This window comes from Rhizobium sp. Root1204 (assembly GCF_001424965.1).
Taxonomy (GTDB): Bacteria; Pseudomonadota; Alphaproteobacteria; order Rhizobiales; family Rhizobiaceae; genus Pararhizobium.
This window is the reverse complement of sequence record NZ_LMCZ01000044.1, coordinates 115,344-173,014: the sequence shown is the minus strand read 5'-3', so window position 1 is coordinate 173,014 and position 57,671 is coordinate 115,344. Positions and strand designations below refer to the sequence as shown.

Here is a 57,671-nt window from a genome sequence, read left to right as displayed (position 1 = left end):
TTTCCCGTCGATGAAGCGCTGCCGCAGCGCAAGCCAGGTGTCTATGTCCTGACCGCCGTCTCGGCGACGGGCGCTTCCAACGAGTGGGACAGCCAGGCGACACAATGGTTCGTCATCTCGGATATCGGCCTGTCCACTTACTCCGGCACCGACGGACTTTCGGTGTTTGCCCGGTCGCTGGCATCGGCCAAGCAGGTCACCGGCATCGAATTGACGCTGCTTGCCAAGAACAATGAAATCCTCGGCACCGCCACGACCGACGCCGATGGCCGCGCGACCTTTGACGCCGGCCTGCTGCGCGGCACGGCCGCCATGACCCCGGCCGTTATCACCGCAAAGAGCGGCGAGGACGATTTCGTTTTCCTCGACCTTACCCGGGCCGGCTTTGACCTGTCGGATCGCGGCGTCACTGGACGCGCCGCTCCGGGCGCCATCGACGTGCTGACCTGGACCGAACGCGGCATCTACCGCGCCGGCGAGACCGTGCATGTCTCGGCACTCGCCCGTGACAGCGCCTCGGTAGCGATCGAGAAACTGCCGCTGACCTTCATCTTCATGCGCCCGGATGGCGTCGAGGATCGCCGTGTCGTCAGCGATGGTGGGCTGGCAGGTGGCTATGCGCTGGATCTCCCACTACAACCGAATGCGATGCGCGGCACCTGGACGGTCCAGATTTTCACCGACCCGAAGGGGACGGCGATCAGCGAGAAGCAATTCCAGGTCGATGACTTCGTCCCTGACCGGGTCGAGTTCGACATGGCAAGCACAGTCAAGCAGATCGAGATCGATACGCCAGCGCCGATCACCATCGACGGCCGCTTCCTCTATGGCGCACCGGCCGCGGGACTGGAACTCGAGGGTGAAGTCGGCCTGAAGCCGACCCGCGAAAGCGCCGATTTCAAGGGCTACTTCTTTGGCCTTGCCGATGAGGAAGCCACCGAAGACAGCCGCACGACGCTCGAAGGGCTGGAGCCGCTCGACGAAGATGGCAAGGCGACTTTCGACGTCACGTTGACCGACGTTCCCTCGACCACCCAGCTGCTGAACGCCAATATTACCGTTCGCGTTCAGGAAGCCGGCGGCCGGGCGGTCGAGCGCTCCCTGACGCTGCCGGTCAAACCGGCGGGCGCGATGATCGGCATCAAGCCGGAATTCTCAGGTGATCTCGCAGAAAACGCCGTCGGTAAATTCCACGTCATTGCGATCGATGAAAGCGGCACCAAACAGGCAAAGACCGGTCTTTCCTGGAAACTGCTGCGCGTCGAGCAGGACTATCAATGGTACCGCGATGGTACCGCCTGGAAATACGAGCCTGTGACCTCGACCAAGCAGGTTTCGACCGGCAAGTTGGATGTCACCACGGATGGCGGCGAGATCGCCATCTCAGCTGGATGGGGCCGCTACCGACTGGAAGTGGAGACGGCCGACATCGATGGTCCCACCTCAAGCGTCGAATTTGATTCAGGCTGGTACGTCACGGCAACCTCGACCGAAACGCCGGACGGGCTGGAAATCGCGCTCGACAAACAGAACTACGCAATCGGCGACACCGCCAAGCTGCGCATCTCGCCGCGCTTTGCTGGCGAAGTTTTGGTTACGATCGGTTCGGAAAAGCTGATCGCCACGCAAACCGCGACTATTGCCGCTGAGGGTGGCGAAGTCGATATTCCGATTACCGCGGATTTCGGCGCTGGCGCATATGTGACCGCAACGCTCTATCGCCCAGGCGATGCGCAGGAAAGCCGCATGCCGATGCGGTCCATCGGCATCAAGTGGCTGGCCGTCGATCCAGCCGAGCGCAAGCTATCCGTCAAGCTCGGTCTTCCGGAAAAGACGCTGCCACGCCAGACATTGAATATCCCGGTCGAGGTCACCGGGGCAGGGGTAGGTGACGAAGCCTATGTCACGGTTGCCGCCGTCGATGTCGGCATTCTCAACCTGACGCGTTACGAGGCGCCCGATCCGGCTGGCTGGTATTTTGGCCAACGGCAGCTCGGCCTTGAAATCCGCGACCTCTATGGACGGCTGATCGATGGCTCGCTCGGAGCGACCGGGCGCCTGCGCACCGGCGGCGATGGCGGCCAGATGGCGCTGCAGGGCAAACCGCCGACCGAGAAGCTGGTGGCGTTCTTCTCCGGCCCCGTCCAGCTCGATGCAAACGGCAAGGCGATCATCAGCTTCGACATTCCGCAGTTCAACGGCACGGCCCGTGTCATGGCTGTCGCCTGGTCGAAGGCCGGCGTCGGCCACGCTTCGACCGATGTCGTCATCCGTGATCCCGTCGTGGTCACGGCGAGCATGCCGCAATTCCTGGCCCCCGGCGACAAGGCGGAGCTTCGGCTCGATATCGCCAATACCGACGGCCCGGCCGGCGACCTGAAACTCAATGTGACAAGCAGTTCCTCCGTTGTGATCGATGCGGCGCAAGCGCAGCAGACGTTCAGCGTCAAGCCGGGCAGTAAATTCGACCTGACATTGCCGCTCTCCGGCGTCCACCCGGGAGATGGGGCGATCAACATCGAACTGACCAGCGCCGACGGCCTGTCGCTGCAACAATCGGTTTCCGTTCCGGTGCGGCCTGCCGCCCTGCCGTTGACGACCCGGCATCCGCTGACCATCGAGCCGAATGCTAGCTTGAAAATTGATGGCGATCTGTTGGCTGAAAGCATGCTGCAGGGATCGGCCGTCAGCATCAGCGTCACCCGCTCCGCTGCCTTTGATATTCCAGCCCTGCTGACATCGCTCGACCGCTACCCCTATGGCTGCGCCGAGCAGACGACGAGCCGGGCTCTGCCTCTGCTTTATCTCAGCGAACTGGCCAAACAGTCCGGCCTGCCGGAGGATGGCGATGTCCAGAAGCGCGTCCAAGAAGCAATCTATCGGGTTCTGTCCTATCAGTCCTCCACCGGCAGCTTCGGCCTCTGGAGCCCCGGTTCCGGCGATCTCTGGCTCGACGCCTATGTCACGGACTTCCTGACGCGGGCACGCGAACAGAAATACCAGGTGCCGGACCAGGCGATGATACAAGCGCTTGACAATCTGCAGAACGCGATGAGCTACGATGTCGACATGAAGAGCCAGGGCAATGAAATTGCCTATTCTCTCTACGTGCTCGCCCGTAACCGCAAGGCGGCGATCAGCGATCTGCGGTACTACGCCGACACTAAGCTCGCCGAATTCCCGACGCCGCTGTCGAAGGGGCATCTGGCCGCGGCTCTCGCCCTTTATGGCGACGCGCAGCGCTCGCAGAGCATTTTCGAAGATGCGCTGCAGATGTCGACTGCAACGGCAAGCAATGCCAGCCTTGATCGCTCCGATTATGGCTCGGCTCTGCGTGATGATGCTGCTGTTCTGACATTGGCCGCGGAAGCGCGGCCCGTGCCGACGATTATCCCGCAACTCGCCAAGATCGTTGCCCGCGAATGGGAGCAGAAATCCTATACGAGCACGCAGGAGCAGATGTGGACGCTGATGGCGGCCCGCGCTATCCAGGGTGGCGACAGTGACCTCAATCTCGACATCAATGGCACGCCGCATACCGGCGGTTATGCGGCACGTTTGACCGGTGACGAAGTCCTCGATCAGCCGGTGACGATCACCAACCGGTCGAGCGAGCCAGTCGCTGCCGTCGTGACAACGGTCGCCGCGCCCGCGTTCCCCCTGCCTGCCGGCGGCAACGGTTTCAGCATCGAGCGCACCTACTACACACTTGACGGCGATGCGGCCAATGTCACGCAGGCTAGGCAGAACGAGCGTTATGTCGTTGTTATCAACGCCACGGAAAGCAACGCCTGGCCGTCACGCGTGCTGATCACCGACCTCTTGCCGGCCGGTTTCGAGATCGACAATCCGACGCTGGTCGATAGTGCCAAGCTGTCGAACTTCGAATGGATCGGCGAAGTCGAGGCCGCCCATACGGAGTTCCGCAGCGACCGTTTCGTTGCCGCCTTCGATCGCACGGCCGGCGACAACCGCACGATCACCGTTGCCTATGTCGTCCGTGCCGTCACACCCGGCACCTACGATCATCCGGCGGCCAGCATCGAAGACATGTACCGGCCGCAATTCTCCGCGCGTTCCGCGATGGGACGCATGGAGGTTCAGGCGGTCCAATAATGTCTTTCTGGGCGAAAACCTGCGCTGCATTGGTGGGCTCCGCACTTGTGTGCGTCGCCATCATGTTCGGCCTGGACGTGGCGGATCGCGCTTATCCGCCGCCGCTGGAACAGGCCCGCACGGTATCGGCCGAAGTGCTGGATGCCGATGGACAGCTATTGCGCGCATTTGCGGCACCGGAAGGCCGCTGGCGGTTGCAGACGACGGCAAAGGATGTCGACCCGCAATTCGTCCGCATGCTGATTGCCTATGAGGACCAACGTTTCTGGGAGCACAACGGCGTCGATCCCTTCGCTTTGATGCGCGCCGCCTGGCAGTTTGCGACCCATGGGCGGATCGTCTCCGGCGCCTCGACGCTCTCGATGCAGGTGGCGCGACTGATCGAACCACGCGAAGGACGGTCCTTCACTGCAAAATTCCGCCAGCTTGCCCGCGCCGTACAGATCGAACGCCGCCTGAGCAAGGCCGAAATCCTTGATCTCTACCTCACCCACGCGCCCTATGGCGGCAATCTCGAAGGGATCCGCGCCGCCAGTCTTGCCTATTTCGGCAAGGAACCGCGCCGCCTCACGGTATCGGAAGCGGCGCTGTTGGTGGCACTTCCACAGTTGCCGGAGAAACGTCGTCCCGACCGCCATTTAAAGGCGGCAGAGACGGCCCGGCAACGGGTTCTGGAGCGCATGGCAGTTTCTGCCGTCATCGGAGAAGGGGAGGCGGAGCGCGCCACCTTGGTCGGCGTGCCAGCCCGACGCCTGCAATTGCCGGCCTTCGCCGCCCATGTGGCCGAGGCCGCGCGGCGCAAAGAGCCGAAGGTCATCCAGCATCAGACGACGCTGCGCCGCACGATCCAGAAGGGTCTGGAAACAGTTGCCAAAGAAGCCGCCGTACGCCTCGGCCCGAAAGTCTCGATCGCCATGGTCATGGCGGATGCGCGCACCGGCGAGATCGTCGGCGAACTTGGTTCGGCCGATTACTTCGACGCCAGCCGCTCCGGCTGGATCGACATGACGCGCATCTCGCGCTCGCCGGGCTCGACCCTTAAACCGTTTATCTACGGCCTCGCCTTCGAGGAGGGCCTCGTTTCCCAGGAAACCATCATCGAGGACAGGCCAGCCGATTTCTTCGGCTACCGGCCACGCAATTTCGACATGACCTATCAGGGCGATGTCAGCATCCGCCAGGCACTGCAGCTGTCTCTCAACGTTCCCGCCGTGCGGCTGCTCGATTCCGTCGGTCCGACACGGTTGATGGTACGGTTCCGTCGTGCAGAAGTGCGGCCTGTCCTGCCGCCGAATGAGGCGCCCGGTCTGGCCATCGGCCTTGGCGGCTTGGGCATCAATCTGAAGGATCTCGTGCAGCTCTATGCCGCCCTGGCCAATCGCGGCAAGCCGGTCCGGCTCGGCGATGGCATCCGCGAACAACCGGGTGCGCTCGAGAACGAACCGCTTCTCGATCCCGTTGCCACATGGCAGGTTGCCGATATCCTCTCCGGCGTGCTGCCCCCGGCTGGAGCCGTCCAGCGCGGCATCGCCTACAAAACCGGAACAAGCTACGGTTACCGCGATGCCTGGTCGGTCGGATTTGACGGCCGTTACGTTCTCGGCGTCTGGGTCGGTCGCCCGGACAATGGAGCGGTTCCGGGCCTCACCGGCTACGGCACCGCAGCCCCGATCCTGTTCGAAGGTTTTGCCAAATCCGGCGTCGCCATGACGCCGCTGCCGCGCGCTCCGGCCGGTGCGGTGCGCATTGCCCAGGCCGAATTACCGATCAGTCAGCGGCGATTTTCCCTGACCGCCAACGGTCTCGTGTCGGCAACGGTCCGCGAGGCAGCACCGCAGATCGTCTACCCTCCAGAGGGCGCCCGCGTCGAATTGGGCGTCGACACCGATGGGATGTCCATGCCGCTTGTCCTCAAGCTTCAGGGCGGGAGGGCGCCCTTCCGCTGGCTTGCCAATGGCAAGCCGCTGCCCGAAACATCAAGGCGCCGCGTCAATCAATGGATACCGGATGGCGCCGGTTATTCCACGTTGACCGTAATCGACGCAGCCGGGCGCGCGGCAAGCGTGCGGGTTTTTCTCAACTAGAATCATCCCCGATTTCAGACCTGTAGCCGTCATCAGCCAAGGAGTTGGCAACTCCGAATAGTCCCTGTCATCAATGGGGATTCCCGAATCTGGCCTCATGATCTATCAGTAAGAGAAGATTCGATCCGATCTGATTCGAAATCGCGCTTGGCAGTGATCCATCCGCGAAGAAATTGACGGAGGCATATTGTCCTTTCCACGAACCCCAGCCATTCGATATACGCTTGCCGGCATCGTCGTGACGCTCGGTCTTGCAGGCTGTGGTGCCCGTGAAGGCGTGAGGCTGTCCGATACCGTAACCACAGTGCCCAATGAGACCGCATTTGCCCTGCCAGGCCCTGGCGGACCGGCCATCGTCAACATCGTCGAGCGCACGTTCAGAAATGCGACCCAGCAGGACATCCTCCTGTTCACATCGGCATCCACGCCCGGCCAGAATGTCATGCGCGTGCAACTGTTCGGACCCGTCGGATCGAAGTTCGAAGGAACGCGGTCTCTTGGCTACTCATCCGTGCGGGCGAGCGAAATCGCCAGGGAAATGCGCAGCGCCCTTCCCGGAATCGCGCTCAAGCAGTCGCCGATCTACCTGCAGAACAATTACGGCCCCTTCAGCTATGCCTATGGCCGTGGCCGCGGCAACGATGCCTGCCTTTATGGCTGGCAGCAGATCCGTTCGCCGGAGGATGCGCGAACGGCTTTCCAGAATCGCGGCACGATCCAGGTTCGCCTGCGGCTCTGCGAAGAGAATGCCAGCGAAGAGAAGCTGGTGAGCAACATGTACGGCTATACGATCCGCGGCGCCTTCAATGCAGCGGGCTGGAACCCTTACGGGGAGCCGCCCAGCGTTGACCCGACATTGGGCCGGAGCGGACATCCGATCTATCCCAAGACGCAAGACGTGCATGACAATGTGATGCCGGTCGTCGAGGTCGAGCGCCCACGCCCCGCCGTGCGGTCCCGGCAAGTCGTTGTTGCCAGCGAAAAGATCGAGCCAGTCAAACAACCGGCAGCGGAAGAAACCATTCCTTTACCAACAACGGGGGATATCAGGGGGATCGTTGTGCCTTCGCCCGATTGTGTGAACCAGTCAGCGGATGCCGGACGATGCAAGTAACTTCGGCATGATCCGAATTGCCGGATGCAGTTTGGGTTGACCATGGCGTTTTGAGGGCTTCCGCCGGCATTTGAGTGCCACCGGCAGGCCTCCTGAAGGGTACCAACCATGCGCAAAGCGAGCATCGTTCTTTTCTGGGGAATCGCTTCCCTTTGCGTGATTGCGCTGGTTACCCTGCCGATCAACCTGCAGACCCAGCTGATTGCCAGCATCGCCGTCGTCACGTTCATGGCTGCTCTGAAGATCCTGAGAGCAGAGGGAACCTGGCGTCTCACAGCACTTGCGTTCGGCACGGCAATCGTCATGCGTTACGTCTACTGGCGCACGACCAGCACGCTGCCGCCGGTCAATCAGCTTGAAAACTTCATTCCGGCCTTCCTGCTCTACCTGGCTGAAATGTACAGCGTGATGATGCTGGCGCTGAGCCTGTTCGTCGTTGCCATGCCGCTGCCATCGCGCCCGTCACGCGCTGCAACGAAAGGGCAGTATCCAAGTGTCGATGTCTATGTGCCAACCTACAACGAAGACTCGCATCTGCTTGCCAACACGCTGGCTGCCGCAAAAGCCATGGACTATCCCGCCGACAAGCTGACAGTGTGGCTGCTTGACGATGGCGGCACGCTCCAGAAGCGGAACTCGGCAAACCTGCTCGAAAGCCAGATGGCCAAGTCCCGGCATGAGGAACTGCAGGTCCTCTGCGCCGATCTTGATGTCCGCTACCTGACGCGCGAACGCAACGAGCATGCCAAGGCCGGCAATCTCAATAACGGCATGCAGCATTCGCAAGGCGAGCTGGTTGCCGTCTTCGACGCGGACCATGCGCCTGCGCGGGACTTCCTTTTGGAAACGGTCGGTTATTTCGAAGACGATCCGAGACTGTTTCTCGTTCAGACACCGCATTTCTTTCTCAACCCCGATCCCGTCGAACGCAACCTGCGAACATTTGAAAAGATGCCGAGCGAGAACGAGATGTTCTACGGCATCATCCAGCGCGGCCTCGACAAGTGGAATGCCTCTTTCTTCTGCGGTTCGGCGGCGGTGTTGCGCCGGCAGGCGCTCGACCAGACCGGCGGCTTCAGCGGCGTCAGCATCACGGAAGACTGCGAAACCGCGATTGATCTTCATGCTAGCGGCTGGAACAGCGTTTATGTCGACCGACCGCTGATCGCCGGCCTGCAGCCCGCAACTTTTGCCAGCTTCATCGGTCAGCGCAGCCGCTGGGCGCAGGGCATGATGCAAATCCTGCGCTTCAAGTTCCCGCCGCTGAAGCGCGGCCTGTCGATCCCGCAGCGCCTCTGCTACATGTCGTCGACATTGTTCTGGCTCTTTCCTTTTCCCCGGACGATCTTCCTGTTCGCGCCGCTCTGCTACCTGTTCTTCGATCTGGAAATCTTCACGGCATCCGGCGGCGAGTTCCTGGGCTATACCCTTGCCTACATGCTCGTGAACCTGATGATGCAGAACTATCTGTACGGCTCTTTCCGCTGGCCATGGATTTCCGAACTCTATGAATACGTCCAGACGGTTCATCTCCTGCCTGCGGTTGTCTCGGCAATCGTCAACCCGAGAAAGCCCAGCTTCAAGGTGACGGCAAAGGACGAATCCGTTCTGGTCAGCCGTCTTTCGGAAATCAGCAGACCGTTCTTCATCATTTTCGGCATTCTGCTGCTTGCCCTTTTGGTGACGATCTATCGTGTCTACACCGAACCCTACAAGGCAGACGTCACGCTGGTGGTCGGCGGCTGGAACCTGCTCAACCTCCTTCTTGCGGGATGCGCACTTGGCGTCGTTTCCGAGCGCGGTGAATTGTCGGCAACACGCCGGGTTAAAGTGACGCGCCAGTGTGAATTTGGCCTCGGGGAACATTGGTATCCGGCAACGATCGATGACGTTTCGGTCTATGGTGCCCGCATCAATGTCTATGCCAAGACGATCGGCTCGCCCGCTGTTGATACACGCGGCCTGATCCGTTTCACGCCCCATGGCCGCGAGACCGCAGAAATTCTTCCGGTCGCCGTCCGCAATACGCAGGTGGATGGCGATATCGTCACGATGGGTTGCCAATACCTGCCGGAAGCGGCGCGCGATCACAGTCTCGTCGCCGATCTGATTTTCGCGAATTCGCAGCAATGGACAGAGTTCCAGCTGTCGCGCCGCGGCAATCCCGGCCTTTTCCGTGGCACGCTCTGGTTTTTTGGGTTGGCCTTCTATCAGACTAGCCGGGGGCTCGCCTATTTCTTCAGCAATCGGGGAGCAAGCGGCAAGCCCCGGGTTTCGGCGGGAGTACGAAAATGACAAAGGCCGTCATCCTCGCCCTGACGTTGCTTGCTTTGCCGGCCGTCCCGCTGCGCGCCCAGACGCTTCCTTTCGACATGACGCCGGAGCGCCCCGCCTCGGATAGTCCTGCCGTCACAGTGCCGCCGGAAGATCAGGGCAAGAATCCACCCGGTTCCCAGCCGGTGACCGTCGCACCGGTTGCCGAGACGGTCATAACCGAACCCCTCCGGCGGTATGTTCTTCCGGAAGGCAGCCTCGGGTTGACGGGGGAATTCGAAGACCGGCTCTGGTCGGTCTATCTCACCCCCCAGCAGGCCGCCACAGGGGCGAAGCTCAATCTTGGCTATCAGAATTCGATTTTCGTTGCCCCGGAAACATCGCGCCTGACCGTCGAGGTGAACAATACGAAGATCGCCGATGAAGCGATCCGTTCACCGGAATCCATATCCGATCTTGGCCTCAACCTTCCGAAGGACCTGTTGAAGCCGGGATCGAACCTGATCCGTCTGCGCTCCAGTCAGCGTCATCGCACCGATTGCTCCGTTCAATCGACCTACGAACTCTGGTCGAACATCGACGCAGAGAAAACCTATCTCAGTTTTGCCGGCAACGAGCCCCTGACCATGCAGAGCCTCGATGACATCAAAGCCATCGGCGTCGATGAAAGCGGTCTCACCCGGTTTAATTTTGTGGTTCCGGCGCTGGAACAGCCCGGCTCGACCGCCCCTTTGATGCGCCTTTCGCAGGGCCTTGCGGTTCTGGCCGATATGCCAAACCAGTCGTTCTCGTTTGAAACCAACAAAGTGACGCCATCAGGTCCTGGCGAAATGACCGTCCTCGTCGGCACGCCCACGGAACTGTCGCCGCTGTTTGCGTCCTTGCCTGTTGGCGCCGCCTCCGGGCCGGTTGCCGGTTTTGTTCAGGACGCAAAAACCGGAATGCCGGTCCTCGTGATCACCGGGCCGACATGGCAGGCGATCCGCAGTGCGATCGAAAGCATTGTCGCCCCGACCGATATTACAGCACCGGTCCGCCGCGACGTGATTACCACCCAACGCTGGCGCGCTCCGGACGCGCCATTCCTGTTTTCCAACACCCGGCTTCCCTTTTCGCAACTGGGGCTGAAGACCGAAGAATTTTCCGGCAGGCGCTTCCGCACGGACTTTACCATCGGTATTCCATCGGACTTCTACGCCTCCTCCTATGGCGAAGCGGTGATCCTGCTCGACGCGGCCTATTCGTCGGCGGTCATGCCCGGAAGCCACATCGATATTTACGTCAATGACAGTATTGCCTCCACGGTTCCCATCACCTCATCGGGCGGCGGGCTCCTTCGTCATCTGCCGATCAATGTAACCATGCGGCATCTTCGTCCGGGCGTGAATACGATTGCAATCGAAGCCATTCTGGAAACCGAAAGCGATAAGGTTTGCGCGCCTGGAGCGACCGGTGCGGATGCCCCGCGTTTTGCACTGTTCGATACCTCAGAATTTCACATGCCGGACTTCGCCCGCGTGGGCCAACTGCCCAACCTCGCGGCGACATCAGGAACGGGAGCGCCTTACAACAGAAGCGTTGATCCTGTTCCACTGTTCATGGATCGCATCGATGCGAACACGCTTTCGGCGGCGGCGACATTCCTGGGACGGCTGGCTACGGGGGCTGGACATCCTGTCGCTGTCGAAACAGTGGCCTCCCCGGCATTGATCGGCAACAGAAGCGCAATCTTCATCGGCTCCCTGTCGCAGATGCCGCAGATGGTCTTCACTCAGATGAACATTTCGGAGGCGAGCCGCAACACGTGGGGACCTGATACAGGCGCTCAGGCGCAAGGTGTCAATACGCAGGCCGCCTATGATGAGTGGCGTGATAAGTTGAAGGGTGGCTTGTTCAGCCGCCAGATCAGCGCGCTTGAGGGGTGGCTGAAGCAGAATTTTGACATCACGCTGACATCCCTGCGGTTTGCGCCCAGATCGGAAAGCAGCTTCATGCCATCAAACGCCGCATCGTTGCTCCTGGCGCAGGCATCCAGCCCCGATGGGACGGGAACATGGACGGTTGTCGCCGCACCGACCGGCAAGGAACTGCGCGACAGCATGCAGGCCCTGAGCGGACACACGCCGTGGGCGCAGCTTGCCGGGCGTATCTCGACATATGAGGCCGGCACCAAGACAGTGCAGACTGTACCGGTGAACAGCTTCAAGTTCCTACCGACACAGCCCGGTTCGTTTTCCAATTACCGGCTCATCGCGGCCAACTGGTTGTCGACGAACATCCTGTCCTATGCGGTGTTGCTTGCGGTGCTTGCCGTCATACTCGGATTGGCGACTGCAACGATGCTCAGCAATCTCGGGCGGCGGCAATGAGAGGAAAACTGCTGGCGGCCTTCCTTGCGGGACTTTTCAGCTTCTGTCTGGCGAGTACTCCGGCGGCTGCACAGCAACCCTTGATCGCCGCCGATGCATGGCAGGCTTACAAAGCGAAATTTCTCGACCCCGGTGGCCGCATCATTGACGATGCTAACGGCAATATCAGCCATAGTGAAGGCCAGGGCTATGGATTGCTGCTGTCCGTGCTTGCAGGCAATCCTGCGGATTTCGAACTCATCTGGTCTTTTACCCGCACTGAACTTCTGTTGCGGAGCGATGGCCTAGCGGCCTGGAAATGGAACCCTGCCAGCAAGCCGCATGTCACCGACATCAACAATGCGACGGATGGAGACATCCTGATTGCCTACGCGCTGGGGCTGGCGGGGAAACAATGGAACCGGCCGGACTACATCAAGAATGGCGCGAGCATCGCCCGCGCCATTCTTGATAAGACCGTTATTCAAAATTCGGGGCGGACGCTGCTCTTGCCGGCCGCCACAGGCTTTTCCGCCAAAGACCGCGATGATGGCCCCGTCATCAACCCTTCCTACTGGATTTTCGAGGCCTTTCCGGTGCTCGATCAATTGGCACCTTCTCCGGTCTGGGAAAAGCTGGGTACCGATGGCATTGCTATTCTCGGTGAGCTTCGCTTTGGTCCAAAACAATTACCCACGGATTGGGTATCGCTGACATCGCCGTTAGCCCCCGCAACCGGGTTCCCTGCGGAATTTGGCTACAATGCCTTGCGCATCCCACTTTACCTCGTGCGTGGCGGGATAACCGATCGAGACTTGCTGACGAGATTGATGCGGGGGACATCCGGTGCAAATGGAGAATACGCAACCATAGATATTTCTTCTGGTCTGCCGAAGGACAACCTCTCTGATCCGGGTTATCAAATAATTAACCATATTCTGGCCTGTGTGGTGAACAAGACAGCCGTGCCGGAAGATTTGAAGCAATTCGCGCCGACCCGCTATTATCCTTCTACGCTCCATTTGCTGGGGCTATCATTTATAGCTGCTCAGCAGCGGGAGTGCTCATGAAGTCAACCTTCATCGCATTGTCAGCAGCGATCGTCGCCATCAGTGTCTTCGGGATGAATAAGCCTGATTACATCAAGCATGCGATGCAATCCCTTTCGCTGGCCGATGCGGAAGAGCCTGTTGCGCTGTCGCCGCGTCTGGTTCAGCAGTCAGACTCGGGCGTCACTGGCGTAAACGCGCCCGTATTCCGCGAGATCAAACGTTCAGCGCGGCCGGTACTCGACACGGTGGTGACTGCTGCAACGGCGGCAACCGTCGATGAAAGCGCGTTGCGTTATTTTGCCAGCCGTGGCGATACGGCGCGGCTTCAGGCAGAAATCTCCCGATTGAAGGCTCTCTATCCGGATTGGGTGCCGCCGAAGGATCCGTTGGCTGTTCCTCAAAATGAGGACAAGCAGCTGGAGACGATGTGGGATCTCTATGCACAAGGCCGTTACGCCGAAGTCCGCAAGGCCATTGCGGAACGTCAGATCGCGGAACCCGCGTGGAAACCGCCGGCGGACCTGATCGACCGTTTGACCGTTGCCGAAGCCCGTACGCGGCTGATCAACGCCTCGGACCTGAAGCAATACGACACCGTCGTACGGATCGGCTCGGAAACGCCGAGCCTGCTCACCTGCAGTGAAGTCGATGTGCTTTGGCGCGTGGCCGAGGCCTTCTTCCGCACAGACAAGGCACAGCGGGCGACGGACGCCTATTCCTATATCCTGAACAATTGCCAGAATGCCGCCGAGCGGCTGGCGACGGTCCAGAAAGCAGCCGCCATTCTTCCCGCCAAGAGTGTCGAGGATTTGCTCGCTAAGGAGAAAACGGCTCCTGACGGCACGATGGAATTCGACAGTATCCGCGACGATCTCGCGCGCCGGTTTGTTGCTGAAGCCAATGCCGACGGAAAGCTTGTCGTTCCGCCGCAATATCTGGCGCGTGTGGAACATCTGGCCGAGACGGGCGGTCTTGCCTCCGATGCCCTCTTGCTTGGCTGGTATCATCTGCCGCGGGGCGACATGGAAGCGGCGGAAAAATGGTTCCGCAAAGCGCGTGACAAGGAGGATACGGCGTCCGCTTCGCAAGGGCTGGCGCTCACCTTGATCGACCGCAACGATCAGCTTGCTGCCGAAGACACGATGTATCGCTGGCGCGACGATTCCAAGGACGCAAAAGCAGTTTATCTTGCGGCCACCGCCAATCTGCTGGCGCTCGAGCCGCCCGTCGCGATTTCCGGTGAGGTGCTGAAGCGCATTGCCGCCGAAGTGATAAAGTCGCGTGATGCATCAACCGCCCAGCAGTTCGGCTGGTACGCCCGCGCACTGAACCAGCCGCAAACGGCCCTGCAATGGTTCCGGGCCGCACTCGGTTGGAAGCTTGACGACGAACCGTCGGCTTACGGACTGGCGGTGACCTATCAGCAGCTGGACGATTTGAAGGGGCTCTCAGAAATCCAGCGCCTGTGGGCGGGACGCTCGGAGCGTATTGCCAAGGTCGGCGAAGTCGAAAAGCCGGAAACGGCAAACAGGCAGCTACCGGTAGCGAATGAAACGGTTGCCGTCAGACGGCAGCCGCGCAAGGTCGTGACGTCGCAGGATGTGGAATACGACCAGCAGGAGCAAGTGGCTGTCACACGTCCACGCAGAACCGTTTCGGCCGATCGGGGCTGCAAGTCCACGATCAATCCGCAAACGCTGGCGCCTGAAGCCGCTCTGACGCGCGGTTGGTGCCTGATGGAGCGCAACAGGCCAATGGAAGCCGCGGCGGCTTTCGAGGTTGGCATGCTTGGTTCATCGGCAAAAACCCGCGAGGATGCAGCCTATGGCCAAAGCCTCGCCTACTTGCGCGCCGGTCTCTCAGCCAAGGCTGCGGTCTCCGCGATCAAGGCGCCACAAAACCGCCAACGCGCTTTCGAACTGCAACAGGCGATCCTCGCCGACAAGGCGGTGGCAGCGTTTGATGCCGGCCGCTCGCGGGAAGCGATCCTTATCCTCGATCAACTGAGGCAGATCGGGCCAGAAAGAACCGACCTCCTGTCGCTTCGGGGCTATGCCTACCTGAGGCTGAAGCGTTACGCCGACGCACGGCGGGTGTTCGAAGCGCTGGCTGCCATCGGCAATCGCGATGGTCAGCGTGGACTTGGCATTCTCTACCAGATATTCAACGACAAGGATTGACCGGGACGCAAGGCTCCCCCCGGCTTTCCGGTTTGGCCATCGGGAGCGGAGTGGACAACGTGACAACTTCCCCTTTGGATATCCCGGTCAAGACAGCCGACGGGCGCCAGACGACGCTTGCCGAATTTCGCGGCCGCGTCATGCTGGTCGTCAACGTCGCGTCGAAATGCGGCCTGACGGTCCAGTATGAAGGTCTCGAAAAGCTGTATGAAGCCAAGCGCGACGCAGGGTTTGTCATCCTTGCCTTCCCGGCCAATGATTTCATGGGGCAGGAGCCGGGAACCGAGGCCGAGATCGTCGAATTCTGCACCAGCACTTACGATGTACAGTTTCCCATTTTCTCAAAGATTTCCGTCAAAGGGCAAGCGGCTCATCCGCTCTATCGCAGCCTGACGGCAATTGCGCCCGACGCTACCGGTGAAGGCCCGATGCGGGAACGGTTGAAGGGATACGGCGTCGAGCCGGAAAACAAGGCCGACGTGCTCTGGAACTTCGAAAAGTTCCTGATCGGCCGCGACGGCAAGGTCGCCACGCGCTTTTCACCCGATGTCACCGCAGAGGACGGCCGCCTCGTTTCCGCGATCGATAGGGAACTGGCGCAGAGGGCCTGAAATGCCGGAGCTTTAAAAAGCAACGACCGGCCATGCATCTAATCATAGCCGGTCGAAGTGGATACAGTGCGGCTTACTTGCCGCCAGACTTGGAAATATAATCTGCCGCCACCCGCGCGACGAGCGCCAGTGACACTGCACCGGCATCGGGATGACCGATACTCTTTTCGGCGAGCGGCCGGGCGCGGCCGAGTTTCGGGGTGAGCGCCGAGGTCGCGTCGGCGGCAGACTTCGCAGCATCTGCCGCCAGAGACCACGCTTCTGGTAGCGATTTTCCGGAAGCGGACTCGCTCTCCAGCGTCTCGACAAACGGGATGAGTGCATCGACCAAGGTCTTGTCGCCAAGCCGCGCGCGGCCAAGCCGGGTAACGCCATCCAGCGCAAGCCGGGCGCCCTTGACGGCCGCATCCTTCTCGATTGCGTCATTGTCGCTCAGTGCATTGCTCCACGAGCGCAGCAAAAGGCCCCAGATCGCACCCGAGGTTCCGCCAGCCCGGTCAGCCCAGGCATCACCGGCAATGGCCAGCACGCTTGCGGCTCCCGCACCCGCTGCGACAGCCGCGTTGGCAGCATCGAGTGCCGCAGCCGAACCACGGCGCATGCCCTGGCCATGATCACCATCGCCCGCATGGGCATCGATCCGGCCGAGTTCTTCTTCCGCATCTTTCAATGCTGCGGCGATGCCGGTGAGCAGACCGGCGACGCATTTGCCCGCTTCCTTCGACGCTTCGGAGGAAGGCGCGAACGTCAATTTTCCTTCGACGTCCTCAAGCGCGTCATTTGCTTGCTCCGTCGAAAACGTCGCGCCGCGGCGCAGCACAGGCGTATCGCAGGCGGCCGACCACAGTGTTTCCAGTTCGTCGTCGAGCCAGAGCAACGTCAGCGAGCAGCCCTGCATGTCGAGGCTGGTTACGAATTCGCCGGCTTCCGGAGCTACGACATCCAGTCCGGCATCCTTCAGAAGCGTCGAAACGGACGTCCAGAGTACGAACAGCTCTTCATATTTCGTCGCCCCCAATCCGTTGAGGATAACGCCAACCTTGGCTGTTCCGGATGGACGTTCCGCCAGCAGCTTTTCGGTCAGGAGCTTTGCCAAGTCCTTCGCAGGAAGGATCGCTTCGTCCTTGATGCCCGGCTCGCCATGGATACCGAGACCGAGCGCCATCTGGCCATGCGGTACAGTGAACAGCGGTCCAGCAGCCCCTGGCAAGGTGCAGCCCTTGAAGGCAACGCCGAAAGAGACGGTGCGGTCATTGGCAAGGCGGGTGACGCGCTCGACTTCGTCGAGGTTCATGCCGGCTTCGGCGGCAGCCCCGGCGATCTTGAAGACGACGAGATCGCCCGCAATACCACGGCGTTTTGCGGCCGCATCTGCTGGCGCACTGGCCACATCATCAGTCACCGGCACGATGCGAACATCGATGCCCTCGGCGCGCAGGCGTTCCGCCGCAACCCCGAAGTTCAGAACGTCACCGGCATAGTTGCCGAAACCGAGCAGGATGCCGCCGCCCTGGTCCGCATGGCGGCAAACGCGTGCCACGGCAGCCGTGGAAGGGGAGGCGAACACGTCACCGGCGACGGCCGCATCGGCAAGGCCGGGGCCGACATAACCGGCGAAGGCCGGATAGTGTCCGGATCCGCCGCCGATCACCACCGAGACCTTGCCCTTCGGCACTTTGGTCGAGCGCACAACGCCGCCCTTCACATGGCGGACATACCGGCTGTAGATCGCGGCAAAGCCGGCGAGCGCGGTCGTTGCGAATTCCTCGGGCTCATCGAAAATGGTGGTCATGACGTCTGTCCTTGGTCGCGAGGCAGGATACGCCTCAGATAATCGCGATTGGCTGCGCTGACGGAAAGCCCGTCACCGCCATAATGTTCACAAAGGAAGGGGCTCGAAAAGCCATGTGCCAGCGCCATGCGAATGGCGGCGCGATAATTGATTATGCCAGACTCCAGCGGCGCCGGATGCGTGACGATGACGCCGGATGCAGGATCTTCGGTGCGGGTGTAGTTCTTCACGTGCCAATATTTCGCATAAGGCGCAACCTTGGCCATCATCTCCTGCCAGTGCTCGACCGGCCGGTGCAGGCGGATCAAGTTGCCGAGATCCGCGTTGATGCCGACATTGGCAAGGCCAATGTCCTCGACCAGCCGGACGGAGCTTTCCGCCGTGCCGAGATAGGTGTCCTCGTACATTTCCAGCGCCAGTTCGATGCCGAGCTCTTCGGCATGGCGTCCGAGTTCGCGAATGCGTGTAACAGCCTTGTTCCACACTGCCGCATCGTCCGGGTTCTTCGCGCCATCGACGGTCCAGAACCATAGCGCTTTCTTCTGGGCATCGGTCAGTGCCTCGAACAGGCCGAAAGATACGGAGCCTGCGCCGATGGCCTTGGCGGTATCGATAACCCGATGTCCATAGGCAAGATACTCGTCGCCGTGCTGCGCGTCGATAACGCTACGCCGTGCCGTCGAAATCGCTGGCATCGTCAATCCCAGTGACTGGGTCAGCGCCACGAAAGCGTCAAGCCGTGCGAGTGAAAGATCGGCGAGCCGGATCCAGCTGTCAGTCGGGTCAAGCTCGGTGAAACCGGCATCGACCACATCGGCAAGCGTCTCCGCCCATTCCTCAACCGACTGATCCTGAACGGAGCGCCCATCGGGCAGGGTGTTCGGATACTGGATCATCGCGGCTGCGATCGGCCAGGTCTCTCTATTCCATTGGCGCGGTTTGGCGGTCATGGCTTTATCCTTCAAATTTCAGGGACATGTGGCGGCCGGTCAGGCCGCCGTCTTTCCATCATTGGCGGATGCCGGGGTTTCCTTCTTGCCGCCACGGACAAGACCGATCAGCCAGAACACCAGCGGCGAGAGGAGCAGCGCCAAGCCCAATGCCATCAGGCCGGAGACGAGGCTATTCGACCAGAAGATCGAGAGATCGCCATTCGACATCAGCATCGACTGGCGGAAGGCGTCTTCAGCCTTGTCGCCAAGAACCATGGCCAGAACCAGCGGCGCCAGCGGATAGTCGAGCTTCTTGAAGATATAGCCGAGCAGGCCAAACGCGATAACCAGCCAGATATCCATCACCGAATTGGCGACCTGATAGGCGCCGGAGAAGATGACGGCAACGATGATCGGGCCGATAATGGCAAACGGCACCCGCAGGATCGACGCATAGAGCGGTACGGTGGCAAGCACCAGGATCACGGCAACGATATTGCCGAGATACATCGAGGCGATCAGCCCCCAGACGAAATCTGGACGGTCGGTAAACAGTGTCGGGCCAGGTGTCAGGCCCCAGATCATCAATCCGCCCATCATGACGGCAGCCGTAGCAGAACCCGGAACACCGAGCGCCAGCATGGGCAGCAAGGCGGAGGTTCCGGCCGAATGGTCGGCCGTTTCCGGCGCAACGATACCGCGCGGATCACCCTTGCCGAACATCGACTTGTCGCGCGCCGAGCGGCGGGCAACACCGTAGCTCATGAAGGAAGCAGCGGTTGGGCCGGCGGGTGTGATACCCATCCAGATGCCGATGATGGTGGAGCGCAGAATGGTGAACCAGTAACGCGGCATCTCGATCAGCGTGCGGCCGATTTCCGCCATTTTCACGCGTGCCTTGATGCCTTCGAAACGCAGGCCTTCTTCCGTGGTCAGGAGCAGTTCGCCGATACCGAACAGGCCCATGACGGCGATGAGGAAGGAAACGCCCTTGATCAGTTCAGGAATATCGAAAGTGAGGCGCAGGTTGCCGGAGATCGTGTCCATGCCGACCGAGGCCAGCGCGAAGCCAAGCATCATCGAAACCAGGGTCTTGAACGGCGATTGCGCGCCCATCGAGATAAAGCTGGCGAAGGCGAGGAAATAGACGGCGAAATATTCAGGCGACGAGAATTTCAGTGCGAAATTGGCGACCCAGCCGGACAGGAGCGTGATCATCACGACACCCGACAATGCGCCGATACCGGCGGACACAAATGCCAGTGTCAGCGCACGGCTCGCCTGGCCGGTCTTTGCCATCGGATAGCCGTCGAAGGTCGTCGCGACAGAGGAGGGTTCGCCGGGGATGTTGAACAGGATGGACGTCGTCGATCCGCCGAAAAGCGCTCCCCAATACATGCAGGACAAGAGGATGATCGCCGAAATCGGGTCCATCGAGAATGTCAGCGGCAAAAGCAGCGACACGCCGTTGGGAGCCCCCAACCCGGGGAGCACGCCGACGAGGATGCCAAGCGTCACGCCGAGCATCATCAGCAGAATATGATTGAAGCTCAGGATATGGCCGAAGCCGTCGATCAGGAGACCGATATTTTCCATGTCTTTCCTCCTAAAGACAACAAGGCGGCAGGATCAATAGATCCCGAACCACGCCTCGACCGGGCCTTTCAGGAGCGGAACCTTGAAGCCGATTTCGAAGATGACGAAGAAGAGAAGCGAGACTGCGATGCCCGATGGCAGGCCGATCCACCACTTGTAGCGGCCCTGGAAAGTCATGGCGCCGGCGATATAGAGCGCCGTTCCGACATAGAGACCGAGAAAGGTGGAGACTGCTGCGAAGGCAACAAGCGGCAACAGAAACGACAAGACGACCTTGAATCGCGAAGCTTCAAAGAAGATTTCGCCGCTGCTGCGGTGCTTGAACAGAGCGGCGACCAGATTGGCGGCGCTACCGAACATGATCAGAAGGCCGATATAGAAGGGGAAATAGCCTGCATCCGGCCCCATGTCGGTCCAGCCCGTGCCGGCTTCGACCGACCCGTAGCAGACTGCGGCACCGAAGGCGCCAGTCAAGAGGGCGACGCCGATTTCCATCGCGAAACGGGACAATCCCTTGGCGCTGTTCTCGCTCATCGTTCAAACCTTTCCGGTGGGTGCGGACGCCCTGAAGCGTCCGCAGGGAACCTTAATGGGTTCAGTTGGCGAGCCAACCTTCGCGCTTCAGCACTTCCGTCACCGAAGCCTCGTTGCCCTTGATGAAATCGGCAAGCTGCGTGCCGCTCATATAGTCGGCCGACTGCGAGGTATCAGCAAGATACTTGGCCCATTCCGGTGTCTCAGACACCTTCTTCAGGACACCGGCGTAAAAATCAACAACGTCCTGTTCGACGCCAGCCGGCAACCAGACGGTACGCGGCATGGAGTAGTTGTCGATCGCGATGCCGCTTTCCTTGCAGGTCGGGATATCCCCCCAGCCCTGTTCGCCGGCAACCTTGCCGTCGCTCTTCAGCTTTTCCGACTTGAACACGCAGACCGGCTTGACCATGCCTGCCTGCCACTGGCCGAGGTTTTCGCTCGGGTTGTTGACGTTGGCGGCAATGTGTTCGCCAGCCAGTTGGACGGCCGCTTCGCCGCCGCTCTTGAATGGGATATAGCCGAGCTTGGCACCGCTTGCATCGTTGATCATCGAGGTGAGGATCTGGTCGACGTCCTTCGACTGGCTTCCACCAACTTTGTAATCGCCGGCTTCCTTGGCCTTGGCGACGAAATCGGCGGCCGTCTTGATGTCAGACTTGCCGTTGACCCAGAGCACGAATTCATCGGAGGCGAGTGCGGCCACCGGCGTCAGGTCTTCCGACTTGTAGGGAACCTTGGCACGAACCGGCAGCAGGTAGGCATTGTTGGTGCCGAAAGCGAGCTTGTAGGCGTCGCCCTTGTAGCCCGCCGCATAGACGAAGCCTTCAGCACCACCGGCGCTGCCCTTGTTGGTGACGACGACTGGCGCCTTCATCAACTCGTACTTGGAGATGATCGACTGGATCGTGCGCGCGAAGATATCCGTGCCGCCGCCGGGGCCGGCGGTAACGACGAACTCGACCGGGCGGTTCGGCTCGAAAGCCATTGCCGGTGCGGCAACGCCGAATGCGGCAACCATGATGCATGCGATTGAGACTGATGTTTTCATCTAAAACTCCTCCGTTGAATGAACGGCGTGGACCTCCTCCACGCCGGTAGAAACCAAAACAGGTCGAATTCAGGCAGCAGCGGCCTGGGCCGCACTTCTTTTCGCCATGCGCGCCGCCAGAAGAATGGCCTCACGGCTTGCGCCAACATCGGCAATACCCTTGCCGGCGATGTCGTATGCAGTGCCGTGAGCGGGCGTGCACAGAGCGAATGGCAGTCCGCCCATCATCGTCACGCCCTTGTCGAAGCCCATCATCTTCATCGCGATCTGACCCTGGTCGTGATACATGGTCAAAACCGCCTGGAAACCTTCCTTCAGCGCCCGCAGGAAGACGGTGTCGGCCGGGAAGGGGCCTTCGACATCCCATCCGCGTTGGCGGGCAAACTGCACAGCCGGCTCGATGATGTCGATTTCTTCCATGCCGAAGCTGCCGCCGTCGCCGGCGTGCGGGTTGAGGCCTGCGACCGCAATGCGCGGATTGTCATAACCAGCTGCCTTCAGGCACCCCCGCGTCAGCTCGATTTCAGCAAGGATGCCGTCGACCGACAGGTTGGCCGAAACTTCGGACAACGGAATGTGCGAGGTGACGCGCGCATTCCAGACCTTCTCCAGAACATTGAATTCGCGCACCTTGCCGGTGAAGCCGATGACATCGGCGACGAAACGGATTTCATCGTCATAGCCCGGATAAGCAAAGCGCATCGCCTTCTTGTTGAAGGGGGTGAAGCAGACGGCCTGTGCACGGCCCTTGTCAGCCAGCTGCAGCGCAGTGCGGAAGTTGGTGGTGGCGAATGTGCCGCCGGCAAGCGTTGCCTCGCCGCGATCGACATCGGCCGGATCGAGATGGGCAAGATCGATGAATACGTGCTTGTCAGTGCCGGCGCCCTCGAAATTCTCCAGCGATGCGGAAGCGAGATCGAGCGCGAGCCCGGCGCATTCGGCACCTTCATCGAGAATACGGCGATCGCCGATCACAACCAGATGTGCCGCTTCGCGAATATCGTCCATCGACAGGAGCTTGGCGGTCAGTTCTGGGCTGATGCCTGCCGGATCGCCCATGGCGAGCGCAATAACAGGACGCGCATCGTTGGCGCTCAGGGTCATGATGAAAGTCCTCCGCTTCATGCTGTTGCAGCCGTCATACGGCATTCATAATTCTGCATCAAGTCTTTTGTATTCTGTATGCAGCATTTTTTGTTGACGTTGGATCAGGCAATCTTCATGTTCGCAATGCGCTAAAAAACGATTCAGAAACACAACGCGCCAGAGCGGAACGGGCACGAAAGACATGGACGAGATCTCCTCACTGCAACGCCGTGCTGATGGCAGCGCCGGTCCGATCCGGCGCACGGCCCTGCACGACACGCTGGTCAACCACCTGCGCGACATGATCATTGAGGGGGACCTTGAGCCGGGCACGCGTCTGCATGAAGGCCAGCTGGGAGAACAGCTCGGGGTGTCCCGCACGCCGTTGCGCGAGGCAATCAAATATCTGGCCAGCGAGGGTCTGGTCGAACTGGTGCCGAGCCGGGGCGCGGTGGTCAAACGCTTCAGCCCGAAAGACGTCCATGACATGCTGACGGTGCTGCGAACGCTCGAAGAACTCGCAGGCCGTCTCGCCTGTGAAGCCGCAACCGATGCGGAAATCGCCGAGGTGCGGGCGCTGCACGACGAGATGATCGACCGCTACAAGGCCGCTGACCGTCTGCAATATTACAAGCTCAACCAGGACATCCACACCGCGATCGTCCGGCTGGCGCAGAACAGCTCGCTGATCGATATTCATGCCATCCTGCAGACCCGGCTGAAGCGCATCCGCTTCATCGGCCATGAAGGTCCTGAAAAATGGGCTGCCGCCGTTTCCGAACACGAGGAAATGATCTCGGCGCTGGAAGCCCGCGACAAGACCCGCCTGTCCGAAGTCCTCGGCCGGCACTTGTTCAATGCGTGGGACAGGGTGCGGGCATCACTCTGATCCGCCCGGATTCTCCTCATCAAATCCCGACAGCACGTGCGAATCTATTTGACTGCTGATGCAGCTGCCTGCCGCCGGAAGGCCGCGGGGCTCTTCGTGGTCCATTTGCGGAAAGCGCGGTGGAACGCGCTTGGTTCGGAGTAACCGAGCTGCGCGGCGATGTCTCCAACGCTTGCGTCACTGCTTTGCAGCATCTCGACGGCGCGGTCGCGGCGGATTTCGTCCTTGATACCGGCATAACTTTGGCCTTCGGCCTGCAGCCGATGGCGCAATGTCGAAGGCGACATGTGCATCTGCGCGGCGAGGTCGTCAAACCCGGACCACGCCGCTGGCGCCTGTTGGCGAAGCCGCTTGCGAACGGCGGCCGCCAGCCCCGCATCATACCGGTAACGCACGAGAATGTTGGCAGGCGCTCCCCGAAGAAACTGTTTCAGGGCCTGTTCGGTCCGCACGATCGGCAGCTTCAAGACTGCACGATCGAAGGCCAGGCGGCTGACGGGCTGTGAAAACTGTACGGGCGCGCCGAAGAAAAGGCGGTAATCGGCGCCCTCCAGCGGTTCGGCGCAGCGAAAGTCCACCCGGCGAATCGGGATGCGGCGGCCGACCAGCCAGCAGGTGATGCCGTGTAGCAGTATCCAGTAGGTCCGATAGGCAAAGGCCGACCTGGCCTCTCCCTTGTCCGTCAGTACGATCTCGGCGAGCCCATCGCGGATCACCAGTTCGCCGCTTGGATCTTCCAGTACCACGCCGAGAAAACGAAGCGCCCGGCGAAGGGCCTGATCAAGCGTCTTGGCATGCAGCACGCAATGACAGAGAAGCGTAAAGCTGCCGCGCCGCATCGGCCGCTCGCCCATCCCGAAGAATTCATCATCCACTTCCGCTGCAACCGCCAGCCACAGAGCACCGTAACTTTCGGCAGAAATCGGTTTTTCGACCACGAGCGGTAAACCCAGTGAAGCCAAAAGCGGCGCCGTCGGCTTTCCGGCCCGGCGCAGGCAGTCAAGCGCCTCCTCGACAAACGAGGGCGAAATCATCCGCCGGTCCGCGTCCATCATCGATTTTCCTCCCATATGGCAAAACCGGCCGAAAAATGAGGCGCAGTTCTGTCATCACTTGCAATATCGCGCGAGCGTAGAGTCCGGCAAGATGCTATGATCAAAATCAGGCATGATGGACGGAACGCGGCGGGGAGGCTGCATGACGGATCAGGGGCTGACTGTTGCGCGCCTTCACATGAGAAAGGCAGCGCTATGAATATTTCCGGCAAGGTTTTTGTGGTCACCGGCGGTGGTTCCGGTCTTGGCGCGGCTGTCGCGCGCATGCTGGCTGAGGCTGGCGCCCGCATCGTTATCGCCGACATCAACCAGGACGCAGGTGCGCAGACCGCTGCAAGTCTCGGGGCAAGCGCCCGGTTTGTCCGCACCGATGTCACCAGCGAGCCGGACGCTCAGGCCGCCATCAACACTGCGCTTGAAACATTCGGCCATCTCCATGGCCTGGTGAATTGTGCCGGCGTTGCTCCGGGTGAAAAAGTTCTCGGCCGCGACGGCCCGCATCGTCTTGAGAGTTTTGCGCAGGCGATCGGTATCAATCTGGTCGGCACATTCAACATGATCCGGCTTGCCGCTGCCGCCATCCAGACACAGGAACCGGACAGCGAAGGCGAGCGCGGCGTCATCGTCAATACAGCCTCCGTTGCCGCGTTCGACGGCCAGATCGGTCAGGCTGCCTATTCCGCCTCCAAGGGCGGCGTCGTCGGCATGACCCTGCCGATTGCGCGCGAACTCGCCCGCTACGGCATCCGCGTCGTCACCATCGCGCCTGGCATTTTCGAGACGCCGATGATGGCCGGCATGCCGCCCGAGACGCAGGAAGCGCTTGGAAAGAGCGTACCGTTTCCGCCACGTCTTGGCCGTCCGGCTGAATTTGCTGCTTTGGTGCGCCACATCTGTGAGAACACCATGCTGAATGGCGAGGTCATCCGTCTGGATGGCGCGCTGCGCATGGGCCCGCGCTGAGCGGCTTGGGAGGTTTGAAATGACAGCACATGATCCCATCGTCATTGTCGGCGCCGCCCGTACCGCCATGGGCGGATTTCAGGGTGATCTGCAGGGCGCCACCGCGCCGGACCTCGGGGCTGCGGCCATTCGCGCCGCATTGGAGCGTAGCGGCCTGGCATCGGAGCTGGTGGATGAAGTCGTGTTCGGCTGTGTGCTTCCGGCCGGGCAGGGGCAAGCACCAGCCCGTCAGGCGGCCATCGGCGCGGGTCTTCCATTTGCAACCGGCGCCAGCACCGTCAACAAGATGTGCGGCTCTGGCATGAAAGCGGCGATGCTGGCGCATGATCTTATCCTGGCCGGCAGCGCCAACATTGCTATCGCCGGCGGCATGGAAAGCATGAGCAATGCGCCCTATCTGCTGGATCGGGCCCGCGGCGGTTACCGGCTCGGTCATGGCCGCGTCATCGACCACATGTTCCTCGACGGGCTGGAGGATGCCTATGACAAGGGACGGCTGATGGGCACGTTTGCCGAAGATTGTGCCGAGGCCTATCAATTCACGCGGCCAGCCCAGGACGACTTTGCCGTGACCTCGCTCACACGGGCCAAAAAGGCCATCGAGGATGGATCGTTCGATAGCGAGATCACGCCGGTCACCCTGAAGACTGGAAAGACGGAACAGGTCGTCAGCCGCGATGAGCAACCGGGCAAGGCGAAACTTGAAAAAATTCCGACGCTGAAGCCTGCCTTCCGCGAAAATGGCACGGTGACGGCGGCCAATGCCAGCTCGATTTCCGATGGCGCTGCAGCACTGGTGCTGATGCGCCGCTCCGAAGCGGAGCGTAGGGGCTTGACGCCTCTTGCCACCATCACCGGCCATTCCACCCATGCGCAGGCACCCAATCTGTTTGCCACCGCACCGATCGGCGCGCTGAAGAAGCTCAGCGAGCGCACCGGATGGGCCTTGAAGGATGTCGATCTGTTCGAGATCAATGAGGCCTTCGCCGTGGTCGCGATGGCTGCGATGCGCGATCTCGATCTGCCGCATGACAAGGTCAATGTGCATGGCGGCGCTTGCGCGCTCGGCCATCCCATCGGCGCATCCGGCGCCCGCGTCATCGTCACATTGCTGGCGGCTCTTGAGCGCTACGATCTGAAGTGCGGCATGGCCTCGCTCTGCATCGGCGGCGGCGAGGCGACGGCGATCGCGGTCGAGCGGCATTGAGCGGGACGGGGAGGAGAGAACACATGATCCTGTCTGAACAACAGATCCAGATTCGCGACGTGGCCCGCGATTTTGCCTGCGAGCGGCTGGCACCGGGTGCCGCAGAGCGCGACGTGTCGCATGCTTTTCCAAAGGCTGAGCTGAAGGAGATGGGCGAACTCGGCTTCCTCGGCATGCTGGTGCCGGAAGCCTATGGCGGCTCGGAAACCGGAACCGTGGCCTATGCGGTCGCGCTCGAGGAAATTGCGGCCGGTGATGGTCCTTGCTCGACGATCATGAGCGTGCACAGTTCGGTGGGTTGTGTGCCGATCCTGAAATTCGGCACAGAAGAGCAGAAGCAGCGTTTCCTGCCGAAACTTGCTTCCGGTGAATGGATCGGCGGCTTTGCTCTGACGGAACCACAGGCAGGGTCCGACGCCTCCAACCTGCGCACCCGCGCCCGCCGCGATGGCGACGACTATGTGCTCGACGGCGCCAAGCAGTTCATCACATCCGGCAAGAACGGCAATGTCATCATCGTCTTCGCCGTTACCGATCCGGATGCCGGCAAGAAAGGCATCACGGCCTTCATCGTGCCGACAGACACGCCCGGTTATGAGGTCGTTCGCGTCGAACACAAGCTCGGCCTGCATTCTTCGGACACCTGCCAGATTGCCTTCAGCAACATGCGTATCCCCGCCGAATTGCGGCTGGGCGCGGAAGGTGAGGGGTACAAGATCGCGCTCGCCAATCTCGAAGGTGGCCGCATCGGCATCGCCTCGCAATCGGTCGGCATGGCGCGTGCGGCCTTCGAGGCCGCCCGCGACTATGCCCGCGAGCGCATCGCCTTCGGCAAGCCGATCATCGAGCATCAGGCCGTGGCTTTCCGCCTTTCCGACATGGCGACGCAGATTGCCGCAGCCCGGCAGATGGTGCTGCATGCGGCCGAGTTGAAGGAAGCCGGGGAGCCCTGCCTGACGGAGGCGTCGATGGCAAAACTGTTTGCCTCGGAAATGGCCGAAAAAGTCTGCTCGGATGCGATCCAGATCCATGGCGGCTACGGTTACATGTCGGATTACCCGGTCGAGCGTATCTACCGCGATGTCCGCATCTGCCAGATCTATGAAGGAACAAGCGACGTGCAACGCATCGTCATTGCACGTAGTCTATAAAACAATGCGCCCGCTTCCGGGAGGAGACTGGAAGGTAAGGGCAAAAATGGGAGGAAGAGCACGGCATGACCGAGTTCCCACAGTTGAGTCTGCATGTTCCTGAACCGGCCGTCCGGCCCGGTGGCATGCCGGATTTTTCCAATGTTGATATTGCCAAGGCCGGCTCAGTGCCGCGCCCTGCAGTCGATGCCGCATCCGAAGATATCCGCGATCTCGCCTATTCGATCATTCGCGTGCTGAACCGCGAGGGCGAAGCGGTCGGCCCCTGGGCTGGGTTACTGTCGGATGAGGAATTGCTGACCGGCCTCAGGCACATGATGAAGCTGAGGGCCTTCGATGCGCGGATGCTGATGGCACAACGCCAAGGCAAGACCTCCTTCTACATGCAGCATCTGGGTGAGGAAGCCGTCAGCTGTGCTTTCCGCAAGGCTCTGCGCAAAGGCGACATGAACTTCCCGACCTATCGTCAGGCGGGTCTGCTGATTGCCGACGATTATCCGATGGTCGAGATGATGAACCAGATCTTCTCCAACGAGAAGGATCCGTTGCGCGGGCGCCAACTGCCGATCATGTATTCCTCCAAGGAGCACGGTTTCTTCACCATTTCCGGCAATCTCGCCACACAATATGTCCAGGCGGTCGGATGGGCGATGGCGTCTGCCATCAAGAACGACACCAAGATCGCGGCTGCCTGGATCGGCGATGGCTCGACGGCGGAATCGGATTTCCATTCGGCGCTGGTCTTCGCCTCGACCTACAAGGCGCCTGTTATCCTCAATATCGTCAACAACCAGTGGGCCATTTCCACTTTTCAGGGCATCGCCCGCGGCGGCTCCGGCACGTTTGCAGCGCGTGGCCTCGGCTTCGGTATTCCGGCGCTGCGTGTCGATGGAAACGATTATCTTGCCGTCTATGCCGTGTCCCTTTGGGCCGCGGAGCGCGCCCGGCGTAATCTCGGCCCCACTCTGATCGAATATGTCACCTACCGAGTCGGCGCGCATTCCACCTCCGACGATCCGAGCGCATACCGCCCGAAAACAGAATCCGAGGCGTGGCCGCTCGGCGATCCCGTCCTCAGGCTGAAGAAACACCTGATCATGCGCGGTGTCTGGTCCGACGAGCGGCATGTGCAGGCAGAGGCCGAAATCCTCGACGAGGTCATTCAGGCGCAGAAGGAAGCCGAAACCCACGGTACCCTGCATGCGGGTGGAAAACCGTCTGTGCGCGATATCTTCGAAGGCGTCTATGCCGAGATGCCGCCCCATATTCGCCGCCAGCGGCAGAAGGCAGGATACTGACATGGCCAGAATGACGATGATCGAGGCCGTGCGCAGCGCCATGGACGTCTCGATGGAAAGTGATGACGATGTGGTGGTGTTTGGCGAGGATGTCGGCTATTTCGGTGGCGTCTTCCGGTGCACCCAGGGGCTTCAGGCGAAATACGGCAAGACCCGCTGCTTCGACGCGCCTATCAGCGAAAGCGGCATCGTCGGCACCGCGATCGGCATGGCCGCCTATGGCCTCAAACCCTGCGTCGAAATCCAGTTCGCCGATTACATGTACCCGGCCTACGACCAGATCACCCAGGAAGCCGCCCGTATCCGTTACCGCTCGAACGGCGACTTCACCTGCCCGATCGTTTTGCGCATGCCGACGGGCGGTGGTATCTTTGGCGGACAGACGCACAGCCAGAGCCCGGAGGCGCTGTTTACCCACGTCTGCGGCTTGAAAGTCGTTGTGCCTTCCAACCCATACGACGCCAAGGGCCTGCTGATCGCCTCGATCGAAGACCCCGACCCGGTGATGTTCCTTGAACCGAAGCGCCTCTACAACGGTCCTTTCGACGGTCATCACGACAGGCCGGTCACACCATGGTCCAAACACGAACTCGGCGAGGTGCCGGAGGGACATTACAGCATCCCGATCGGCAAGGCCGAAATACGCAGGCAGGGTTCTGCGGTCACCGTGATCGCCTATGGCACAATGGTGCATGTGGCGCTGGCGGCCGTCGAGGAAATGGGCATCGATGCCGAAGTGATCGACCTTCGCAGCCTGTTGCCGCTTGATCTCGATACGATCGTGCAATCGGTCACCAAGACCGGCCGCTGCGTCGTCGTCCATGAGGCGACGCTGACATCGGGCTACGGCGCCGAACTCACAGCCCTCGTGCAGGAACATTGCTTCTACCATCTGGAAGCCCCGGTCGTGCGCGTCACGGGCTGGGACACGCCCTATCCGCATGCGCAGGAATGGGATTATTTCCCCGGACCCGGCCGCGTCGGGCGCGCGCTTGCCGAAGTGATGGAGGCATAATCATGGGTGAATTCATCATCAAGATGCCGGATGTCGGCGAAGGCGTGGCGGAGGCTGAGCTTGTCGAATGGCATTGCGAGGTTGGCGATCCCATCCGCGAGGACATGATCCTGGCCGCCGTCATGACCGACAAGGCGACGGTCGAAATCCCGTCGCCGGTTACCGGTACTGTTCTCTGGCTGGGTGCCGAGATCGGCGATACCGTTGCCGTCAAGGCGCCGCTGGTCCGCATTCAGGTCGCGGGCGAGGGCGGCGAGTTGGAAGCCGTTCCGATGGCGGAAACGGTGCCGATCGCCCCGTCTTCTCCCCAGCGGGGAGACGGTGCCCGAAGGGCGGATGAGGGGGCCTCTTCGCCCTCAATTCGCCAGCCAGCCCCCTCATCCGGCCCTGCGCGCCACCTTCTCCCCGCTGGTGAGAAGGCAAGCCGCACTGTCCCCGATACGCTAGCCAAACCGCTGGCTTCGCCCGCCGTGCGTCTGCGGGCACAGGACTGCGGCATCGACCTCAGGCAGGTGATCGGCACTGGTCCGGCCGGACGCATCACCCACGACGACCTCGACCAATTCCTTGCCCGTGGTGCGCAACCGCAACCAGCACCGACCGGTCTTGCCAAAAAGACCGCCGTCGAGGAGATCAAGGTCACCGGCCTGCGCCGCCGTATTTCCGAAAAGATGGTGCTGGCGACGTCGCGCATTCCCCATATCACTTATGTTGAGGAAATCGACGTCACCGATCTGGAAGATTTGCGGGCGACGATGAACGCCACCCGCAAGCCCGACCAGACGAAGTTGACGATCCTGCCCTTCCTGATGCGCGCGATGGTGAAGACCATTGACGAGCAGCCCGTTGTCAACGCCACCTTCGACGACGACGCGGGCATCATCAGCCGTCACGCCGCTGTCCATATCGGTATCGCCACGCAGACACCGGCGGGCCTGACCGTTCCCGTGGTGCGCCATACGGAAGCGCGCGGTATCTGGGACTGCGCAGCCGAAGTAGTGCGGTTGGCCGAAGCCGCCCGTACAGGCTCGGCGCTGCGTGAAGAACTCTCCGGCTCGACCATCACCATTACTTCGCTCGGCGCCATGGGAGGCATCGCCACCACGCCGATCATCAACCACCCGGAGGTGGCGATCGTCGGTGTCAACAAGATCATGACCCGGCCGGTCTGGGACGGCAGCCAGTTCATCCCGCGCAAGATGATGAACCTGTCGTCCAGCTTCGACCACCGTGTGGTGGACGGCTGGGATGCGGCGACCTTCGTCCAGCGGATCAAGGCGTTGCTCGAAACTCCCGCGCTGATTTTCATTGAAAGCTGAGCCCATGAAAGAGATCGTCTGCAAACTTCTCGTCATCGGCGCCGGTCCGGGGGGCTATATTTGCGCCATCCGGGCCGGGCAGCTCGGAGTCGATACCGTCATCGTCGAAGCCGTCAAGGCCGGTGGCACCTGTCTCAATATTGGCTGCATCCCCTCCAAGGCGCTGATCCATGCGGCCGAGGAATTCGAAAAAGTCAGCCACATGGCGAGCGCCAAAAGCCCGCTCGGAATTTCCGTCGAGGCGCCCAAACTCGATCTTGCCAAGACCATCGCCTGGAAGGACGGCATCGTTGGACGCCTGAACAGTGGCGTGCTGGGGCTCCTGCGCAAGGCCCGGGTCAAGATCGTCCACGGCCGGGCAAAATTCCGTGACGGCAAGACCGTCGAGGTCGAGACGGAAACGGGCGTGCAGGTCATCCGCGCCGAAACGATCGTCATCGCCACTGGTTCGGAGCCGGTGGAACTGCCATTCCTGCCCTTCGGCGGGCCGGTCATTTCTTCGACGGAAGCGCTGTCCCTGAAAACCGTGCCGCAAAAGCTGGTAGTGGTCGGTGGCGGCTATATCGGCCTTGAGCTGGGCACCGCCTTCGCCAAAATAGGGTCCAAAGTCACCGTCGTTGAAGCGACATCACAAATCCTGCCGCAATATGATGCCGAACTGGTGAAGCCCGTGGCCAAGCGGTTGGCCGATCTCGGCATCCGTGTTCTGACAGGCGCCAAGGCTAAGGGGCTTTCCGGCAGTGCGCTGCTGATCGAGACCGCCGAAGGCGCGGAAGAGCAGCTTGCCGCCGACAAGATCCTCGTCACCGTCGGCCGCAAGCCCAGGACGGAAGGCTGGGGGCTGGATGAACTCGACCTTGATCGCACCGGAAAATTCCTGCGCATCGACGACCGCTGCCGCACCTCGATGCGTGGTGTCCATGCGATCGGCGATATCACCGGCGAGCCGATGCTGGCCCACCGCGCCATGGCGCAGGGCGAGATGGTTGCCGAAATCGTCGCCGGGAAAAAGCGCATATGGGACAAACGCTGCATTCCAGCCGTTTGCTTCACCGACCCGGAAATCGTCACTGCCGGTCTCTCACCGGATGAGGCGCGGGCGCAGGGCTACGAAATCCGCGTCGGCCAATTCCCGTTTAATGCTAATGGCCGCGCCATGACCATGCTCTCGGAAGAAGGCTTCGTTCGCATCGTCGCTCGCGCCGACAGCAACCTCGTCCTCGGTATTCAGGCTGTCGGCTCTGGCGTTTCCGAACTGTCGAGCGCGTTTGCGCTGGCGATTGAAATGGGTGCCCGCCTGGAAGATATCGCCGCGACGATCCACGCCCACCCGACCCGCAGCGAAGGCTTCCAGGAAGCCGCCTTGAAAGCGCTTGGCCATGCCCTCCATATCTGAAACTCGTGCGACAGAAGCCGAAACGCTGATCGAGCGTCATGGTGCGCTCGGGCGCATCCGGCTCAATCGTCCAAAGGCGCTCAACAGCCTGACGCTGCAGATGGTGCGTGACATGGAGGCAGCGCTCGACGGTTTCGAACGTGCTTCTGACGTCGCTGCGGTGCTTGTCACGGGCGAGGGGGAGCGGGGCCTGTGCGCCGGCGGTGATATCCGCGCGATCTATGACGGCGGCAAAGCCGGATCGAACGCGCCAACGACATTCTGGCGGGAGGAGTACAAGCTCAACGCGCGTATCGGTCATTATCCCAAGCCTTATATCGTCGTCATGGACGGCATTGTCATGGGCGGCGGTGTCGGCATCTCCGTTTATGGCAGCCATCGGATCGTCACCGAACGGACCCGGTTTGCCATGCCGGAAACCGGCATCGGGTTTTTTCCGGATGTGGGTGGATCATGGTTCCTGACGCGTCAGGCCGGCGAACTCGGCACCTATGTCGGCTTGACCGGCGAACCGCTGGGGGCTGCCGACGCGATCCTCGCAGGCCTTGCTGATATTTTTATCCGCTCCGAGCGGCTTCCAGAGTTGATCGAGGCTTTGGCATCATTGCCTGCTGACAGCCCGCACGAAGCCGTTTCAGCCACCATCGCAGGCTTTTCGGAGACACTGCCAGCCGGCGTTCTGGAACCGCAACAACAGACCATCGATAGCCTCTTTGCGTTTGACACCATCGAAGGCATTCTGGAGGCGCTGCGCCGGGACAACAGTCCTTTTGCTGAAAGGATTTCATCCGTTCTCTCGACAAAATCGCCGCTCAGTCTCAATGTCACGTTGCGGTTGTTGCGGCTTGGCAAACATGCCGAACGTCTGGAAGATTGCCTCGAACGGGAATTTGCAGCGACGGCAGCGGTTTTGACCAGCCACGATTTTTACGAGGGCGTCCGTGCCGCCGTGATCGACAAGGACCGCAATCCGCAATGGCGGCCAGCGCGGCTTGCGAATGTCACCGCAACCGACGTCGATGCCTATTTCCAGCCATCCGCCCATCCGCTCTTTGCGGCGAAGATCAAGGAAGGATCACGAACATGACGATCGGTTTTATCGGCCTCGGTCATATGGGCGGCCCGATGGCTGCCAATCTCGTCAAGGCACGCCATGTGGTCAGGGGATTCGACCTCGCGCAGCCTCTAATGGACGAAGCGCGTAGTAAGGGCATCACCGCCTGCGCGTCGCTTGCCGAAGCGGTCGCTGGGGCCGATACCGTCATCACCATGCTTCCTGCCGGCAAACACGTCCTGTCGGTCTGGCAGGAACTGCTGACCTTGGTGCCATCCGGCACACTTTTGATCGATTGCTCGACCATCGACATCGACAGCGCCCGTGGGGCGCATGACATGGCGGCCGCAAAAGGCTGCCCCTCGCTCGATGCGCCCGTATCCGGCGGAACCGGTGGCGCCACGGCGGGCACGCTGACCTTCATGATCGGCGGCGAACGGGATGTTTTCGCGAAGTCCCAGCCAATATTCGAAGCGATGGGCAAAAAGATTATCCATTGCGGTGGCATGGCTGCGGGGCAGGCCGCGAAGATCTGCAACAACATGATCCTCGGCATCAGCATGATTGCGGTCGGCGAAGCTTTCGTGCTTGGCGAAAAACTCGGCCTCTCGCATCAGGCGCTGTTTGATGTCGCCTCGGTATCGTCAGGCCAATGCTGGTCACTGACCACCTATTGCCCAGTTCCTGGACCTGTCCCTACATCGCCTGCCAACAACGATTATAAGCCTGGCTTTGCCGGTGCCCTGATGCTGAAGGACCTGAAGCTTTCTCAGGCGGCGGCGCAATCTGCCGGCGCAGTCACGCCGCTTGGCGCCAAGGCGGCAGAGCTTTACGCGCTGTTCAACGAGCTTGGCAATGACGGCAAGGATTTCTCCGGCATCATCAACATGTTACGGCAACAATCCGGCGACACTGCCTGACCAAGCCCGAAACGTCCGCAAGAGGATCACGCCCATGGAAAAACCGATCATCATTGAGCAGCAAGACCGGGTCGTGATCGTCACGCTGAACCGGCCTGCCGCCCGCAACGCGCTCAATTCCGAGATCATGAACGCGCTGGCGAGCGACCTCGCACCGCTTGACCGCGATCCCGGTGTCGGCTGCTTTGTGCTGAAGGGTTCCGACAAGGCCTTTGCGGCCGGCGCCGATATCAAGGAGATGGCGGACAAGTCGTTCCCCGACATGTTCGGTGAGGATTTCTTTGCCGCCTGGGACAAGTTCGCGTCGTTCCGCACGCCAAAGATTGCCGCGGTTTCCGGTTATGCACTCGGTGGCGGTTGTGAGCTGGCAATGATGTGCGACATGATCTTCGCCGCCGACACGGCGATGTTCGGCCAGCCGGAAATCAAGCTGGGCGTCATCCCCGGCATGGGTGGCTCGCAGCGGTTGACGAAGCTGGTCGGCAAGGCGAAGGCCATGGACATGGTCCTCACCGGCCGGATGATGGATGCGACCGAGGCCGAACGCTGCGGCCTCGTCGCACGCGTGCTCCCGGCGGAAAAACTGCTGGAGGAAACGCTGAAGGCCGCTCAAACGATTGCGGGATACGGCAAGGCCGCCACGATGGCGGCGCGAGAAGCCGTCGACCGCGCGCTCGAAGGCGGCTTGCGCGAAGGCATCCTGTTCGAACGCCGCATTTTTCACGCGCTGTTCGCCACACAGGACCAGAAGGAAGGCATGGCGGCTTTCATTGAAAAACGGCCAGCGCAATTCCAGGGGAAGTAGAAGGCGATATGGACAAAGCCAGCCTACTGAGCGTCAAAAACAACCGAATGCCGTGTGCGCCCTCGGTTCGGCCCATCCGCGTAGCGATCTTGGAAACTGAGGTTTGGTAATTCCAATCTCCTAAATCCGCTTTGAATGGCAAACTTCTTCAAAGCTCACAGCAAGCTCAGCCCCGGAGAGCCGTGCAATATCGAAACCGGTCCGGCGAGCAATGATGCCCGCCGCACCTGTTTCTGCTACTCGGCCATCAAACCGTCGAAAACCTCCAGCATTGCCTCCGCGATGGCCTTGCCGAGTGCGGCGCCATTTTCCTGCAGGGCTTCCTCGTTCATGTCGCGGGCAGCCAGTGCTAGCGCCGCACCTTCAGCCATGACGATCTCTTGCGCGCGCTGAATTGCCCAAAGCGCAAAATCGCTTCTGCCATTGATTTCCACGGTTTCCATATCGATTTCCATTCCTGCCATCGTGCCGGGAGCCTAGCGTTTCAGCCTGACCCATCTTCCCATAGCAGGGGAGAGCAGCGTTGGGAAAGACGCTTGTAATCTTCGATGTCCGCTCCAGATTGTTGTGACTGGAATTGATGGAGGCGGTCATGACGGAGGAAGCAAAAGCGGTATTGGTCCGCATAACCGGGCATGTTCAGGGTGTCGGCTTCCGGTTCTGGACGCGGGGGCAGGCGCAAAGGCTCGGTCTGTCGGGTTGGGTCCGCAACGAAACCGATGGCACCGTGGCGGCCTTGATCTGCGGTCCAGCCGCAGCCGTTGCCGCCATGCTGGAGCGCTGCTGGACCGGCCCTTCCGGTGCATCCGTTACCGATGTCCGGTCGGAGATGACGTCGCTTGACGAGGAACCGGTAGGGTTTCGCATCACGAAATAATCGGCCAAAACGGCGCGAGGAAAATCCGTCAAGCCATTGTTTTTATGTAAATTTACAGAAATTTATCCGATTTGCTTTCAAAGCCGTTGGGCCGAGTCATCTAGCAGGTGCAGCAATATTTACTTGTCGATGGCGCAATGCAGCAATAAAAGGAAGTCGTATTTTTGCGGTCAGTCATAAACGGGGAACCATACACGCAGACCTTCAATTCATGAACAACAGGAGACTTCCATGTCCATTGCAGTCAACAACTTCGACACCCTTGGCCTCGGCGCAATTGCCGGCGGAACAGTTGCCTCACGCGTCAAAGCCTATCGCGAATCCGCCGGGTACAGCGTTGAGGATCTCGCCGTGACCTGCGGGCTGGCGAATTCCGAGATTACAGCGATTGAAGATGGCAACGATGCCGATCCGGCCAAGTTGAGAAGAATTGCCGCCGCACTCCAGGTCTCCCTATCTGCCTTGTTGGAAACCGAAGTCTAAACCGGTTGCGCTCTCCGCCGCCTTGCGGTTAGCCTGCGGCCGGATGTGCTTTTGAAACCGTTCCGGGTGTGTTGCGCTTCAGCAACCGCCTCCCCCGGTGCGGCCGAGCAGAAACCCGAAACTCCGTCACTACTCCGAATATGCATCGACCGGTTGCTTGCCGCCAAGCGCCGGAGGGGCGTCAGCCATTCATCTGCAGACGCCGGCATCGCAGGCTTGTTCTCCCCACGGTCCCTGCCTCGGGCGGCCGTGATTTAACCGTGTTGGTCAGCGGGCTGATTGTCTTTTCCAGAAAATATACTGATAACGGGCTCAAACGCTGAGTCGTCCTGCCGCCTGTCGGATGGTTCTTTGCCGCGTAAAGAGGAACTGGATAGGATTTTGACGCCGAACGCCAAGGACCGGACGCTTGAGCTCCACAATGTAAGCCGCAGTTTCGGCGCAACAGTCGCGCTTGACGACGTGTCGCTGACAATTGCGTCCGGTGAAATCATCTGCCTCGTCGGTCAATCCGGCTGCGGAAAATCGACATTGCTGCGTATGATCGCTGGGGTGGACACTGTTGATGGCGGCCGTATCCTGCTCAACGATCAGGAGATTTCTGGTCCGGCACATTTCGTCGAACCGGAAGACCGCAAGATTGGTTTCGTGTTCCAGGACTATGCACTCTTTCCGCATCTGACGGTCGAACAGAATATCCAGTTCGGCCTGAAGCGCCGCTCGAAACAGGAGGCTGCTGCCAGAACGGCCGATGTTATCGCGCATATTGGCATCGCGCATCTGAAGGGGCGATATCCGCATATGCTGTCGGGTGGAGAGCAGCAGCGTGTAGCGCTTGCCCGCGCTCTGGCTCCGCAGCCGGACACCCTGCTGATGGATGAACCGTTTTCCAACCTTGACCGGGGGTTGAGGGAAAAGGTCCGCGATGAAACGCTGTCGCTTCTGAGAGGCCTTGGAACCACGGTCATTATGGTCACGCATGACCCTGAAGAAGCGCTCTCGGCGGGCGACCGGGTTGTGTTGATGAAGGCTGGCAAGATCGTTCAGGCCGGATCGGGTTACGACCTGCATGATCGGCCGGTTTCTCCTTATGCCGCCGAGTTCTTCTGCGCTTTCAATCGGATTTCCGGCGTTTATCGTAACGGACATGTTGAAACCGCGATTGGCCGGTTTGCGCAGGTGCTTGACGCACGCGACGGGACGCCGTCGATGCTCTATATCCGCCCGCAGGGAATTACGGTCTCGCGCGGTCCGGGAGATTTTTCCGGGGAAGTGAAAAATCGGATGTTCCTTGGCGAGGTCGAACAGCTTGCCATTGCCGTCAAGGGGCTGGAACAGCCGTTGCAAGTCCGCACAATGCATCGCTTGCCGTCCGGAATAGAGACGGTCGGCCTGACCGTTCTGCCAGACAGCTGGCTGGTTTTCCCCGCAGCGTAGAGGCGGGTGCTTTATCGGCATGCCTGTTTACGGTAAATTTGCCTGCGTAAACTTGACTGCTTTCATCAATTAATGCTCGACAGCTGGCATTGTTCACCTGGAGAGATTTAATGAACACGTCAAGCATCGCAAAATCCACCCTGTTTACGGCGTCATTGCTCCTCAGCACGAGCGCTGTCTCGGCTGCTGAACTCAACATCTACACGACCCGCGAGCCGGGCCTCATCCAGCCGCTGCTCGATTCTTTCACGGCCGCGACAGGCACCAAGGTCAACACGGTCTTCATGAAGGACGGCTTGGCTGAGCGCGTCGCCACCGAAGGCGCAAGCTCGCCGGCCGACATTCTGATGACCGTCGATGCCGGTAACCTGATCGATCTCGTCGAAAAGGGCATCACCCAGCCGGTCGAATCCACCGTTCTGACAGAATCGATTCCCGCGCAGCTGCGTGACGCCAGCGGCCACTGGTTCGCACTATCGATGCGCGCCCGCGTTATCTATGCGGCGAAGGACCTCGATCTCGCATCCGTCACCTATGAAGACCTGGCGGATCCGAAGTGGAAGGGCAAGATTTGCATTCGCTCCGGCCAGCACCCGTACAACACGGCCCTGTTTGCCGATCACATCGCCCATTACGGCGCCGAAGCCACTGAAAAGTGGCTGACGGGCCTGAAGGACAATCTGGCCCGCAAGGCAGCTGGTGGTGACCGCGACGGCGCCAAGGACATTCTCGGCGGCGTTTGCGATATCGCCATAGCCAATTCCTACTATGTTGGCTTGATGCGCTCCGGCAAGGGCGGCGAAGAGCAGGCCACCTGGGCCAATGCCATCAAGGTTGTTCTGCCGACGTTCAAGGACGGCGGTACGCAGGTCAACATCAGCGGCGCGGCGGTTGCGAAGAATGCGCCGAACAAGGCCGAGGCCGTCAAGCTTCTGGAATATCTCGTCTCCGACGAAGCCCAGAAGATCTACGCGGAAGCCAATTTCGAATATCCGGTCAAGGCCGGTGCAACGGTCGATCCGATTATCGCCTCGTTCGGTGAACTGAAGATCGATCCGAAGCCGCTGACGGAAATCGTCAGCCATCGCAAGCAGGCGAGCGAGTTGGTCGACAAGGTCGGCTTCGACAACTAAAGAACGGCAGGCGCCTGCGGTATCGCGGGCGCCTTTTCTTCTGACCAAAAGATGGATTTCAGCCGATGATCAGCGCCGCCCGAAGCTGGCCCGGAGGCCGCACCGGAGCCCGCTGGTTGCTTGGCGCAGGTGCTGTCGCCTGTCTGGTCATGCTGCCGATTTTCGCCCTGTTGCTGCAGGCGCTCCAGGGGTCGGCGGGGTTGTGGTCGCATCTTGCCGCCACCGTCTTGCCCGTGGCGTTGACGGACACCATCATTCTTCTCTGCGGCGTCGGCCTGATCACGGCCATTCTCGGGACATCCACGGCCTGGCTGGTCACGGCCTATGCCTTTCCCGGCCGCCGCGTCCTCGAATGGGCGCTGCTTTTGCCGCTAGCGGTTCCCACCTACATCATCGCCTATGCCTATCTCGATATTCTGCACCCGATCGGCTCGATGCAGGGGGCGATCCGCTGGCTGCTTGGCTATTCCAGCCCGCGGGAATTCCGCCTGCCGGATGTGCGCTCGATGACGGGCTGCATCCTGCTTCTGGGGTTCGTGCTCTATCCCTATGTCTATATCCCGACACGGGCGATGTTTCTGACCCAATCGGCCAATCTGATTGACGCCTCGCGCACGCTCGGCATTTCGCGCCGCGCCGTCTTCTGGCATGTCGCGCTGCCGCTGGCGCGCCCGGCAGTCGCCGTCGGGGTCAGTCTCGCCCTGATGGAAACGCTCAACGATGTCGGCGCATCCGAATTTCTCGGCGTGCGGACGCTGACCGTCTCGATCTACACCACCTGGATTACCCGCACCGATCTGCCGGGGGCTTCCCAGATCGCGCTGTCATTGCTGATGGTCGTGGTGGCGCTGGTGGCTTTTGAAAAATGGGCAAGGGGCAAACAGCGTTACTCGACCGGCGCGCAGCGCAGCCGCGCCTTCGAACCGCGCCGCGTCTCAACGGCAAAGGGGCTGGCGCTTTTTTCCGCCGGGCTCTTGCCGATCCTCATCGGTTTTGGCGCGCCCGCGATCTACCTTGTGAACGAGGCGTGGAAGCGCATCGAGTTTGCCGGGCTTTCCTCGCGGTTCCTCGACGAGGCTTTCAACACCATCGTCCTGGCATCGGCAGCCACGATCTTCACGGTTCTGTTCGGTCTGCTCGTCGCCTATGCCAGCCGCTTGCGGCCGGGTGCCGCGACGGCGTGGCTGCAGCGGCTTTCGACGCTCGGTTACGCAGCGCCCGGCACGGTTGTCGCCATCGGCGTCTTGATCGTGCTTGCCACGCTCGACGGTTTCATCGATCGCACGGCCACCGCCTGGTTCGGCGTATCGACAGGCTTGCTGTTCATCGGTTCGGGCGCCGCGCTGCTTTACGCCTATTCCGTCCGGTTCCTGGCCATCTCCGCCGGCGGCATTGATGCTGGGCTGGCGCGCATCCCGGTGTCCTTCGATCACGCGTCCCGCGTCCTTGGCCAATCGGCAGCCGGCACCTTCCGCCATGTGCATCTGCCGCTGTCGAAGGCGGCGATCACGGCGGCTGGTCTGCTGGTGTTCGTCGATTGCGTCAAGGAACTGCCCGCCACGCTGTTGCTGCGGCCGCTCAATGTCGAGACATTCGCGACACATCTGTATGGCGAGGCCGCGAGGGGCACCTATGAGGAGGCGTCCATCGCGGCTCTGGCCATCGTCGTCATCGGAATATTGCCGGTCATCCTGCTATCGCGGATGGGGCAGGCCCGCCACTAAGACTTACATGGTGTGGCCAATGCCGCTTCCGGTCAGGATCATCACCAGCATCCAGACCGCCATGGCGACCATCATCACGTTTTCCGTCAGCGAGACGAAGCCGAGCGGCACGTTGCTGTCGCCACCGACACAGGCGCATTTCAGTTCGCGCTTGTCGATATAGACGGCCTTGAACACCGAGACGGCCCCGATCGTGCCGATGAACAGTGCCACGGGGATCGAGATCCAGTTGAGCGCCCCGGCAATCATCAGGATACCGGCGCCCGCTTCTGCGAAAGGGTAGATATAGCTGTAGCGGACCCAGCGCTTGGCAAGCAGGTCATAGTTGAGGAACATCGTTGAGAAACTCTCGATGTTCTGCAGTTTCAGGATCGCCAGCACCGCCATGGTGAAGGCGATGAACCATTCAGCCGAGCGCACGGTGAAAATGCTGCCATAGGCGGCATAACTGGTTGCCAGCGCCATCAGCGCGGTGACGGCAAACACGGCGATCACGGGCCGGTAGGTCACTGCCTTCGGATCGCGGATCGTCTTGCCGAAATACCGGCGCAGGTCGTCATAGCCACCGATACGGGCTCCGTCGATAAAGGTTTGCGGTGTCGTCTGAACACCATGCTGCACCTTGAACGCGTCGGTCTGTTCCCGCGTCGTCAGCCAGCGATCATCAACCGTATAGCCCTGCTGTTCCAGAAGATCCTTGGCCTTCAGGCCGTAAGGGCAGGTGTGCTTGTCCATCACCATCCGGTAGAGAGTGGCGGTTTTCGATGTCTTGCCGGTCATATCGCAATCTTTCATTTCGCTTGGTTTGATCGATTGCAAGGACTATAACATCCGTACCATGGTACGGAGTCAAGCGATGAAAGAGACGACGATTGCAGGGCTGGCGCGTGAGGGCGGCGTTGGCGTCGAAACGGTGCGCTACTATCAGCGGCGCGGTCTGCTCGGCACGCCGCAACGCACCGGCGGCACCGGTCTGGGCGGCGGCATCCGGCGCTACGGCGAAGACGATATCCGCCGTCTGCGATTCATCCGGACTGCGCAAACGGCTGGTTTTACGCTCGACGAGATCGGCGAGCTGCTGGCGCTGGATGCCGGCGAGGACCGGCATCGTGCTCATACATTGGCGCGCGAGCGTATCGTTGCACTCGACGAGAAGATTGCCGAGCTGAGTGCTGCCCGTGCGTCGCTGCTCCGCCTTGCCGATGCTTGCGGCTCCACGTCAAAAGGCCCATGCCCGATCATCACGGCCTTCGACCTGGAGTGATGGGATCGTCAACGGTCTCGCGAACGCCTGTAGGTATCAAGGACCGAGTTTGCGATGGCGATATCCTGAACCGCGACGCCGGTGAGATCGGCAATGGTGATATCACCGGGATGGATCCGCCCCGCGGCCCTGCCACCCAGAACAGCTCCAAGTTCGGCGCAGGTGTCGGCGGAAATGTCTCCAGCCCGGAACGCGGTGGAAAATTCGCCATGGTCGAGAGATTGCGCAGCGCTGTCGCAGATGCGGCGGCTGGCCCGGGCCACCAGATCTGTCTCCAGTTCCTGCTTGCCGGGCGCATCAGCGCCGATTGCGGTAATGTGGGTGCCGGGCTGTATCCAGGCGTTGCGGATCAACGGCTCGCGTGAGGGCGTGGTCGTGATGATGATCTCGGCGCCACGGCAAAGGCGTTCCAGGTCGGAAGAGACGAGCACATCAATACCCTCGGCCTTGAGAGCATTCGCCGTTGCCCGCGCCTTGTCTTCCGAGCGTCCCCAGATCGTGAAGGAAAACGGCGTTCCCGGCATTGCCCGCTGCAGGCAGCGGGCCTGCCAGCGGGCCTGAATGCCGGTTCCGACGATTGCCACCCGCCGCGCATCCGGACGGCACAGCGCCCGGGTGGCGATGGCGCCGCCAAGGCCGGTGCGCAGGTCGGTCAGAAAACCTTCATCGAGCAGGATCGCTTCGAGAACGCCGGTTTCGGCGGACAGGACCAGCATCACCCCATTCGACGTCGGCAGGCCGATGGCCGGATTGCCGTAGAACCCGGCCGCGACCTTGACGACGAAGGACGGATCGCTGGCGATATGTCCATATTTGATATGGCAATCGCCATCCTTGTCGGGAAATGCGAGATAGCCGACCGGCGGCATCACGGCCCGGCCCTCGGACGCGGCTATATAACCTGCTTCGACGGCGGCAAGCGCATGGTCGAGATCGATCAAGGCTTCGATTTCCGGGCGGGAGAGAATGATCATTCGTCCGCCGACCGTTCCTGACTGAGATACTTGTAGACCGTTGCGCGGCCCATGCCGAGGATGCGGGAGATGTAGGCGGCTGAGTTTTTGCCGCCGAACGCGCCGTCGGCAGAAAGGTCCTTCACCACCTGCTGTTTCTGCTCGCGGGTGAGATCGGCGATGATCAGGCCGCGTGATCCTGTCCAGTTCTGGATGTATTCGTTGATGCGCTCATGCCAGTCCTCCTTGAACAGGCTGGCCGGCTTGGCATGATCGACGGGGATCGAGGCAAAGGCGCTCAATGTCTGCATCACCGCATGAAAATGCGAGACGTCGGCATTGATGCACATCACGGCTATCGGCCGCTCGCTGCTATCGCGCAGGATGATGCTGATCGACTTGATCCGGCGACCGTCCCAGTTGACCTTTTCATAGGGGCCGAGAAGACGCTCGGTTGGACGGAAATCGATCTCGTGCAGCAACGAAGGCTCGCCGATTTCGCGCTTTGAGAAATTGCCAGCAATATGCACCGCCGTCTCGGTTTCGAGATCGTGCAGCACGACCTCGACAAACGGCTGGAACAGCTGGGCTACACCATCGCAGACGGCCGCGTAAGAGGCGAGTTCGGGCTTCATCCCATCAGCCCCGCATGAAGTCCGCAAGGCGCTCGAGGCCTGCCTCCAGATGATGTTTCTGCGCGCCGATACCGATGCGGACATAGCCGTCGAGGCCGTAGACGTCGCCGGGCACCAGCATGACGCTCTTCTGCTCCCGCACCCGATCGACCAGCACCGAGGAGTTGATGTCCCTGTTGTAGCGGACAAATGCCATGCCGCCGGCGCGTGGGGGCAGGTAGGAAAACAGGTTGTTGTGCGCTTCGATCCAGGAGGTGAGCAGCGCCCGGTTCTCCCGCAGCAGATGGCGGCTGCGGGCCAGAATTTCGGCGCGCTTGGCGGGCTGCAGCACGATATTGGCGATATGTTCGCTGAGCGCCCCGGTGGTGATCGAGGTGTAGTCCTTGCGCTGCCAGGTGCCGTAGATTTCCTTGGCCGGACCGGTCAGCCAGCCAAGCCGCAAGCCCGGAAGCGCCATTGCCTTGGATAGGCCGGCGGTGACCACAGCCTTCTCGTAGAGGTCGGCGAAGCTGACGGTTTCTTCGGTGTCGAGTTCCGAGCCCTTGTAGATCTCGTCGGCATGCAGGTAGACGCCGTGTTCGCGGGCGATATCGACAAGCGCGTCCATCGTCTGGCGCGGCAACAGGCTGCCGGTCGGGTTGTTGGGATTGCACAGGCTGATCATCCTGGTTTTCGATGTCACGGCGGCGCGGACCTCGTCGAGATCCGGCAACCATCCCAGCTCCTCGCGCAGGACGATTTCCTTGACGGTGACACCGAGTGCCTTGGCCCAGCCGCGGATCTGCAGATAGTTCGGCACGAACAGCACCAGCTCGTCGCCGGGCTCCAAAAGGGTCATGACCAGAATGAAATTCGCTTCCGCCGAGCCATTGGTGACCATGACGTTGTCGCGGTCGCGACCCTTGTAGAGCCGGGCGATGGTGTCGCGCAATTCGACGCCGCCATTGGTCCAGCCGTAGCCGAGTTCGACCTCATGCAGGCCGAGCAGCTGGTCTGGCGTTAGCAGTTCCTTCAGCGAATAGGGATGGACGCCGCTGTCGGAGAGATTGAACTCCACCAGATTCTCGTAGAGCGACTGGATCCGTTCGAGCGTGAATTCCTCGATCTGCATGACTGGGCTTCTCCGTGATGGCTTTACAGCTCTGTATCACGAAGAACATGGACTATAAAGTACATAATAGAAAATTTGTCTACATCACCTCACGTGGGCTTTGTAGCCCGGATCGCATAACGATGTTGCGTCCCGCGGGCGAGCCCTTTGAGGATGTTCCAGTGCTTTGCCTGGGTGCGGTGGATCTCGCCCAGGTTGGTATCGATGACGATGTTTTCAAACCCGGCTCTGGCCAGCATGGCGGCCACGGCTTCGGCCCGTGCGCCTTGCGAGAAATAGACCCTGGAAATGATGCTGCGATGGGTCTCCATCATGCCGGGCGGAGCATGCAGTGGATCACTCTTCAGAAGACCGCAGCGCTGCCCCCAGCCGGCGGCTTTCATCAGCATCCGTTCGAACAGGGTCGTGTTGACGAAATCGCCGTCGATCACCAGCAATGTCCCGCCGGGTTTTAGCACCCGCAACCATTCGGTAAAGGCGTTGGCCGGATCGACCAGCGTCCAGACCAGATGCCGGTTGATGATCGCGTCAAAGTGATCGTCCGGCTCCATGGTGTTCTCCGCGTCGCCGATGCGGAAAGTAATGTTGCGGGAGCGGATTTTCGCCTTGTTGCGGGCGCGCTCCAGCATCGGTTCGGCCCAATCGAGGCCGGTCACCTTGAAGCCGAGATCGTCCATCAGGTGCGAAACGACGCCCGTGCCGCTGGCAAGATCCAGGGCGGCGCGGCCTTTGCCCTCGCCAAGGTGTTTTACGATCAGCCGATGCCAGGCGGCACGTTCTTCCTCGGAAAAAATCTCGTGTCCCGGCGATTGATCGAAGGTTTCGGCGCGCACCGACCAATAGGCCTTGATCTCGTCGCGCAGGTCATAGTTCGAGAGACGGGGCGTGTCGGTCATATTGGCCTACCTTGGATGAAGTATGAGCGAATGCTTTCTGGAAAGCTTCTAAAAGATAAAACTTGACTGTCAATATCATGATAACTACGAAACGCGCAGTTCCCCGATGGAGTAGATAACGATGGGTATGTTTGGCAAGGCGGCCTTGGTCGCCGTGGGTTTCTGCGCGCTTTTTTCCAGCACGGTGCTGGCCGGTGAAAAGGTTGTCATCAAGGACATAACCGGCCGTGATGTCGAGGTCAGCGTCCCCGTCGAGAATGTCATTCTCGGTGAAGGCCGCCAGATCTATTTCGTCGCCGCTCTGGATCGGGAAGCGCCGTTCAAGCGCGTCGTCGGCTGGCGGGACGACCTGTCCAAGGCTGACCCGGAAAGCTATGATGCCTACCTCGCCAAATACCCTGAAATGGCAAAGCTGCCGACATTCGGCGGCATGAAGGATGGCACGTTCGATATCGAGCAGGCTGTTTCACTGAAGCCCGATGTCATCATCATGAACCTCGATGCGAAAACCTCGACCGAAGAGGCCGGCTATATCGAAAAGCTGGGCAAGGTCGGCATCCCGCTCGTCTATATCGACTTCCGCGAAAAGCCGATGGAAAACACCGAAGCCAGCATGCGGATCATGGGCAAGCTGCTCGGCCAGGAAACGAAGGCCGAGGACTTCATCAAGTTCCGCGCCGACAGCATCGCCAAGGTAACCGACGTGCTGGCCAAGACCGACCTGGTCCGCCCGGTCGTCTTCGTCGAGCGCGCCGGCGGCTATTCCGACGATTGCTGCATGTCGTTCGGCAACGAGAATTTCGGCAAGATGGTCGAAATCGCCGGCGGCACGAATATGGCCAAGGACATTATCCCGGGCACGTTCGGCGCGGTCAATCCGGAACAGATCATCGCCTCCAATCCCGATCAGGTCATCATCACCGGCGGCAATTGGCAGGGTTATGTTCCCGGTGGCAACTGGGTCGGCGTCGGCTATGGTGCCGATCTGAGCGAGGCGCATCGCAAGCTCGAGAACCTGACCAAGCGTCCGGCATTCACCGGTATCAAAGCGGTCAAGGACGGCAATGTGCACGCCATCTGGCACCAGTTCTACAACAACCCGTACCAGTTCGTAGCGATCCAGGAGATTGCCAAGTGGCTGCATCCGGAACTGTTCAAGGACCTCGATCCGGAAGCCACATTCAAGGAACTGCATGCACGCTTCCTGCCGCTGGACTACAAGCCCGGCTATTTCGTCTCCCTGAAGGACGAATAACCGATGGCCGTCGCTGCCGAACAGCTCGAAACGACAACAGGGCGCGCGCAATACCGCGCCCTGGCTTTGCGCCGGATCGTGCTGATCTGCGGCATGGTCGCAGCTCTCTTCCTCAGCATGTCGATCGACATGGCGCTGGGGCCGGCCAATTACACCCTGAAAGAGGTGCTGACGTCGTTGTTTTATGCTGACTCGGTCAGCGATCAGTTGCGTGTCGTCATCTGGGATATCCGCATGCCCATCGCGCTGATGGCGGTCACCGTCGGCGCATCGCTCTCCGTCGCGGGCGCGCAGATGCAAACTATTCTCGCCAATCCACTGGCGAGCCCCTTTACCCTCGGGATTTCCGCTGCCGCCGGATTTGGCGCAGCACTTGGCCTCGTCGGCGGCGTGGCGCTGTTTCCGGCCGCCGTGCAGTTCATGATCCCGATCAATGCCTTCCTGATGGCGATGGCCGCGGCGCTGTTCATCCACTTCGCTTCCACCATGCGCGGCGTGACTGTCGAAACCATCGTGCTGCTCGGCATTGCGCTGGTCTTTACCTTCAATGCGCTGCTGTCGCTGCTTGAATATCTGGCGTCTGAACAGGCGCTGGCCGCCGTCGTCTTCTGGACCATGGGCAGCCTCACCAAAGCGACGTGGCCGAAGGTCTGGATCACCGGTGCGGTGCTCCTGTTCGCGTTGCCGCTGTTTGCCCGCCAGGCCTGGGCGTTGACCGCTTTGCGGCTCGGCGAAGACAAGGCCGCAAGCCTTGGCATCAATGTGCGCGGTCTGCGGCTGCAGACGATGATGACGGTCAGCCTGCTGGCTGCCATCCCGGTTTCCTTCGTCGGCACCATCGGGTTCGTCGGCCTGGTCGGCCCGCATATCGCCCGCATGCTGGTCGGCGAAGACCAGCGGTTCTTCCTGCCCGCGTCCGTGCTTTGCGGGGCGTTGCTTCTGTCGGCAACGTCCGTCGTGTCGAAGACGCTCATTCCCGGTGCCATCCTGCCGATCGGGGTCATTACCGCGCTGGTCGGCGTACCGTTCTTCTTCATCCTGATCTTCACCAATCGGAGGCGGGCATGGTAGGTCTGGCACTCAAGGGCGTCGGCGCCAAATACGGCAAGCACGTCGTGCTATCGAACGTCGATACCGATGTCCTCAACGGCGGTGTCATGACCGCCGTGATCGGCCCGAATGCAGCGGGCAAATCCACCTTGTTCAAGCGTATCGCTGGACTCGCTTCTGGTCCGGGGACAGTGGTCCTGTCCGATACGCTGAAAGGCCCGGAAACCATCTGCTACATGCCGCAGGATACCGGCGCCAATGCCGTTCTGACGGTCTACGAATCCGTACTTTTGGCTAGCAAGCAAGGTTCGAGCTGGAAGGTGCGCGATAGCGAACTTCTGGAAATCGACCGTATCCTGCAGGCCCTGCGGATCGACGACCTTGCGTTTCGCGGTCTCGGCGAACTGTCCGGCGGCCAGCGGCAACTCGTTTCCATCGCGCAGGCTCTTGTCCGCAAGCCGGAAATCCTCCTGATGGATGAACCGACCTCGGCGCTGGATCTTTTCCGGCAGATCGAAGTGCTGGGGTTCATGCGATCGCTGGCGGCAAAATCCGGCATGTCGGTGCTGATCGCCCTGCACGATCTCAATCATGCGCTGCGCTATTGCGACAATACTATCGTCATCGCCAACGGTGCGATGGTGGCGAGCGGCCCCACCGGCGATGTCATCACCGGAACGATGTTGCGCGATATCTACCGGGTCGAGGCGCGGGTCGAGACGTGCTCTCACGGCAAGCCCGTCGTCATCGTCGATCACTCCATCCTCTGACCGGTTCAATTTTCAACGCCTGCATCGCGGGACGATTGCGAATTCTAGAATCGGGTGTTATGAGAGACGCCTATCGAGAAAGGAGGGCTGCGCAATGATTACATTTTTCCGGCACCATCGCCAGCGTGGCCCCGTCAACGCCCTGCAAATGCGTTTGCAGGGCTGACCAAAGTCCGTTTCTCTTAAAAACCGCCTTCTGGTCTGCCCTTCGTGGCCCTGTAGCGCCGAGCCTATGGTTCGAGCGCCTGCGTTTTTCTACCCGCCGCGCGCATCGCATCGATGATGGCTTGAGAGCCCTCGATGGATGTCTGTGCGGCAAGACCAGAGACTGATCATGACCCTTATCAATATCCGCAATCTCGGCATCGTGCTGGGCAACCCGCTGTTTTCCAAACTCAACCTCGTCGTCAATGCTGGCGACCGCATCGGCCTCGTTGCCGCTAATGGCCGCGGAAAGTCGACACTGTTTCGCTGCATTTCCGGCATGCTCGAGGCCAACGAGGGAGAGATCACCAAATCGCGCGGCCTGACGGTCGGCTATGTTGAACAGAACGTCCCGTCTCGCCTGTTCGATCTGCCCTTCTATGCGGCCGTTCTGGACGCGCTATCGGCTGATCAGCAGGAAAGCGAGAGCTGGCGTGTCGATGTGGTGCTGGAGGAACTCGATGTGCCGGAGGCCCTTCGGCAGAGGCCTTTGAACCAGTTGAGTGGCGGATGGCAGCGTATTGCCATGCTCGCCCGCGTCTGGGTGGCCGAGCCTGATGTCCTAATGCTCGACGAGCCGACCAACCATCTCGACCTCGGCAAGATCGCCATGCTCGAAGCCTGGCTGAATGCGCTGCCGCGCGACGTGCCGGTCATCATCGCCAGTCATGACAGGGCCTTCCTCGACACTGTGACGAACCGGACGCTCTTTCTTCGCACCGAGCAATCGCAGATCTTTCCGCTGCCCTACACACGGGCGCGGGTTGCGCTGGACGAGGCTGACGCTGCCGATGCGCGCCGCTATCAACGCGATATCAAGGTCGCCGATCAATTGCGCAAGCAGGCGGCCAAACTCAACAATATCGGCATCAATTCCGGCAGCGATCTGCTGGTGGTCAAGACCAAGCAGCTCAAGCAGCGGGCGGACAAGCTCGAGGATGCCGCCAAGCCCGCGCATCTGGAGCGCTCAGCCGGGGCGATCAGGCTCGCCAATCGCGGCACGCATGCCAAGGTGCTGATCACGCTGGAGGATGCGCCGGTTCAGACGCCGGATGGCACCGTGCTGTTCAGGACCGGCAAGCAGTTCGTCTGCCAGGGCGACCGGATCGTTCTGCTCGGCGCCAACGGCGCCGGAAAGACCCGCCTTGTTTCGATGTTGCGCAAGGCAATCGAACAGCCTGATGTGGCGCAGGAGGGCATCAAGGCGACGCCGTCGCTGGTGCTCGGCTATGGCGATCAGGCGCTGGCCGACCTGCGCGACAGCGACACGCCGATGGGAACGGTCATCCGCCGTTTTGATATCGGCGACCAGCGGGCGCGGGCGCTTTTGGCCGGAGCCGGCATGTCCGTCGAGCTTCAGGGCCGGCCAATAAGCCAGCTGTCCGGTGGCCAGAAGGCACGGCTCGGCATGCTGATCCTGCGGCTGACCAATCCCAATTTCTACCTGCTCGACGAACCGACCAACCATCTGGATATCGACGGTCAGGAAGCGCTGGAAGGGGAACTGATGGCGCATCAGGCGAGCTGCCTGTTCGTCTCGCACGACCGCAGCTTTGTTCGCGCGGTCGGTAACCGGTTCTGGCTGATCGACAAGAAGAAGCTGATCGAGGTCGACAGTCCGGAAGGCTTCTTCGCCGAAGCGGCCAAGCAGAACTAGGTGGGTGTGGGCAGCCGGGAAACCGGCTGCCCGCACGATACGGGAAGGGCTGCCGCCGTTTTGGCCGTTGCGCTTTGCGTGTGATTTTTCTATAGCCGGGGAGCGGGATGGTGCGCGCCTATCCCGATCCGATCTGTCCGCGTGTCCGGTTCCCCGATGTCCCATCCTCAAAAGCCAGTGCCGGACGGCCGTTTTCGCATCTTCGCACCCATCCTGGCCGGCGCCACGTTGCGCGAGCGGCTTATCGCCTGCATCGGTGCGCTGATCGGTATCGGTTTGACCGGCCTGATCAGCAGTTATCTGCTCGGGCAGGGGCCGCATCTGCCGTTGATCGTGGCGCCGATGGGCGCTTCGGCCGTTCTGTTGTTTGCTGTACCGGCAAGCCCCTTGGCGCAGCCATGGTCGATCATCGGCGGCAATACGATTTCGGCGCTGGTGGGTATCCTGACTGCCTCCGTGATTCATGATCCGGTGATTGCTTCCGGTGTAGGCGTATCGCTCGCCATCGCTGCGATGTCATTGACACGCTGCCTTCATCCGCCTGGTGGCGCGGCAGCGCTGACCGCCGTGCTCGGCGGGCCGGTCGTTGCCGGTTGGGGGCTGTTGTTTCCGTTCGTGCCGGTCGGCCTCAATTCCTGCATTCTTGTGGCGCTGGGCTTGCTGTTTCATAAGCTCGGCCGGCGCAACTACCCGCATGTTGCTGCCATCGCTGCAGTCAACACGCACCAGACTGCAGATTTGCCCGCGTCGCTGCGTGTCGGCTTCCGCGAGGAAGATCTCGACGCAGCCCTTGCCGCGTTCGACGAAACCTTTGACATCGACCGGGGTGATCTCAGCCGCCTGCTGCAGCAGGTCGAACTTCAGGCAACCATCCGCGCGCATGGTGATATCAGTTGTGCGGATATCATGTCGCGCGACGTCATTTCGATTGGCGCACAGGCCAACCCAGCCGAGGCGCGCGAGCTTCTCTTGAAGCACAATATCCGGACGTTGCCGGTGAAGGACGAGAACGGCCGTCTGGCCGGGACCGTTGGTTTGCGTGAACTCTCAAGAGGAGATGATCACGTCGGCAATATCCTGTCGAAAGCTGCGACCGCATCGGAAAGTGATCTGGCATTTTCATTGTTGCCGGTCCTGACCGACGGGCATGCTCACGCCGTCATCGTGATCGACAGCGAGCAGCGCATTGTCGGCCTGATCTCCCAGACCGATCTTTTGAGCGCGGCAGCACGCGCCTTACCGGCCAGCCGCGCCACGATTTGAGGTCTGGCTCTGATCGCAAGGGCGGCGCCGGGTGATGCCAGCCCTTAGGTCCGTTTTCAAAGACCGGCGATTTTCATTAGATCTTCGCGTGCGCCGGGAGCCGTCGCCAGTACGGGCGAACCCTTGGTCAGCTGTTCTCCTTCAACAGGGAAGGGATGATACCAACCGCCGGCTTCCTTGACGAGGCAATAGCCGGCCAGGCAATCCCAGGCATGCATGTAGGGCTCGTAGTATCCAACCAGCCGCCCAGCCGCGACATAGGCGAGCATCAGCGCACCAGAACCGTTGCGGATGAAGTTGCCGCCGGCCGTCAGAAGATCCTCGACCATTTTGGCGACAAAGGCCGGTGTCACGTAGTTGTTGGCGCCGATGCCGGTGACGGCGTTGCGGATGGTTCGGGACGGGTCAAGGGTCAGCACCCGTCCATTGAGCGTCGCGCCCTTGCCGGCGGCCCCGGCATAGAGTTCATCGTGGCAGGGCGCGTAGATGACGCCGATCACCGGTTCGTTGTTATGCAAAACGGCGATCGAGACGCACCAGTTCGGCATGCCGTTGACGAAAGGGCTGGTGCCGTCGATCGGATCGACCACCCAGGTATAGCCGGAATCGCCACGGGCAAGACCATATTCTTCACCCAGAAATCCGTCGTTCGCATGGACTTCCGCGACGCGAGCGCGAATGAGGTTCTCCACCTCGCGGTCGGCAATGGAGACGACGTCCTGCGGGTCGCGCTTGGTTTCAATCACCAGCGTTTCGCGTCTGTTGTAATAGTCGAGCGCGACGGCGCCCGCTTCCCTGGCGATGGCCTGTGCCAGGGCAAAACGGACGTCCAGCCCGGAGATCTGCAATGTCATGAAGTTGGTCCTTTTGCGATATGCTTGCGGCTCAGCCGTTGATGATGGCGATGCCGCGTCCCTTGAAACCGATGGCGACCTCGGTTGCCGGCGCAAGTGCGCGCTCGACGGCCGGATCGACAACGAAAAGTCTGCCTGTGCTCGTCTCTACCTCGTATTCGACATGGTCGCCAAGATAGGCAGCATGGGTGATCTGGCCCGGATAGGCGGCCCCGGATGCCGGCTCCAGGGTGATTGAATTCGGCCGCACGGCAAGCTTTGCCGGTCCCGGTTTCGCGTTGCGGCTCGGAACCCGATGTTCCAGTCCGGCGATGCGGATCGTCGCGTCAGCGCCATCCACACTGATGACGTCGCAGGCAACCACATTGGCCTCGCCCATGAAGTCGGCAATGAAGGCCGAAGCCGGTGCCTCGTAGAGATCGCGAGGCGAACCTTCCTGTGCAATCACGCCGTCCTTCATGATGACGATGCGGTCGGAGACGGCCAGCGCCTCGTCCTGGTCATGGGTGACGTATACTGCGGTAAAGCCGAGGCGCTGCTGCAATTCGCGAATTTCGGTGCGCACCTGACGGCGTAGCCGGGCGTCGAGATTGGACAACGGTTCGTCGAGCAAAAGCACCTGCGGTTCCAGCACAAGCGCGCGGGCAACGGCGACGCGCTGTTGCTGGCCGCCGGACAGTTCGGCCGGAAGCCGCCCGCCCATGCCGGCGAGGCCGACGAGCTTCAGGCCTTCTTCTGCTTTCTCGCGCGCTTCTTTCTTCTTCAGCCCGGAGGACTCCAGGCCATAGGCGACATTGTCGAGCGAACTCATATGCGGAAACAGCGCATATGACTGGAACACCATCGAGACATCGCGCTCATTGGCTGGCAGCATGGTCACGTCCTTGCCGCCGATCAAGATCTTGCCGGAGCTCGGATGTTCAAGCCCCGCCAGCATGCGCAGCGTCGTGGTCTTGCCGCAGCCCGACGGGCCAAGCAGCGTCACCAACTGGCCGGGCTCGATGGTCAGGGACAGGTCGTGGATCGCGGTAAAGGCGCCAAACTGCTTCTTGATGTTCTGAAAGACGACCGAGCCGGAGCGGGGAGTGATCATGCGGTTTTCTCCTGACCGAGGGTGAGGGAAGGGGATGCGGTAACGCCGGCGACGCGATTTTCGCGCCGCAACCGGCGTTCACCGACGAGAAGCTGGAAGCCGGCGATGACGACGATCATCACGACGATCAGCATCGAGGAATAGGCGATCGCCACGCCATACTCGCCGTTTTCGACGAGGCCGACGATATAGGAGGTCGCCATGTTGTATTCGGCGCTGACGAGGAAGATGACGGCGCTGATCGAGGTGATGGCTCGCACGAAGGAATAGACCAGCGCTGCGGTGATCGCCGGGCGCAGCAGCGGCAGGATGACCTTGCGGATCGTCCGGAAGCTGGTGGCGCGCAGGGTCAGCGACGCCTCGTCGAGGCTTTTGTCGAGCTGGCTCATCGCCGCCACGCCGCCGCGCACGCCGACCGGCATGTTGCGGAAGACGAAGCAGGCAATCAGGATCAGTGCCGTGCCGGTCATTTCCAGCGGCGGCAGGTTGAAGGCCATGATGTAGCTGATGCCGATGACCGTGCCGGGGATGGCAAAGCTCATCATCAGGGCGAATTCGAAGACGTTACGGCCGGCGAACTTCTGGCGGACGATAAGGTAGGCCGTCAGCAGGCCGACAGCGGCGGTCAGAGGTGCCGAAATCAGCGCGATCTCGATCGTCGTCCAGAACGAGTTCCAGGCCACGCCGGTCCAGGCCAACGCGCCATCGCGCATTTCGACGGAGAAGGCGCGGGCGTAGTGGTCAAGCGTCAGCGAGTTGTCCAGACCCCAGGTCTTCACGAAGCCGCCGAACAGGATCATGCCATAGATCACGATGGTGAAGATCATCCACGGAATGACCATGGCATGCACGGCAATGGAAACCGGGCGTGGCAGGGCGATGTGAGCACCGCTGTCGCCCTTGCCGGTAACGGTGGCAAAGTTCTTGCCCGACAGCCAATAGCGCTGCGCAAGAAACGCCGTCAGCGTGAAGCAGAGCAGGATGATGGCAAGCACGGCGGCGCGTGACGGATCGTTTTGCGAGCCGACAACGGCAAAGAAGATTTCGGTCGATAGTACGCCATGGCTGCCGCCGAGCACCAGCGGATTGCCGAAATCGGCCATGCTCTCGATGAAGCCGATCAGGAAGGCGTTGGCGATGCCCGGTTTCATCAAGGGCAGCGACACGCGCCAGAATGTACGCCAGCGGTCGGCGCGAAGCGTTTGCGATGCTTCTTCCATTGACGGGCTGACGCCTTCGACGACGCCGATGAGCACGAGGAAGGAAATGGGCGTAAACGACAGGACCTGGGCGATCCAGATACCGGTGAGGCCATAGAGCCAGCGGCCGGGCTCGATGCCGAACAGGCTGGACATCCACTCGGTGATGACACCGGCGCGGCCGAACAGCAGCGTCAGCGCAAGACCGATGACGAAGGGCGGGGTGATGATCGGCAGGACCGTCAGGAGCCGCAGGCCCTTCTTGAAGGGAAAGCGCGTGCGGGTGGCGACCAGCGCAAAGGCAAGACCCATGATGGTCGAGCCGCCGGCTGTCATCAGGGCCAGCCACAGAGTACGCCACGCGACGCCGCAGCGTTCGCCACCGACCACGCAGCCGAGGCTCCAGATCGAATTGTCCTGAATGTTGCGGGTAAAGCCGTCCGGATTGAACGAACCGTCGATATCCTGGAAGGCGCCGACCAGCATGCTTCCGACGGGGTAGAACACGAAGATCGCAACGAGGAAAACCAGCATGGCGATGGAGGCGACAACGAAGGCATCGCCCTTCATGACGCCGCGTTCTGCAAGGCCGAAGGAGAAAATGAGCACGAAGGCGACGGCCGAGAGTACGGCGCCGGCTCCCATCGAAGGCTGTCCGTCGGCAAGCGCGCCGAACAACGTTTCGCTGATCGTCCAGGTCCAGCCGGAAAAGCCGATCGCCAGCCCCTGAAGCGTCAGGAAAAGAACGCCGGCGGCACCGGCTGCAGCAAGGACCGCGCCTCGCTGCATCGGATCGCGCAGGAACCGCGCGGCGACGGCAGTGGCCATGATCAGTGCCGGAATGGTCAGCCACCAGCGGCCGTACTCAAGAATCTGCAGGATGCCGGGTGCGACGGAGGCCTCGGACGGGAAACCGGAGAACCAGCCAAATCCGAGAAAGCCGCCCTCGATCCTGTACCATGGAACGAGAATGAACGCGGCGATCCCCAATGCGAGGACGATATCCAGTCTGCGGTTGCGATGGTCCATGACGATCCCCGCGCCTTTTCATGATGTCAAATGTGGAGTGATGAGTGGCCGGAGACCGCACCGCAATCTGTGGAGGGTCAGTGCGGTCCCCGGACCTGGAGAAACCTTGGGTCAGGCCGCAGCAACAGCCACGGCCCGGCCGGTTCTCTCTTAGTTGGCGTTGGCGCTGATCTCGCGATCCCAGCGCTCAAGCAGTTCCTTGCGCTTGGCAGGATCGCCATAGGTCTTGAAGTCGTAGTCGATCAGCTTGATGTCCTCGAAGCGTGGCGCTTCCTTCGGGATTTCGGCCGTCTTGTTGGACGGCAGCTGGAAGGACTTCGCATCCTTCATGCGCGACTGCACATCCGGCTGGAGCGCCCAATCGTACCATGTCTTGGCATTGTCGAGGTTTTTCGCGCCCTTGACGATCGACATCGAGCCGATCTCGTAACCGGTCCCTTCGCACGGAGCGACCGACTTGACCGGAAAACCTTCGGCCGTCTGGGCAACCGCATCGTGCATGAAGACGATGCCGATCGCTGTTTCGCCGCGCGCTGCAGCCTTTACCGGGGCAGAGCCGGATTTGGTGTATTGCGAGATGTTGGCGTTGAGCTTCTTCAGGTAGTCGTAGGCCTGGTCTTCGCCCATGATCTGGACGAGCGAGGCAAGCGCCGTATAGGCGGTGCCGGACGAGTTGGGGTTGGCGATCTGGATTTCACCCTTGAAGGCAGGATCGAGAAGGTCGGCCCAGCACTTCGGTTCCTTGAAGCCCTTGGTCTTGAAAATCTCGGTATTATAGCCCCAGCCGAGCGCACCAGCATAGACGCCGACCGTCTTGTAGCCGGAGCTTTCCGCCTGTTTCTTGGCCCAATCCTGCAACTGGTCGAGCATCGGCGACTTGTATTCCTGCGTCAGGTTTTCAGATGCTGCCTGCAGGTGCGGATCGCCTGTGCCGGCCCACCA

At 60.9% G+C, this 57,671-nt stretch carries 48 protein-coding genes (2 of these 48 cut by a window edge); 30 read left to right on the top strand and 18 right to left on the bottom strand.

All coding sequences use genetic code 11. The features are described 5' to 3' along the window. The 8 genes from ASC96_RS31170 to ASC96_RS31135 all read left to right on the top strand — a co-directional run. A protein-coding gene (locus ASC96_RS31170; protein WP_060506938.1) for an alpha-2-macroglobulin family protein crosses the window boundary here: on the top strand, nucleotides 1-4,116 show its 3' portion. It extends 1,338 nt beyond the left edge of the window; the window shows 4,116 of its 5,454 coding nt (coding positions 1,339-5,454); its start codon lies beyond the left edge, outside the window; its stop codon occupies nucleotides 4,114-4,116. Further along, nucleotides 4,116-6,200 carry a penicillin-binding protein 1C gene (gene pbpC / locus ASC96_RS31165; protein WP_060506937.1) on the top strand — a complete coding sequence of 695 codons (2,085 nt, stop codon included), beginning with the start codon at nucleotides 4,116-4,118 and terminating at the stop codon, nucleotides 6,198-6,200. Before ASC96_RS31170 ends, pbpC begins: the two co-directional genes overlap by 1 nt. A gap of 187 nt (nucleotides 6,201-6,387) precedes the next feature. Further along, nucleotides 6,388-7,314, top strand: coding sequence for a cellulose biosynthesis protein BcsN (gene bcsN / locus ASC96_RS31160; RefSeq protein WP_060506936.1), 927 nt, complete (start codon nucleotides 6,388-6,390; stop codon nucleotides 7,312-7,314). A gap of 108 nt (nucleotides 7,315-7,422) precedes the next feature. Beyond that, complete coding sequence (gene bcsA, locus ASC96_RS31155; RefSeq protein ID WP_060506935.1) at nucleotides 7,423-9,609, top strand: UDP-forming cellulose synthase catalytic subunit; 2,187 nt, start codon at nucleotides 7,423-7,425, stop codon at nucleotides 9,607-9,609. Continuing rightward, nucleotides 9,606-11,957: a cellulose biosynthesis cyclic di-GMP-binding regulatory protein BcsB gene (locus tag ASC96_RS31150; RefSeq protein WP_060506934.1), complete on the top strand. Its 2,352-nt coding sequence runs from the start codon at nucleotides 9,606-9,608 to the stop codon at nucleotides 11,955-11,957. Before bcsA ends, ASC96_RS31150 begins: the two co-directional genes overlap by 4 nt. After that, nucleotides 11,954-13,006 (top strand): glycosyl hydrolase family 8, encoded by a 1,053-nt coding sequence (locus ASC96_RS31145; RefSeq protein ID WP_082512338.1) that lies wholly within the window; start codon nucleotides 11,954-11,956, stop codon nucleotides 13,004-13,006. Before ASC96_RS31150 ends, ASC96_RS31145 begins: the two co-directional genes overlap by 4 nt. Beyond that, nucleotides 13,003-15,168: a cellulose synthase gene (locus tag ASC96_RS31140; RefSeq protein WP_060506933.1), complete on the top strand. Its 2,166-nt coding sequence runs from the start codon at nucleotides 13,003-13,005 to the stop codon at nucleotides 15,166-15,168. Before ASC96_RS31145 ends, ASC96_RS31140 begins: the two co-directional genes overlap by 4 nt. 59 nt (nucleotides 15,169-15,227) lie before the next feature. Further along, nucleotides 15,228-15,779 carry a glutathione peroxidase gene (locus ASC96_RS31135; RefSeq protein ID WP_060507042.1) on the top strand — a complete coding sequence of 184 codons (552 nt, stop codon included), beginning with the start codon at nucleotides 15,228-15,230 and terminating at the stop codon, nucleotides 15,777-15,779. 73 nt (nucleotides 15,780-15,852) lie between these two features. Here the strand turns inward: ASC96_RS31135 and ASC96_RS31130 are convergent, their stop codons facing one another. From ASC96_RS31130 to ASC96_RS33130, 7 genes are all read right to left on the bottom strand, one after another. Further along, on the bottom strand, nucleotides 15,853-17,571 hold the full coding sequence (locus ASC96_RS31130) for a dihydroxyacetone kinase family protein (RefSeq protein WP_060506932.1): 1,719 nt from the start codon (nucleotides 17,569-17,571) through the stop codon (nucleotides 15,853-15,855). Beyond that, entirely contained in the window at nucleotides 17,568-18,521 is a 954-nt protein-coding gene (locus ASC96_RS31125) for a sugar phosphate isomerase/epimerase family protein (protein WP_060506931.1), read from the bottom strand. Before ASC96_RS31125 ends, ASC96_RS31130 begins: the two co-directional genes overlap by 4 nt. A gap of 39 nt (nucleotides 18,522-18,560) precedes the next feature. Then, a complete protein-coding gene (locus ASC96_RS31120; RefSeq protein WP_060506930.1) occupies nucleotides 18,561-20,099 on the bottom strand; it encodes a tripartite tricarboxylate transporter permease in 1,539 nt (512 codons plus the stop codon). A gap of 33 nt (nucleotides 20,100-20,132) precedes the next feature. Then, nucleotides 20,133-20,633, bottom strand: a complete 501-nt coding sequence (locus ASC96_RS31115) for a tripartite tricarboxylate transporter TctB family protein (RefSeq protein WP_060506929.1) — start codon at nucleotides 20,631-20,633, stop codon at nucleotides 20,133-20,135. Nucleotides 20,634-20,694: 61 nt separating this feature from the next. After that, nucleotides 20,695-21,684, bottom strand: coding sequence for a tripartite tricarboxylate transporter substrate binding protein (locus ASC96_RS31110; protein WP_060506928.1), 990 nt, complete (start codon nucleotides 21,682-21,684; stop codon nucleotides 20,695-20,697). Nucleotides 21,685-21,753: 69 nt separating this feature from the next. Beyond that, entirely contained in the window at nucleotides 21,754-22,788 is a 1,035-nt protein-coding gene (locus ASC96_RS31105) for a 4-hydroxythreonine-4-phosphate dehydrogenase PdxA (RefSeq protein ID WP_060507040.1), read from the bottom strand. Nucleotides 22,789-22,833: 45 nt separating this feature from the next. Further along, entirely contained in the window at nucleotides 22,834-22,974 is a 141-nt protein-coding gene (locus tag ASC96_RS33130) for a hypothetical protein (RefSeq protein WP_156393825.1), read from the bottom strand. On the opposite strand from ASC96_RS33130, the gene ASC96_RS31100 reads away from it, so the two are divergent. Continuing rightward, a complete protein-coding gene (locus ASC96_RS31100; protein ID WP_060506927.1) occupies nucleotides 22,973-23,659 on the top strand; it encodes a GntR family transcriptional regulator in 687 nt (228 codons plus the stop codon). The two genes, ASC96_RS33130 and ASC96_RS31100, sit on opposite strands and share 2 nt — an antisense overlap. A gap of 44 nt (nucleotides 23,660-23,703) precedes the next feature. On the opposite strand, the gene ASC96_RS31095 is transcribed toward ASC96_RS31100, so the two are convergent. Next, nucleotides 23,704-24,714 (bottom strand): AraC family transcriptional regulator, encoded by a 1,011-nt coding sequence (locus ASC96_RS31095; RefSeq protein WP_060506926.1) that lies wholly within the window; start codon nucleotides 24,712-24,714, stop codon nucleotides 23,704-23,706. Between the two features lie 195 nt (nucleotides 24,715-24,909). Here ASC96_RS31095 and ASC96_RS31090 point away from each other — a divergent pair, with 195 nt between their 5' ends. The 10 genes from ASC96_RS31090 (at nucleotide 24,910) to ASC96_RS31045 (ending at nucleotide 35,842) form a co-directional block, all read left to right on the top strand. Next, nucleotides 24,910-25,677, top strand: coding sequence for a 3-hydroxyacyl-CoA dehydrogenase (locus ASC96_RS31090; RefSeq protein ID WP_060506925.1), 768 nt, complete (start codon nucleotides 24,910-24,912; stop codon nucleotides 25,675-25,677). A 19-nt stretch (nucleotides 25,678-25,696) separates the two neighbouring features. Continuing rightward, the gene (locus tag ASC96_RS31085) at nucleotides 25,697-26,884 is read left to right on the top strand and encodes an acetyl-CoA C-acyltransferase (RefSeq protein WP_060507038.1); all 1,188 of its coding nucleotides are present in this window, start codon (nucleotides 25,697-25,699) and stop codon (nucleotides 26,882-26,884) included. A gap of 23 nt (nucleotides 26,885-26,907) precedes the next feature. Continuing rightward, on the top strand, nucleotides 26,908-28,035 hold the full coding sequence (locus ASC96_RS31080) for an acyl-CoA dehydrogenase family protein (protein ID WP_060506924.1): 1,128 nt from the start codon (nucleotides 26,908-26,910) through the stop codon (nucleotides 28,033-28,035). A gap of 65 nt (nucleotides 28,036-28,100) precedes the next feature. Continuing rightward, nucleotides 28,101-29,333, top strand: coding sequence for a thiamine pyrophosphate-dependent enzyme (locus tag ASC96_RS31075; RefSeq protein ID WP_060506923.1), 1,233 nt, complete (start codon nucleotides 28,101-28,103; stop codon nucleotides 29,331-29,333). A gap of 1 nt (nucleotide 29,334) precedes the next feature. Next, nucleotides 29,335-30,348, top strand: a complete 1,014-nt coding sequence (locus tag ASC96_RS31070; RefSeq protein WP_060506922.1) for an alpha-ketoacid dehydrogenase subunit beta — start codon at nucleotides 29,335-29,337, stop codon at nucleotides 30,346-30,348. Between the two features lie 2 nt (nucleotides 30,349-30,350). After that, nucleotides 30,351-31,667, top strand: a complete 1,317-nt coding sequence (locus ASC96_RS31065; RefSeq protein ID WP_060506921.1) for a dihydrolipoamide acetyltransferase family protein — start codon at nucleotides 30,351-30,353, stop codon at nucleotides 31,665-31,667. Between the two features lie 4 nt (nucleotides 31,668-31,671). Then, entirely contained in the window at nucleotides 31,672-33,063 is a 1,392-nt protein-coding gene (gene lpdA, locus ASC96_RS31060; protein ID WP_060506920.1) for a dihydrolipoyl dehydrogenase, read from the top strand. Next, nucleotides 33,047-34,150: an enoyl-CoA hydratase/isomerase family protein gene (locus tag ASC96_RS31055; protein WP_060506919.1), complete on the top strand. Its 1,104-nt coding sequence runs from the start codon at nucleotides 33,047-33,049 to the stop codon at nucleotides 34,148-34,150. Before lpdA ends, ASC96_RS31055 begins: the two co-directional genes overlap by 17 nt. Next, on the top strand, nucleotides 34,147-35,037 hold the full coding sequence (mmsB, locus tag ASC96_RS31050; RefSeq protein WP_060506918.1) for a 3-hydroxyisobutyrate dehydrogenase: 891 nt from the start codon (nucleotides 34,147-34,149) through the stop codon (nucleotides 35,035-35,037). Before ASC96_RS31055 ends, mmsB begins: the two co-directional genes overlap by 4 nt. A gap of 34 nt (nucleotides 35,038-35,071) precedes the next feature. Next, a complete protein-coding gene (locus tag ASC96_RS31045; protein ID WP_060506917.1) occupies nucleotides 35,072-35,842 on the top strand; it encodes an enoyl-CoA hydratase in 771 nt (256 codons plus the stop codon). Nucleotides 35,843-36,078: 236 nt separating this feature from the next. Here the strand turns inward: ASC96_RS31045 and ASC96_RS31040 are convergent, their stop codons facing one another. Then, nucleotides 36,079-36,285: a hypothetical protein gene (locus ASC96_RS31040; RefSeq protein WP_060507036.1), complete on the bottom strand. Its 207-nt coding sequence runs from the start codon at nucleotides 36,283-36,285 to the stop codon at nucleotides 36,079-36,081. 149 nt (nucleotides 36,286-36,434) lie between these two features. Here ASC96_RS31040 and ASC96_RS31035 point away from each other — a divergent pair, with 149 nt between their 5' ends. The 5 genes from ASC96_RS31035 (at nucleotide 36,435) to ASC96_RS31015 (ending at nucleotide 41,496) form a co-directional block, all read left to right on the top strand. After that, the gene (locus ASC96_RS31035) at nucleotides 36,435-36,719 is read left to right on the top strand and encodes an acylphosphatase (protein ID WP_060506916.1); all 285 of its coding nucleotides are present in this window, start codon (nucleotides 36,435-36,437) and stop codon (nucleotides 36,717-36,719) included. Between the two features lie 231 nt (nucleotides 36,720-36,950). Beyond that, the gene (locus ASC96_RS31030) at nucleotides 36,951-37,202 is read left to right on the top strand and encodes a helix-turn-helix transcriptional regulator (RefSeq protein ID WP_060506915.1); all 252 of its coding nucleotides are present in this window, start codon (nucleotides 36,951-36,953) and stop codon (nucleotides 37,200-37,202) included. Nucleotides 37,203-37,553: 351 nt separating this feature from the next. Then, nucleotides 37,554-38,639, top strand: coding sequence for an ABC transporter ATP-binding protein (locus tag ASC96_RS31025; protein WP_156397742.1), 1,086 nt, complete (start codon nucleotides 37,554-37,556; stop codon nucleotides 38,637-38,639). 110 nt (nucleotides 38,640-38,749) lie between these two features. Continuing rightward, complete coding sequence (locus ASC96_RS31020; RefSeq protein ID WP_060506913.1) at nucleotides 38,750-39,772, top strand: Fe(3+) ABC transporter substrate-binding protein; 1,023 nt, start codon at nucleotides 38,750-38,752, stop codon at nucleotides 39,770-39,772. Nucleotides 39,773-39,921: 149 nt separating this feature from the next. Further along, nucleotides 39,922-41,496: an iron ABC transporter permease gene (locus tag ASC96_RS31015; protein WP_060507034.1), complete on the top strand. Its 1,575-nt coding sequence runs from the start codon at nucleotides 39,922-39,924 to the stop codon at nucleotides 41,494-41,496. 3 nt (nucleotides 41,497-41,499) lie between these two features. On the opposite strand, the gene ASC96_RS31010 is transcribed toward ASC96_RS31015, so the two are convergent. After that, nucleotides 41,500-42,276, bottom strand: a complete 777-nt coding sequence (locus ASC96_RS31010) for a glutaredoxin (protein ID WP_060506912.1) — start codon at nucleotides 42,274-42,276, stop codon at nucleotides 41,500-41,502. 58 nt (nucleotides 42,277-42,334) lie between these two features. Between ASC96_RS31010 and ASC96_RS31005 the strand changes: the two genes are divergently transcribed. Beyond that, nucleotides 42,335-42,760, top strand: coding sequence for a MerR family DNA-binding protein (locus tag ASC96_RS31005; RefSeq protein WP_200956652.1), 426 nt, complete (start codon nucleotides 42,335-42,337; stop codon nucleotides 42,758-42,760). 8 nt (nucleotides 42,761-42,768) lie between these two features. Here the strand turns inward: ASC96_RS31005 and ASC96_RS31000 are convergent, their stop codons facing one another. The 4 genes from ASC96_RS31000 to ASC96_RS30985 all read right to left on the bottom strand — a co-directional run bounded on the left by ASC96_RS31000 (nucleotide 42,769) and on the right by ASC96_RS30985 (nucleotide 46,355). Next, the gene (locus tag ASC96_RS31000; RefSeq protein WP_060506910.1) at nucleotides 42,769-43,734 is read right to left on the bottom strand and encodes a hypothetical protein; all 966 of its coding nucleotides are present in this window, start codon (nucleotides 43,732-43,734) and stop codon (nucleotides 42,769-42,771) included. Then, on the bottom strand, nucleotides 43,731-44,348 hold the full coding sequence (locus tag ASC96_RS30995; RefSeq protein WP_060506909.1) for a PAS domain-containing protein: 618 nt from the start codon (nucleotides 44,346-44,348) through the stop codon (nucleotides 43,731-43,733). Before ASC96_RS30995 ends, ASC96_RS31000 begins: the two co-directional genes overlap by 4 nt. A 4-nt stretch (nucleotides 44,349-44,352) precedes the next feature. After that, entirely contained in the window at nucleotides 44,353-45,459 is a 1,107-nt protein-coding gene (locus ASC96_RS30990; protein ID WP_060506908.1) for an aminotransferase class I/II-fold pyridoxal phosphate-dependent enzyme, read from the bottom strand. 89 nt (nucleotides 45,460-45,548) lie between these two features. Beyond that, entirely contained in the window at nucleotides 45,549-46,355 is an 807-nt protein-coding gene (locus ASC96_RS30985) for a class I SAM-dependent methyltransferase (RefSeq protein WP_060506907.1), read from the bottom strand. 121 nt (nucleotides 46,356-46,476) lie between these two features. Between ASC96_RS30985 and ASC96_RS30980 the strand changes: the two genes are divergently transcribed. From ASC96_RS30980 to ASC96_RS30960, 5 genes are all read left to right on the top strand, one after another. Next, the gene (locus ASC96_RS30980) at nucleotides 46,477-47,610 is read left to right on the top strand and encodes an ABC transporter substrate-binding protein (protein WP_060506906.1); all 1,134 of its coding nucleotides are present in this window, start codon (nucleotides 46,477-46,479) and stop codon (nucleotides 47,608-47,610) included. 3 nt (nucleotides 47,611-47,613) lie between these two features. Continuing rightward, on the top strand, nucleotides 47,614-48,681 hold the full coding sequence (locus tag ASC96_RS30975; RefSeq protein WP_060506905.1) for an iron ABC transporter permease: 1,068 nt from the start codon (nucleotides 47,614-47,616) through the stop codon (nucleotides 48,679-48,681). Beyond that, complete coding sequence (locus ASC96_RS30970; RefSeq protein WP_060506904.1) at nucleotides 48,675-49,430, top strand: ABC transporter ATP-binding protein; 756 nt, start codon at nucleotides 48,675-48,677, stop codon at nucleotides 49,428-49,430. Before ASC96_RS30975 ends, ASC96_RS30970 begins: the two co-directional genes overlap by 7 nt. Before the next feature lie 334 nt (nucleotides 49,431-49,764). Next, on the top strand, nucleotides 49,765-51,291 hold the full coding sequence (locus ASC96_RS30965) for an ABC-F family ATP-binding cassette domain-containing protein (protein WP_060507032.1): 1,527 nt from the start codon (nucleotides 49,765-49,767) through the stop codon (nucleotides 51,289-51,291). Between the two features lie 156 nt (nucleotides 51,292-51,447). Continuing rightward, entirely contained in the window at nucleotides 51,448-52,554 is a 1,107-nt protein-coding gene (locus ASC96_RS30960; protein ID WP_060506903.1) for an HPP family protein, read from the top strand. A 56-nt stretch (nucleotides 52,555-52,610) separates the two neighbouring features. On the opposite strand, the gene ASC96_RS30955 is transcribed toward ASC96_RS30960, so the two are convergent. The 4 genes from ASC96_RS30955 to ASC96_RS30940 all read right to left on the bottom strand — a co-directional run. Next, a complete protein-coding gene (locus ASC96_RS30955) occupies nucleotides 52,611-53,408 on the bottom strand; it encodes an inositol monophosphatase family protein (RefSeq protein ID WP_060506902.1) in 798 nt (265 codons plus the stop codon). Nucleotides 53,409-53,439: 31 nt separating this feature from the next. Beyond that, nucleotides 53,440-54,501: an ABC transporter ATP-binding protein gene (locus tag ASC96_RS30950; RefSeq protein WP_060506901.1), complete on the bottom strand. Its 1,062-nt coding sequence runs from the start codon at nucleotides 54,499-54,501 to the stop codon at nucleotides 53,440-53,442. Further along, on the bottom strand, nucleotides 54,498-56,729 hold the full coding sequence (locus ASC96_RS30945) for an iron ABC transporter permease (RefSeq protein ID WP_060506900.1): 2,232 nt from the start codon (nucleotides 56,727-56,729) through the stop codon (nucleotides 54,498-54,500). The genes ASC96_RS30950 and ASC96_RS30945 overlap by 4 nt, the downstream gene beginning before the upstream one ends. Before the next feature lie 150 nt (nucleotides 56,730-56,879). Continuing rightward, nucleotides 56,880-57,671 carry the 3' portion of an ABC transporter substrate-binding protein gene (locus tag ASC96_RS30940; protein ID WP_060506899.1) on the bottom strand. The gene runs 240 nt beyond the window's last position, so only the last 792 of its 1,032 coding nucleotides appear in the window; its start codon lies beyond the right edge, outside the window — the gene reads right to left on this strand; the stop codon is at nucleotides 56,880-56,882.

Coding starts and splice junctions, on each gene's coding strand:
- pbpC (WP_060506937.1), top strand. CDS start 4,116: ATGTCTTTCTGGGCGAAAACCTGCGCTGCATTGGTGGGCTCCGCACTT.
- bcsA (WP_060506935.1), top strand. CDS start 7,423: ATGCGCAAAGCGAGCATCGTTCTTTTCTGGGGAATCGCTTCCCTTTGC.
- ASC96_RS31150 (WP_060506934.1), top strand. CDS start 9,606: ATGACAAAGGCCGTCATCCTCGCCCTGACGTTGCTTGCTTTGCCGGCC.
- ASC96_RS31145 (WP_082512338.1), top strand. CDS start 11,954: ATGAGAGGAAAACTGCTGGCGGCCTTCCTTGCGGGACTTTTCAGCTTC.
- ASC96_RS31140 (WP_060506933.1), top strand. CDS start 13,003: ATGAAGTCAACCTTCATCGCATTGTCAGCAGCGATCGTCGCCATCAGT.
- ASC96_RS31130 (WP_060506932.1), bottom strand. CDS start 17,571: ATGACCACCATTTTCGATGAGCCCGAGGAATTCGCAACGACCGCGCTC.
- ASC96_RS31125 (WP_060506931.1), bottom strand. CDS start 18,521: ATGACCGCCAAACCGCGCCAATGGAATAGAGAGACCTGGCCGATCGCA.
- ASC96_RS31120 (WP_060506930.1), bottom strand. CDS start 20,099: ATGGAAAATATCGGTCTCCTGATCGACGGCTTCGGCCATATCCTGAGC.
- ASC96_RS31115 (WP_060506929.1), bottom strand. CDS start 20,633: ATGAGCGAGAACAGCGCCAAGGGATTGTCCCGTTTCGCGATGGAAATC.
- ASC96_RS31110 (WP_060506928.1), bottom strand. CDS start 21,684: ATGAAAACATCAGTCTCAATCGCATGCATCATGGTTGCCGCATTCGGC.
- ASC96_RS31105 (WP_060507040.1), bottom strand. CDS start 22,788: ATGACCCTGAGCGCCAACGATGCGCGTCCTGTTATTGCGCTCGCCATG.
- ASC96_RS31100 (WP_060506927.1), top strand. CDS start 22,973: ATGGACGAGATCTCCTCACTGCAACGCCGTGCTGATGGCAGCGCCGGT.
- ASC96_RS33130 (WP_156393825.1), bottom strand. CDS start 22,974: ATGTCTTTCGTGCCCGTTCCGCTCTGGCGCGTTGTGTTTCTGAATCGT.
- ASC96_RS31095 (WP_060506926.1), bottom strand. CDS start 24,714: ATGATGGACGCGGACCGGCGGATGATTTCGCCCTCGTTTGTCGAGGAG.
- ASC96_RS31090 (WP_060506925.1), top strand. CDS start 24,910: ATGAATATTTCCGGCAAGGTTTTTGTGGTCACCGGCGGTGGTTCCGGT.
- ASC96_RS31085 (WP_060507038.1), top strand. CDS start 25,697: ATGACAGCACATGATCCCATCGTCATTGTCGGCGCCGCCCGTACCGCC.
- ASC96_RS31080 (WP_060506924.1), top strand. CDS start 26,908: ATGATCCTGTCTGAACAACAGATCCAGATTCGCGACGTGGCCCGCGAT.
- ASC96_RS31075 (WP_060506923.1), top strand. CDS start 28,101: ATGACCGAGTTCCCACAGTTGAGTCTGCATGTTCCTGAACCGGCCGTC.
- ASC96_RS31070 (WP_060506922.1), top strand. CDS start 29,335: ATGGCCAGAATGACGATGATCGAGGCCGTGCGCAGCGCCATGGACGTC.
- ASC96_RS31065 (WP_060506921.1), top strand. CDS start 30,351: ATGGGTGAATTCATCATCAAGATGCCGGATGTCGGCGAAGGCGTGGCG.
- lpdA (WP_060506920.1), top strand. CDS start 31,672: ATGAAAGAGATCGTCTGCAAACTTCTCGTCATCGGCGCCGGTCCGGGG.
- ASC96_RS31055 (WP_060506919.1), top strand. CDS start 33,047: ATGCCCTCCATATCTGAAACTCGTGCGACAGAAGCCGAAACGCTGATC.
- mmsB (WP_060506918.1), top strand. CDS start 34,147: ATGACGATCGGTTTTATCGGCCTCGGTCATATGGGCGGCCCGATGGCT.
- ASC96_RS31045 (WP_060506917.1), top strand. CDS start 35,072: ATGGAAAAACCGATCATCATTGAGCAGCAAGACCGGGTCGTGATCGTC.
- ASC96_RS31040 (WP_060507036.1), bottom strand. CDS start 36,285: ATGGAAACCGTGGAAATCAATGGCAGAAGCGATTTTGCGCTTTGGGCA.
- ASC96_RS31035 (WP_060506916.1), top strand. CDS start 36,435: ATGACGGAGGAAGCAAAAGCGGTATTGGTCCGCATAACCGGGCATGTT.
- ASC96_RS31030 (WP_060506915.1), top strand. CDS start 36,951: ATGTCCATTGCAGTCAACAACTTCGACACCCTTGGCCTCGGCGCAATT.
- ASC96_RS31020 (WP_060506913.1), top strand. CDS start 38,750: ATGAACACGTCAAGCATCGCAAAATCCACCCTGTTTACGGCGTCATTG.
- ASC96_RS31015 (WP_060507034.1), top strand. CDS start 39,922: ATGCTGCCGATTTTCGCCCTGTTGCTGCAGGCGCTCCAGGGGTCGGCG.
- ASC96_RS31010 (WP_060506912.1), bottom strand. CDS start 42,276: ATGACCGGCAAGACATCGAAAACCGCCACTCTCTACCGGATGGTGATG.
- ASC96_RS31005 (WP_200956652.1), top strand. CDS start 42,335: ATGGTACGGAGTCAAGCGATGAAAGAGACGACGATTGCAGGGCTGGCG.
- ASC96_RS31000 (WP_060506910.1), bottom strand. CDS start 43,734: ATGATCATTCTCTCCCGCCCGGAAATCGAAGCCTTGATCGATCTCGAC.
- ASC96_RS30995 (WP_060506909.1), bottom strand. CDS start 44,348: ATGAAGCCCGAACTCGCCTCTTACGCGGCCGTCTGCGATGGTGTAGCC.
- ASC96_RS30990 (WP_060506908.1), bottom strand. CDS start 45,459: ATGCAGATCGAGGAATTCACGCTCGAACGGATCCAGTCGCTCTACGAG.
- ASC96_RS30985 (WP_060506907.1), bottom strand. CDS start 46,355: ATGACCGACACGCCCCGTCTCTCGAACTATGACCTGCGCGACGAGATC.
- ASC96_RS30980 (WP_060506906.1), top strand. CDS start 46,477: ATGGGTATGTTTGGCAAGGCGGCCTTGGTCGCCGTGGGTTTCTGCGCG.
- ASC96_RS30975 (WP_060506905.1), top strand. CDS start 47,614: ATGGCCGTCGCTGCCGAACAGCTCGAAACGACAACAGGGCGCGCGCAA.
- ASC96_RS30970 (WP_060506904.1), top strand. CDS start 48,675: ATGGTAGGTCTGGCACTCAAGGGCGTCGGCGCCAAATACGGCAAGCAC.
- ASC96_RS30965 (WP_060507032.1), top strand. CDS start 49,765: ATGACCCTTATCAATATCCGCAATCTCGGCATCGTGCTGGGCAACCCG.
- ASC96_RS30960 (WP_060506903.1), top strand. CDS start 51,448: ATGTCCCATCCTCAAAAGCCAGTGCCGGACGGCCGTTTTCGCATCTTC.
- ASC96_RS30955 (WP_060506902.1), bottom strand. CDS start 53,408: ATGACATTGCAGATCTCCGGGCTGGACGTCCGTTTTGCCCTGGCACAG.
- ASC96_RS30950 (WP_060506901.1), bottom strand. CDS start 54,501: ATGATCACTCCCCGCTCCGGCTCGGTCGTCTTTCAGAACATCAAGAAG.
- ASC96_RS30945 (WP_060506900.1), bottom strand. CDS start 56,729: ATGGACCATCGCAACCGCAGACTGGATATCGTCCTCGCATTGGGGATC.